The organism is Oscillatoria salina IIICB1 (assembly GCF_020144665.1).
Classification (GTDB): Bacteria; Cyanobacteriota; Cyanobacteriia; order Cyanobacteriales; family SIO1D9; genus IIICB1.
Window position 1 is genome coordinate 1 of the sequence record NZ_JAAHBQ010000007.1, and the last position, 57,671, is coordinate 57,671.

Genomic DNA, 57,671 nt, shown 5'->3' on the forward strand with positions numbered 1-57,671 from the left:
GCTAAAGGACGGGGCTTGAAACCCAAGATTTTCGGTCAGCTTTACCATGAATTACGAGTACCGGACAATTAACTTGCTTGATTTTGTCAAGATTGGCAAACTTTTCAAAAGGAAAAATGGGGAAAGGTACGAGGACGCGAAACGCTTTCGTAAACGTACTTTCTAAGATTAAACCAGCCACAGGTTGATTCGCAGCTAAATCTACTGCCGAACCACCTCCAACCGAACGTCCATAGAGAATAATTTGGTTTGGGGGTATTTTTAGCTCTTGGGTGAGATAATTGTAAGCTGTTTCCACGTCTCGATAAGCATTGCGTTCCGTAGGAGTTCCCTCACTCATACCGTAACCGCGATAATCGTAAGCAAAAACGCTAAAGCCTATTTTCCTCAAATTTTGTAATACAGGTTGAATATCGCCTAAATCTTCTGCATTTCCGTGAATGTAAAGCAGGGTATAGGTGGCATGAGGGTTAGGCAAATATACAGCCGCAAGCTGAATTTGGTCTGGAGTTATCAGCTTGAGAAGATCGGGGTGGTAAGAGTAGCTACTCGGTTGAGGTAGAAAAATGTGAGCATCAGCGCGGAAAAAGACGTATAGACACAAGGAAACGTAAACCAAAAGCAAGGATCGCGCCAGTCTTTTCCAAGTAAAATCTGCAATTAGCAAGCGCCTGAGTCGTTTTTTGAGCATAATTCATGCTAAAAGTGCAAAATGAAAAGTTACTGGGTGCTATTGAGATTACCCTTCTCAAAATTAACTGTTTTGATACCAACTCACAAAATGTACAGAAGTTGTAAACTAAGCGAGGCAGGAAAACTATCTTCCTCTATAGGCTTTTGTCTTAGAGATCGAATTAACCCTGACAATTATATTTCAGAGTGAGGATGTGAAATGGCACTGGAATATCCTGAAGACTTAAAATATCTTGATTCCCACGAATACGTGCGCTTAGAAGGCGAAATTGCCACCATTGGGATCAGCGCCTTTGCGCTCGACCAACTTGGCGATATTGTTTTTCTCGAACTTCCCGAAGTTGGCGATGCGATCGAAGTTGGCGAAAGTTTCGGCACTATTGAGTCAGTGAAAGCAGTTGAGGATCTTTATCCTCCTGTTTCTGGTACGGTAATTGAACGCAATGAACTAGCGATCGAATCTCCAGAAGCGATCGCTGACGATCCCTATGGTGAAGGCTGGTTGTTGAAAGTCCGCGTCGATAACCCTGATGACGATCTGCCCGATACTCTCTCTGCTGATGAGTATCGCGCTCAAGTTGAAGGAGAAGACGAAGAATAAATCGCTCAATCCCAAATTAATTGTTAAGACTCAGTACCTCTGACTAGCAGCAATTTCGGAGGGTTTGTTACAAAATAATAAGTGGTAGCGTCGAATCGATCTACTCGTGGCGCACCACAGCACTCCCAAGAAACTATTTTCTATGCTCAACTTCGACCTCGCTGCTAATCAAAATGCTACTAACCAAGGCAATTGTGAATTCCCGGAAGCAATTTTACCTCGCGATTCTTTCGTGAGTCGGCATTTAGGTCCCGATCGAAATGAAGTCCACGAAATGTTACAAGTCTTGGGTTTTTCTACGCTCGATGAGTTAATCGAGTCAACGATTCCTGCTAGTATTCGCTTCCAGGGTTCTTTAAATTTACCAGAGGCAACAAGTGAGTATGCGGCTTTAACACAGTTAAAAGAAATTGCTGCTCAAAATTTGGTCTACAAGTCATTTATTGGTATGGGGTATTACGATTGCCTTACCCCGCCAGTTATTCAGCGCAATATTCTCGAAAATCCGGGTTGGTATACAGCTTATACTCCTTATCAAGCTGAAGTTGCTCAAGGTAGGTTAGAGGCTTTGTTGAATTTCCAAACGATGATTATTGACTTAACGGGTTTGGAAATTGCTAATGCTTCGTTATTGGATGAAGCTACCGCAGCAGCCGAAGCGATGAGTATGAGTTATGCGGTGGCTAAATCGAAAGCTAATGCTTTTTTTGTGGCTGATGATTGTCATCCCCAAATTATTGAAGTGGTCAAAACTCGCGCTCAATCTTTGGGAATTGAAGTTATTATGGGATCGCATCAAAGTTTTGATTTTCAACCACCGATTTTTGGTGCATTGCTACAATATCCGGCGACTGATGGCGCAATTTATGATTATCGCGAGTTTGTGAAAAAGGCGCATCAAGTTGAGGCTGTCGTTACTGTCGCGGCGGATTTACTAAGTTTAGCTTTACTTGTACCCCCTGGCGAATTTGGCGCTGATATTGCTGTAGGAAGCACGCAACGCTTTGGAGTTCCGCTCGGATATGGGGGACCTCATGCAGCTTATTTCGCGACTAGAGAGGCTTATAAAAGGCAAATTCCGGGACGAATTGTGGGGATATCGAAGGATAAGACGGGGAAACCTGCATTGCGGTTAGCATTGCAAACCAGGGAACAACATATTCGCCGCGATCGCGCTACGAGCAATATTTGTACTGCTCAGGTTTTACTGGCAGTAATTGCCTCAATGTATGCAGTTTATCACGGTGCTGAAGGTATTCAAAAAATTGCCCGAAAAGTTCATAATTTGACGGTAATTCTAGCTGCTGGTTTGCAACGTTTGGGCTACAAAACTAATGATACACCTATCTTTGATACTCTTCGCGTCGAAACTAACCAAGCTCAAGCTATTTTAGCAGCCACCGAGCAGGAAAAAATTAATTTGCGCTTGTTTGATAACACGGCTCTTGGTATTTCTTTAGATGAAACTACCGCAGTTGAAGATATTCTCAAATTGTGGCAGATTTTCGCCGGAAAAGAAGAGTTACCTTTTACGGTTGCGGAAATAGCAGCATCTACTCAATTTAATTTTGAATCTCCTTTTGCTCGTAGTAGTAAATATCTCAAAGATGCTGTCTTCAACCGCTATCATTCGGAAACTGAATTACTGCGCTATTTACATCAGTTACAAGCCAAGGATTTATCCTTAACAACCTCAATGATTCCCCTTGGTTCTTGTACCATGAAACTGAATGCTACCGCCGAAATGGTACCGATAACTTGGGCGGAATTTAGCAAAATTCATCCGTTTGTCCCTTTAAATCAAACCCAAGGTTATCAAAAATTATTTCAACAATTAGAAACTTGGCTAGCAGAAATCACAGGTTTTGACGCAATTTCTCTGCAACCGAATGCGGGTTCTCAAGGAGAATATACAGGCTTAAAAGTAATTTGTAAATATCATCAAAGCCGTGGCGAAAAACAACGCAATATTTGTTTAATTCCCGAATCAGCCCACGGCACAAATCCCGCTTCCGCCGTTATGTGTGGCTTAAAAGTAGTCGCGGTTAAATGTAATCAGCGCGGCGATATTGACTTAGCTGATTTAAAAGCGAAAACAGCAAAACATAGCGAAAAATTAGCTGCTTTGATGGTGACATATCCGTCAACTCATGGTGTATTTGAAGAACAAATTCAATTAATTTGTGAAATCATCCATAACCACGGCGGACAAGTGTATTTAGATGGCGCAAATATGAACGCTCAAGTAGGATTATGTCGCCCAGGAGACTATGGTGCAGATGTTTGTCATTTGAATTTACACAAAACATTTTGTATTCCTCATGGTGGTGGTGGTCCGGGTATGGGACCTGTGGGTGTAAAGGCGCATTTAAAACCATTTTTACCAGGTAATTCGGTCGTTAATCTAGGTGGAAAAGATAGTATTGGCGCTGTTGCTGCTGCACCTTGGGGTAGTGCGAGTATTCTACCGATTTCGTGGATGTATATTGTTTTAATGGGCGCGAAAGGTTTAACTGAAGCAACGAAAATAGCCATTCTTAATGCTAATTATCTCGCGCATCGCCTTGATAGTTACTATCCGGTTTTATTCAAAGGAAAATCGGGGTTAGTTGCTCACGAATGTATTATTGATTTGCGTCCCTTGAAGAAACAAGCAAATATTGAAGTTGATGACATTGCGAAGCGATTAATGGATTATGGTTTCCACGCGCCGACAGTTTCTTGGCCCGTAGCGGGTACAATGATGATTGAACCTACCGAAAGCGAATCTTTAGCAGAATTAGAGCGTTTTTGTCAAGCAATGATGGCAATTCGTAAAGAAATAGACGATCTTGCTACCGGAAAAGCAGATTTGGAAAATAATCTCTTGAAAAATGCACCCCACACCGCAGAAACATTGATTTGTAGCGAATGGAATTATCCCTATTCTCGCGAAGAAGCTGCTTATCCCGCACCCTGGACTAAAGAATATAAATTCTGGTGTCCTGTGGGAAGAATTGATAATGCTTTTGGGGATAGAAATTTAGTTTGTTCTTGTCAGGGAATGGAGGCTTATCAAGAGTAATATTTCCACCCGTAAATTGGTTGCGAAGCCTACACCATACCTGTACTCAGGTTGGTGTAGGAGATGTCACCGAAAACAAGTTTATAGCGTAGAGCTTCTCGCGCGATATCTGTCTAACTTACCCTAGGAACTACTGTCGTATTTGAATTTGCCGACCATTGAGAGGTTGGATTGGACGAGCATTATATTGATATAATTTCATAAACTGTTCGATTTGTTCTGGTGAGGCAGTAATTGGTTCGACCAGAACATTCCAACTGACCCCTTCGCTACAAGGAGGTGTGGTTAATGAGCCTTGATAGTGGTAGTAGTTCCTCTGGTTAGGGAGTAAATTACTTGCATTAATCGTGATATTGCGAGGTTGGATTTTCTCGCCAGCTTGCGGAAAATTCTGCCAAATTTGAGCCAGAGTTTCGTTAGCTTCTCCTTCTGTAATCATGACTCCAAGGACAGCTAATTGATTATTTTGGTCGCGATGTACCAGATGTAATTCCATTGCCGCCGCTTTATCATTTAGATAGTGTTCGCTGGGGGTATGGAAGTGAAATTGTACCAGTTCATAGGGGCGACCATTAATCGTAATTAAGCTACCTGGAGCATAGTTCACTCGAATTGTGTGACCATTATTAAACACTTCTAGGGGAACAGTTTGATAGTCAGTTTCTAGAGACTCACCTCGAACGGGTATCGCTTCTGTGATGTTAATAGGAGATTGATCTCGACCTACTTCGCATAGTTGAAAATCAGAATTTAACTCGCCCCAGTGGGTAGGATTATTTTGTCCCCCGTATGTCCATTCCACTTCTTGAGCAAAACTTTTGCCCGATGGAACTAAAGGAACTAAGAATGTGAATCCCAGAGCAAGAATATTTAAGCAAGAAGTTGTACAACTGTCAAATCGCATTGTTTTTGATCTTTGATTGATAAGGCGATCGCGTCTCTTCTAATCTCATGTCAGCTTGTTTTGTTTAATTTTTGCTTTCGATGGAAACAGTAACTGCGATCGCCATTATCATATCGTCATTTTGGTCATTGAGTTCGGGAATTGCTTGACTTGAACGACACTTTCCCAACTCCGGGTAAGGCGTTGTGAGCGATCGCGTTTCTCGCTGCTCTTTTTAGCTTCCTGTCCGTGTCGAGCTACTCCCACGCCCATTTCAATTATTAATCGTTGGCGTGCCATTTTTTTCTCTTTGACTCGCTCTTCGATAATCTTAACTATTGGTGATGCAACTCACACTGGTTCAGCTTTTTATCTCACGTTGACTTAAGTTTTAGATCGCTCGCATAAGCTGTAATTGTCACTGGTTTTTACTAAATTGCATCACTATTTTTTCCCTAATTTTCTGGGACAATGAAAAATGTCGAACGCTCTACTAATAATATGCTTCTCTCTTGCGAACAGAAAGTTTCTCCTTCACAATCGACTAAACTCTCTCAGTTTGCTCCGCCAATGTTTACCAAAAAGAATAATTACGGTAGCAAAAAAATGTCTAATAGTAGCGAGAAATCTAATTCTGAGCAAGTTCTCGCTCAACATCGAGGCTGGATTATTAGTAAAATTTCTGTAAATAACAGATTATGGTTGCGTTGGCAACATCCCCAAGAGAGTTTTGCTCGGTATGGCTGTCTGTGTTCTGAGGAAGGGTTAGAGGAAAAATTAGCATACACGATCTCGCAAATCGATCTAATTATTGAGTTGGAATCCACCGAACAGATTCCAGATAAGAAGTAAATTGAATTTTGGCGAACTTATTTAACTCAAAATATCAATTAAATTTTCCGATCTAAAATCCCCATCCTCTAACTTTTTATTCGTGAATTGTTCCGTCAGGTAAAGTTGCGCCAGTTAAATTCACTCCTGTTAATTTTACCATAATTCGGTTTCCCGAACCTACTTTTGCTCCTTTTAAATTAGCTCCGCTTAAATCTGCGCCGCTAAAATCTGCACCGATTAAGTTAGCTTCTTGTAAGTTAGCATTTCTTAAGTTTGCCTGAAAAAAGTTAGCTCGAAAACAATTCGCTTTTGTTAAATTTGCTCCTTCTAAATTGACTTTATGGAGAAAACCATCGCTGAGATTAGCTTCACTCAAGTTAGCGTTACTTAAATTTCTGCGGGAAAAGTCTTTTTCGTGTAAATCTCGACCACTAAGATCGGCACCACTCAAGTCTGGAGAGGAATTTTGTTGTGGTTTAGGTTGAGTTTGAGTTTGAGTCGTTGTTTGATATTGGTATTGATAGCGAGGTGGTCGTTTCGGTTGGGGAGATTTAGTTTTCGCGATCGGTCTTTCGGTACGTGCTTTGAGCGTACGCAACTGTTCGCGAGCAAAATTGATCTGTTTGAGTTTTTCGGCTGCTTTTTGCTGCAAGCGAGGATTATCTGCGGGAATGCGATCCGGATGCCAAATAAATGCTAAATCTTTATAAGCCAAATTAACTTCCTCTAGCGACGCTCCCGGCTTTAACTCTAAAATTTCGTAGCAACGAGCTATGTTATTCATCGTCCTCATACAGCATCTCCTCTGCCTATGTCTGCTAATTTAGCGCGATCGCCCTTCGCTCAGTTTGATTCTTGCTAAAAGCTTTTATCTTTGACAAAACTGGATAAATATGCTAAAGACAAAAACAACTAACCAAGGGAAAAATTCTTGGCAATTTGGGCGATCGAATCTATTGCAAATAGTTATCCGTAAGTAATTGGTGGTATCTCCAGCTTGTATTGTAGTGGAGAATATTTCTAGCAATTTTAGCAATCAAGGGATTAACGGCGATCGCCACCGAAGAAAATTTTATGAGCCAATACCAAAAACCTCCCCAATGGCAGATAGGATTAATTTTAACCCTCGGCGTTGCCGCTATCTCCAGCACCGCCATTTTTATCAGATTAGCGACATCGGCTGTCGAAATTAGCTCAATGGGTTTCAGTTTATTTCTTGCTGCTTCTCGTGTAGGGATCGCCGCTTTAATTTTACTTCCTGCATGGCGCAAGTTAATCACAATTCAAGTTCAACCAAGCGCCTATTATTATGCTGCCGCCGCCGGAATTTGTCTAGCCCTCCATATTGCGGTGTGGATTACCTCATTATCTTTCACCTCGATCGCTGCTTCAACCACCTTAGTAACCACAAATCCAATTTGGGTAGCCCTTCTTTCCTGGTGGTGGCTGGGAGAAAAACCAACTCGCTTAAGCGCGATCGGCATTATTATCGCACTTTGTGGTGGAATTGCGATCGCTTGGGGAGACTCCGAAAATATTAGCACCGCCGCAACTAACCCAATTTTAGGCGACATTTTAGCACTAATCGGCTCTTGGCTAGTAAGTCTTTACTTACTTCTCGGTCGTCAAGCCCAGCAAAGAGGATTTGCGATCGGTAACTACATCGCTGTTGCTTATACTACCGCAGCCTTGGTACTCTTACCACTGCCAAAAATATTTGGTTCCGGCTATCTAGGCTACCCGAAAATAGTTTATCTTTACGTCTTAGGAATAGCGATCTTCTCTCAACTCATCGGACACACGAGTTTCAACTGGGCAATACGCATAATTTCTCCCACACTGGTAACATTAGCCATCTTATTTGAACCCATTGGCGCTAGTTTACTCGGCTGGCTAATTTTCAACGAAATCCCGGGAAATATAGTAATTTTCGGCGCAATTATCTTACTTATTGGTGTGGCAATTGCTGTCATTGGCAACCGAAAATCAACTTGATTTTGTTAATTTTTAAACCAATTTATTGAAGAGGAAATTTTCGACTTTATCAAAACAAAAATTAAGCAAAAATTACCCTTAATAACTAACCCCAAAATTTAGTAGGGGCATCCCGCCGTGGTTACCCCTACTAAATTCTTTAGTCAGGCTACTAACTCTTCAGAATCCTTCACCAACAACTTAGAAACCCAAACCGTAATCACATGAGACAACAAACCCAAAGGACCCGCAAACAAACATAAAAGCAAAGAATGCGTCGTCCAAATCCCACTTTTTTGTCCTTCCCAATATATCCAGCGCCCGACAAACAAATCCATCACTAAAAAATGCGCCCATCCAGTCGCTGCCGCCCTTTCCTCACCAAAAAAACGAGCAATATCACTTAATTTGGGATTAGCAAGAGCTTGCGCCGATTCTGCCGTAATTGTCCCCGAAATTAAATACAAATACAAACCCGCCAAAACCACAAAAGGCAGATAAGATTCCATCACCTTTTTGGTCACACCCCACTTTGGTAGTAAAATAATCAATGCCCAGAAAGGTAAAACAAACAAATTCGCCAAATTGAACAATAGAGAAATTGTCATTGTTGTCAAGAAAGTTTAAACTCAACAACGATATCCTACACCTGAAAAGTAAAATAAGATGACAGATTCAACAGCCAAACCAGAATTAATTCGCGCCCATGTTTTTATTTCCGGAACAGTTCAAGGAGTTGGCTATCGCTTCTCTACAGTCCGCAAAGCCCAACAGTTACAAGTAAATGGCTGGGTACGCAACCTTAGCGACGGGCGAGTAGAAGCAGTTTTTGAAGGAGAGAAAGGCGCAGTTGAAAGTATTTTGGCATGGTGCGAGACGGGTCCAACCAGTGCAGTAGTTGAAGATGTGGCAGTGGAAAACGAGGAAGTAGAGGGAATCAAAAGATTTGAGACTCGTTATTGAATTAGGGGAACAGATTTCAGCGAGTCTGCTTCAATAAACTTGTTAAACTTGTTAAGCCAATTGTGAGCAGCAAGTAAAATATTTTCTGAGTAAGACTAAATTTTGAGAACTTATCCTGAATTGACAGGAACATCAAAGAAAATTTTAATTGTCAGCAGAGGAAATAAACTAATTACAGAGACAATGAAACTCAAACTACCCCTAAAACTAGCAGCACTAGCCACAGCCGCATTTTCCGCGATCGCGCCTCTCAATTCTACTCAAGCACAAACTTTCGGTCAAACTGAAGTTACCCAAAATAACTTTGTCGCCGTTGCTTCACCAGCCGGAACTTCTCATAAACTATTAATCATCGAACAAATTCCGGGACAGCGCCAGTGCTGGAGCGAAAGTGGCTCTAACCCGACGATTATCAATCCATTATTAACTACTTTTGACTTTTCCGGTCATTGTCGCCGGAACACCGACAGTAACGGCTATTCCATCCGCGCTAATGGTGAAGACTTAGGTTTAGATTATCAACTAATGGTAGTTCGTCGCGAGGGAGAATTACAGTTAGTTGGCGCTCATCGTCGCGACTTCAGTAAACCTTATATCGTTATTGGTAGAACTGGCGGACTAACTAACGATTTTGCCAAAATCTTCCTCGAACCAGGTTGGCGCTTTACTAAACGTACTTACAATGGCAGCACTTTGGGTCACGTTTATCTTACCAATGATGGACTTACTGGCGGCAATCCGGGCGGTGGTAATAACGGCGGTAATTCTGACTTAGCCTTCCGCGATATTGCCAACGATATCTACAAAGACGAAATCTCTGAAGCTGTGGAAATTGGCTTTATTGCTGGCTTTAAAGAAGATAACACCTTCCGTCCTTTAAATGCTCTTACCAGAGAACAAGTGGTTTCAATGGCTCTCGAAGCAGTGAAAACCATCCCTAATGTTAATGTTAATGTTCCCACATCCACGTCTTCGCGTCCTTATCCAGACGTAGAAACTTCTCGCTGGAGTGCCGCTAAAATTCAATGGGCAAAGCAAAATAATATTGTCAGTGGTTATCCTGATGGTAATTTCCGCCCCGCGCAAGCAGTAACTCGCGCTGAGTTAATGGCTATCCAAAAACGAACCGCCGAGTATGCAAAAACTCAACGAGGTTTATCCAGCAAACTTAACGCTAAACAAACGGCGAAAAACTTCTCTGATACTGCCAATCATTGGGGTTCGGTGTTAGTGACGGAAATGTCCGCTTATTGTGGCGTGGCTTCGCCTTTAAATGAAACTGGCAACGCATTTTATCCCGATCGCTCTTCTCAACGCAACTATGCTGCTGCCGCAACCCTGCGAATGCTCAATTGCGTTAAATCTGATAATTAATTAGCGTAGCGTGGGCGTAGTGCGAGATCCTAGCCAGAGAAAATAGGTTTCACGATAACTTAGGGTGGGTTAATACTCACCCTAATTTTTTAATGAGGATACCGACTCGACTAAAATGGGTAGCAGTGAAAAGGAGATGATATTTTGAAAGGTCAGTCCGCACAAAATATACAATCGATCGTTGGTGGTGCGATCGCGGCATTACTCATTCTCATCGCTTTTAATTCTTTTGTGATTATCAACCCAGGTGAAGCTGGAGTTCTCAGCATTTTGGGTAAAGCTAGAGATGGGGCTTTACTGGAAGGTTTGCATTTCAAACCGCCTCTAGTTTCTGCCGTTGATGTTTATGACGTAACTGTACAAAAGTTTGAAGTCCCAGCCCAAAGTTCGACAAAGGATCTTCAGGATCTCACCGCTAGCTTTGCAATTAACTTCCGCCTCGATCCTTTACAAGTGGTAACAGTTCGCCGCGAACAAGGTACTCTGCAAAATGTGGTCTCGAAAATAATTGCCCCCCAAACCCAGGAATCGTTTAAAATTGCGGCGGCAAGAAGAACTGTCGAAGAAGCAATTACCAAACGAGAAGAACTAAAAGCCGATTTTGATACTGCATTGGTAGAACGCTTAGATAAATACGGCATTATTGTCCTGGATACCAGTGTTGTTGATTTAGCCTTTTCTCCAGAATTTGCTCGCGCAGTGGAAGAAAAACAAATCGCTGAACAACGGGCGCAAAGGGCGGTGTATGTAGCCAGAGAAGCCGAACAACAAGCCCAAGCAGACGTTAACCGCGCTAAAGGTAGGGCGGAAGCACAAAGATTGCTGGCTGAAACCCTGAAAGCCCAAGGGGGTAGGCTAGTGTTACAAAAAGAAGCGATCGAAGCTTGGCGACAAGGTGGTTCCCAAATGCCAAAAGTTTTGGTAATCGGTGGTGAATCTGATGCTACGGTTCCTTTCTTATTTAATTTGGGTAATGTTGTCGAAACAACCACAAACTAAATTACCAAAAAAAATGGGTTTAAAGCCTCGCTGTTCTACGGCGACTTTGATTGAAAAGAAACTAGAAAGTTAGTACAATAGTTGATCGCGAGTAAAACTAAAATCTACGTGATTCTTCGCTCTAGTAGGTCGAAAACCCGGTAAGTAAGAAACAACGGTTAGATTGGCTCTAACGGCAGTATGACTAAACCACTGCAAGCTTTCTTCAGAGCGAGGAGCGTACTAAACTAGCTGAGTGATGGATGTTTGAAAGCATAAAACTCAAAAAAGTAAGCGCAATATATGCGGCTATATGTCAACATATTGAGCGTCTAGAGGCAACTTGACTGTGCCTGCAAGAGGAAAGAGAACTACTTGTGAATCCCCTCCCTTTAGCAACGCGGAGGGAGGGGAGTAGTCAAACTAATTTGAAGAGCGCTGCACTACATGAAATGGTGTAGAGACGTTGCATGCAACGTCTCTACATAAAATTTGTAGCATTTTATTCTTCATTTGAAATTACCCTAAGAGCGCATTTCGAGATTGTTTTCGCTTCCACAATGAATTAAAAAATGTTTGCCAGTTTTCTCCCCTCCGAAGTCAAAAATCTTACCGAACCAACATCGATCGCCTTAGCTAAACAAATTCAGTGTCTCGATCTTGCTACTCCCCTCACTGACAAACCGATTCCGACAACCTATGTTCATCAAGGCAGTGGGGGAACGCCTATTTTGTTATTACATGGTTTCGATAGTTCTGTTCTTGAATTTCGTCGTCTTTTTCCTTTACTAGCTGCGAAAAATGACACTTGGACTGTGGATTTTTTAGGCTTTGGCTTTACGGAACGCATTTCTGGGCTAACATTCGATCCTGTAGCCATAAAAACTCATCTTTACTACTTCTGGAAAACTTTAATTCAACAACCAGTTATTTTGGTTGGGGCTTCGATGGGAGGTGCAGCCGCAATTGATTTTACTCTTGCTTATCCGGAAGTAGTAAAAAAGTTGGTCTTCCTTGACAGTGCAGGTATTGGTAAAGGTCCGGCGATCGGGAAATTCCTGTTTCCTCCTTTTGACTACCTCGCTGCGGAATTTTTACGTCGTCCCGGAGTTCGCAAAAATATCAATCTGGCTGCTTACTTAGAGAAAAGTATGGTGACATCTGATGCTGAACTTTGTGCTGCTTTGCACTTAAAATCACCTAATTGGCATCAAGCTTTAATTGCTTTTACGAAAAGTGGGGGTTATGGTTCTTTTGTCAAGCAAATTCCTAATATTCAACAAGAAACTTTAATTCTTTGGGGTGAGAATGACAAAATTTTAGGGACGAAAGATGCTTATAAGTTCGAGCAATTACTGGCGAATAGTAAACTTATTTGGATTAAAAATTGCGGTCATGTTCCCCATCTCGAACAAGCAGAAGTTACTGCTCAGCATATTTTTGAGTTTTGTGGTATTCTCTAGATTGTTTATTTGAAAGATACTTCGATCGGCGGGAGGTAACAACTTATGTAAGCAAGCAAAGCTCGAATGAAAATGACTATACCGACCATTTCTAAAGACTCTTCTAGGGTGAATAACACCATATAAGGTATAGTTCCTTTACCGTAATTATATACATACCAACCACCGATCGCTTCTAGTCCTAGAGTACCAAGAAGATAAATAGCGCCAGCCCAGAGAAAAGCAAATTTTGTTTTTTTAGGTAAAGCTTTAATAAATGGGGAATAGATGACAAGTAATAATACTACGAAAATAGCGGCAGGAACAATCCAAGTGAAATAAAGAAACCCACTAGCATTCAGCCCGGAGCGCAAAGTGTCCATACTTAATTCGTGAATACTTGCAGCTTCGTCAATCGAGAGTAAGAAAAAAATTAGTGATAAACCCATCCAATGACGAGTGTAGCGATCGCGATCTCTCTTTTTGACAAATGCGACGATCCCTAACAACACAGAACAAATTAGTAAGGTTAAAGAAGAATACCACGTGGGCAGGTTATTTTCTGCATCCAGGTCAAATAACTTGATTAAACTCTCTCGTTCGGAATTAAGGTAATATGTGGCGAACTGTCCCAGTAAATTGCCAATAGCCAATCCTATAATCGCAAAAACTAAGAATTTAGTCAATTTGCGCCCAGGAATCCGAAATTTATAGCTTTTTTGAGAAGAAGAAACCTGGGTGCTTGAAGAATCTTTGGACATTATTTTGGTTATGCTCCGTTAAACGAAAGGTTAAACTTGGGTTAATGAAAAGCATAACATAGCGATTTTTTCGTTGATTATGGGAAAATAAAATCCCTGGGTACGGTTTTCGGTACTGCAAATCTTCCGGTTGCAACGATAGAATTTATTTGTGAAGAAATGTAACAACCTAGGAGTCAGACCTTAATGGCTAGTAAAGTAGAAAAGTCAGACCAAGAGTGGAAAGAGCAACTCAGCCCCGAACAGTACCAAGTCACGAGAAAGAAAGGAACCGAAAGAGCCTTCACTGGCAAATACCACGATAATAAGCAAGAAGGTATTTACAAGTGCGTTTGCTGCGGTCAACCGCTTTTTACTTCGGAAACCAAGTTTAATTCGGGTACTGGTTGGCCGAGTTTTTGGGAACCTGTAGACGAAGAGAATGTCAGTTATGAGAGCGATCGCAGTTTATTTATGACGAGAACAGAAGTATTATGTTCTCGTTGCGACGCACACCTAGGTCACGTTTTCGACGACGGACCAAAACCCACAGGTAAGCGTTATTGTATCAATTCGGCTTCCCTAGATTTCGAGCAGAAATAACTCGCATTTAATCCCACAGTTTGTAGTGAGCGCTTAAGCGCTCATTAACACTAATTTAAACTTGTTTTTCAATCATTTTTCTAACTAAACTAGAAAAGAAAATGCTTAATCTTAGAGACGTTGCACGCAACGTCTCTACAAGGTGAAGATCTGTAGCAAAGATTTGTAGATTTTATCTTAATACAATTCATACTTGAGGAAAGTGCAAGGTAACGAACCATTATAAACGGGAATGCGTCGCGAAGCTTTCAAACCAACTCGTTTAGCTAATTCTTTATTTCCCGTCAAAATATAAGCCGTCCAACCTTTGAAACGCTGCTTAAATACATCCCCAAGTAACTTATAAAATTCTCCCAATTCTGCTACATCTCCGATTCGTTTTCCATAGGGGGGATTACAAATAATTATCCCAGAATCGGCGATTGGTTCAACTTCAGTTAACTGTTTTTGCGAGAAACTAATTTGCGCTTCTAGTCCGCATTTTTCGGCATTAATTTGCGCTTGCTGAATAACCTTTTTGTCAGCATCGCTACCCCAAATTGGTGCTGGTAATTCGGCTAATTGACTGTTTTGTGCTTGTTGTAAAATTTCTTGCCATAAATCGGCGTCAAAATCGCGCCAAGTTTGAAAACCAAATCGTTTTCTATACAAACCTGGTGCAATATTTAAACTCTTTAAACAAGCTTCTAAAGGTAAAGTTCCCGAACCACATAAAGGGTCAAAAAAAGGTAAATTGGGTGAATATTCGGCGATGGTTAATAATGCAGCAGCGAGGGTTTCTTTGAGTGGGGCTAATCCCATTGCGGGACGATAGCCGCGTCGATGTAAACTATCTCCAGAGCTATCTAAACTTAAAGTGGCTCGATTTTGGTAAATGTGAAGATTGATTAACAAATCGGGATTTTGGACATCGACACTGGAACGTTTTCCGGTTTGCTGACGTTGTTGGTCGGCGATCGCGTTTTTGACTTCCAGCGCACTAAAATGAGTATGATTGAGTTGCCGATTGCCTCCAGTGCAATTTACCGCTAAAGTATTTAATGGCTGAAGATATTCTGACCAAGAAATTTTTTGCACTTCGCGGTACAATTGCTCTCGATTATGACACGGAAATTCTTTAATTGGCATCAAAACTCGAAAAATAGTTCTCCCCCAAAGATTCACTTTGTAAAGCAAAGCTTTGTCACCAGAAAAATGTACGCCAGTAAAATCTGGACGCACTTCTTTGCCGCCCAATTTTTCGATTTCCTGTGCGGCAATTGATTCTAAACCGCGAGCAACGGTAGCAAAATAACGATTCATTTTTACTCTAACATTTTAACAGTAAACTTCACTAAAATCAATGGTTAATTCACGCAAACTTCCCCAAAAAATTATGCTCCTTGGTTCGGGAGAATTAGGTAAAGAATTTGTTATCGCCGCCCAACGTTTGGGTAACTTTGTTGTTGCTGTCGATCGCTATCCGAACGCACCAGCGATGCAAGTTGCTGATTGTGCAGAAGTTATTTCGATGCTTGACGGTGACCAACTAGAAACAATAGTTGAGCAATATCAACCTAATTTTATTGTGCCAGAAATCGAAGCAATTCGCACGGAAAAATTACTGGAATTGGAGCAACGAGGCTATACCGTTATTCCTACCGCAGCCGCAACAAATTATACAATGAATCGCGATCGCATTCGCGAATTAGCTTCTCAAGAGTTAGGGATTAGAACTGCAAAATATGCTTATGCTTCCAGTTTAGATCAATTGCAACAAGTTGCTGAAGAAATTGGCTTTCCTAACGTAGTTAAACCGGTGATGTCCTCGTCAGGAAAAGGTCAATCTGTGGTAAAATCTCAAACAGAGGTAGAAAAGTCTTGGAATTACGCGATCGCGGGAGCAAGAGGGGAAAGTAAAAAGATAATTATTGAAGAATTTATTGACTTTGAAATTGAAATAACTCTGTTAACAATTAAACAATGGAACGCCCCCACAATTTTTTGTCCGCCAATTGGACATCGCCAAGAAAGAGGCGATTATCAAGAATCTTGGCAACCCGCAAATATTCGCCCAGAAATTGTACAAGAAGCTGAAAATATTGCTCGCAAAATTACTGATGCTTTAGGTGGTGCAGGAATTTTTGGCGTAGAATTTTTTATCACTAAAGATGAGGTAATCTTTTCGGAACTTTCCCCTCGTCCTCATGATACGGGAATGGTAACTTTAATTTCGCAAAACCTCAATGAATTTGAGTTACATTTACGCGCAATTCTCGGCTTACCAATTCCCAAAATAGAACTATTTGCTCCTTCAGCTAGTGCAGTTATTTTAGCTCAGGAAAATTCCGACTCAATTATCTTTTCAGGTGTCGCAGAAGCTTTAGCAACACCAGATGTTGATGTGCGTTTATTTGGTAAACCTGATTCTCGTCCTTTCCGTCGCATGGGAGTAGCTTTAGCGAAAGGAAATTCAGTTGCAGAAGCACGAGAAAAAGCAAAATCTGCTGCACAAAAAATTGAGATTGTCAAGGAGTAATTGAGCGAAAATAAACTATGAAAAAGTCGATTTTGTTGTGGTTATTAGTGACCTTTTGGTTTGCAGTTGCGCTTCCCGCAGAAGCATCTTTTTGTCGTAACTTAAATAACCACGAAATTTGTATAATCAGTATTAAGCGAAGTGCCAAAAATTATTGGGAATATCGAGTAGTTATCAGCGTTGATGGTGAAAAGAAACCGCTAGAAGTTTATGACTGCCGATCGCGTGTTAAAATTCAAGCAGATGGTCAGGCTGTTTTCTTTGAGTCAAATGGCGCTGGTAACTTTATTTGTAGCTACTTTTCGCGCTAAAATAAACTATGTCTAATCTCTACGAAACTGATTTCTATGCCTGGACGCAAACTCAAGCAAAGCTACTACAATTAGGTGATTTTAGCAAGTTAGATTTACCAAACTTAATTGAGGAAATCGCATCTTTGGGGAAACAGCAACGTCAAGAATTACGAAATCGCCTCAGTATTTTACTCGGAGATTTATTAAAATGGCATTATCAACCGGAAAAACGCAGTCGTAGTTGGTTAGCAATAATTCGCATACAAATACGAGACATTTTAAGATTGTTGCGAGATAATCCGAGTCGGAAATCTTACCAAGAAGAAGCATTAGCAGAAGCTTATGAAAATGGTAGAGATTTAGCAGTAAAAGAAACTAATTTACCCTTTTCCACTTTTCCCCCAGCTTGTCCTTATAGTTTAGACGAAATTTTACGCGATCGCTACTACCCCGGTCAACCCAGTCTTGAATTAGAATCAGAAATTTAGCATATTTTTTCTTAAAAATCAAGCTTATAAAAGCCAAAGTAATAAAAATTATCCTTGTCCGCGAGTTAAACTTAATTTTTTCTTAAGCAAAATTAGTTAACTCTGGAAGAAAATCAGGATTGAGAATTTCTTCAATTTCAAAAGGACAATTAACCGGAAATATTGCTAAAGAAAGTTCCGTTTCTGTTGCAGCCAAATCTCTAGCATCTGCGTAACATTCCTCAAGAATAGTAACTAAATAATTTCTCAAACTAGGACTATCATCAAGAATTTTTAAGCAACGACGACGATGTTCTTTAATCGAACCTAACCCACTTCCACAAAGTTTTTCTGGTTGATATTTCCACTTCAATAAATGTGCTAATAAAACCATTAAATTGCTTGCTAACGAACGGCGATCGCTTTTACCAATTCCTTCCAATTCGCTAATTAAATAATCGCAATCTAAATTTTCTAGCCGTTTATCTTTGAGATAATTTATTTGTTCAGCTAACCAAGCAAGATAATCAGTATTATACAGTAGACTAGCCATTGTAACTTCTCCAAAACTCCTCAGATATTGATTAAATTTCTTTCATGTTTACACTAACTGATACATCGCGGCATATTCACTTAACATTTCGTCGTAGGTGAGACTTTCACCTTCAGCTTGAGGAGTCCAAAGTAACTCAAACTTCATTAAATAATCAGACCGTACGGAGGCAAGTTTTTCTAAAGCTTCTTTTAACTCATCTACAGAACGAATTTCACCGAAAAGAGGTTTGTCGTCGGCTGTACCTGCGAGTAAAGTGACGACGAGACAAGAACCCAAGTCAACGTTATTACTATTAGTAGTAGTTCTGGAACTAATTCTACCGCTAACATTAACTAAACTTTCGTGGCTAAATTTGCTACGTTCGGATAAGGAAATTTTGTTAAATGCAGATTCAGCATTTTCGATGTTAATTGACTCAGAACTAGAGGAAACGTGACTCCAGCGATCGGAATTTCGTAATAAGACTAAAGCTGATTCTTGCAACAATTCGACTAGTCCTGTTTCGGTTTCGGTATCAGCATTAAGACTAAGTAGAGATAATTCTGTTTGGACACCAGTAGCGGTAGCTAAGAGGGCTATTTGTAGTTTAGAAATAGTGACAATATCGTTATCGCGTTCGGTTTCAATTGCATTAGCAACGGTGTTATTGTTATTGTTGCTAGACATCAAGGCTTTGAGAATAAAGAAGAAAACCGCAAATGTAATTAAACCAAATATTAAGAATAAGCCAAACAGAAATAGGTTAGCTACCCAATTTGAGTTTTGAGAGTAGGTAGCGGCGGAAGTGGAACGGCGATCGCTACTAGAGCTATTATTAGGAACAACGATCGTTGTATTACCACCAGAGGAACCAGAATTTCTAGGGGAAACGGTGGTGGGACGAGTATTTCCAGGAGAAGTTACTGGAGAGGGACTCGGTTTACTGCTCGGACGAGAAGAATTACTATTAGAAGGAGAAGTAGTGGTCGAACGACTTGGCGAACTACTGCGAGAACTAGGAGAAGAACGCTTAAAGGAACCGCCACCGCTACGTCCGCCGCTTTTTTTTGCCTCAGCTTTTTCAATCCCAATTTCTACCGAGTCAAATTGGTTACTTGTCGGTAAGTGAAATTTAACACTATTAATCAGTGCAAAAGAAACGACTGTAGCGAGGAGAAATTTAACTTTAAGTTGGCTTAACATTGGCAGTAATGTGGATGGAGAGATACTCAACTCCAACTTAGCCTTTGCCAAGAGGAATGTCGATCTTAGTAAAAAACGTTATTCCGGTGTTTGTAAGTAATCAGGATTAGCTTTTAACCATTCTGCATACAAATCCGGACGGCGATCGCGCGTTCGCTGTATTTGCTGTTTTTGACGCCAGCGATCGATTTGGGCGTGATTTCCCGATCGCAGCACGGCTGGGACTTCCCAATCGCGAAACACTGGCGGTCGTGTATACTGAGGATAATCGAGCAAACCCGCTTCAAAACTTTCCGCTTTCAGAGATTCTTCCTTACCCACAGTTCCCGGTAACAAGCGAACCACACCATTAATCAAAGTTAACGCCGGAATTTCCCCACAGGTTAAGACAAAATCGCCCAAAGACACCTCACGATCTACCAAATAGCGAACGCGATCGTCCACTCCTTCATAATGTCCGCAAATGATGACTAACTGATCGTAATTACTAGCGAACTCCACTAACAATTGTTGCTTAAGTGGTTCCCCTTGAGGCGACATCAAAATTATTTCCCGCTTGGGTAAAACTGGTAACGACTCCACCGCCGCAAAAATCGGTTCTGGCTTAAGTAGCATTCCCACACCACCACCATAAGGTTCGTCATCAACACGGTGATGTTTATCATGAGTAAAATCGCGAGGATTGATTAAATATACCTCAGCAATCTGTTTAGCTAGTGCTTTACCGAGCAAACTAGAACTCAGAGGAGAACTAAAAAAATCCGGAAATAGAGTTACAATATCTAATCGCACGCTCAAACTAGAAATCAGGAGTAGAAATCGGATGCTGTTACGGTTAATCAAGTCAGGAGAATTTATTCGAGCCAAATTTTGACCTTCAGTTTCTCCTGAAGTTTAGTATTGGTGCAGGTATGTTTACACCCAATAGCAGTGGAACACCAAAAGCCACCCAATGTCAAGTGGTTAGCATTCAGTTAGCATTTCTGTCAAAAAATCTCACTCAAAAGCGATCGCTCATAGCTCGTAAAGTACACCTTGTGTAATAATAGTGTCAATTTTAGCAACGATCTGACCAATCATTCAGACAGAAGGAAGTCAAGTAAGGAGTAGAGTTTCTTGAATTGTTTTTCTATCTAGTAGTCAGTAAACAAGAGTAAAATCTCGATTGATAATCTGTCTACTTACAACACCACGATCTTTCGTACCCTTGAATACAAGCTGAAATTATTATAAAGGGTTTTTTTTATCAGTACGACAAGCAATTATAGAGATAGATTTATTTGCCCTATGCTCAAAAAATCCGCTATGCTGCATATCGATTCTCAAGCCCAAGAATTAAGGATGTCTCAATCAACAAAAACCGCGATCCTGGTAATAGGAGGTGCGGAAGATAAAGTACATGGTAGGGAAATCCTCCACACTTTTTTCGAGCGTGCTGGAGGTAGTGAGGCATCCTTGGGAATTATTCCCTCGGCATCCAGAGAACCAGGAATAATTGGCAGCCGCTATGAACGTATTTTTGCAGAAATGGGTGCGAAAGAAATCAAAATCTTGGATGTCCGCGATCGCGCTCATGGCGAAGATTCATATTACATCGAATATGTACAAAATTGTACCGGAATTTTTATGACAGGCGGCGACCAATTGCGCCTGTGTGGGTTGTTAGCAGATACTCCGTTAATGGAAGTTTTACTCAAGCGAGTACGACTGTGCGAAATTAGTTTAGCCGGAACTAGTGCAGGAGCGGCAGTTATGGGACATCATATGATTGGTGGCGGGGGTAGTGGAGAATCTCCTAATCGCTCTTTGGTAGATATGACAATGGGATTGGGAATAATTCCCGAAGTAATTATCGATCAACACTTTCATAATCGCAATCGCACGGCTCGTTTACTGAGTGCAGTAGCAATGAATCCCGATCGTCTGGGAATTGGTATTGATGAAGATACCTGTGTCATTTTTGAGCAAGATGGAGTTTTGCGCGTCATGGGTAGAGGTACAGTCACAATAGTCGATCCCGCACAATTGTCTTACACTAATCAAGTGATGGTAGGAGCAAGCGATCCTCTCAACCTGCACAACTTGCGCGTTCATATTCTGTGTCATGGCGATCGCTATCACCTCCAACAGCGACAACCAATCTCCCCCGATATAGAAGATCGGGTTAATGCTATTTCTGATTCCGATCGCCTAGTTAAAGGAGATGAATAATCGAGCAAATTCTTTGCTACCGTAAAGCTTGGTTGGCGTTGACGGAGACTCGCGATCGGAAAAAAAACCAATCCGAGATTCCGCTCTCGCCAATCTTCGTTCTTTGATCTTTTCTGAAACTGTAATATCTAGAGAATTATTTTTCAAATAACTGTTCGTGACGAACAGTTGAGCCACTTTTTCAAGCGAGAAAATAAAAAACGCCTTATTTTTGCTTCCTCGGTGTGACCCTAAATAAATTATGAAAATTCTCAGAACTAATACCCTACGCGGTCCTAATTATTGGAGCATTCGCTACAAAAACTTAATTGTTATGCGTCTCGATTTGGAGGAACTCTCAGAAAAGCCCTCCAACGAGATTCCTGGTTTCTATGAAGAATTAAGCCGAGTGCTACCTAGCTTGATCGAACATCGCTGTTCCCCTGGCTGTCGCGGTGGCTTTCTCCAGCGAGTCCAAGAAGGAACAATGATGGGACATATCATCGAACACATTGCTCTGGAACTGCAAGAACTTGCGGGAATGTCGGTCGGATTTGGTCGCACCAGAGAAACTTCTGAACCTGGAGTTTATAATGTCGTCTTTGAGTATGTGGAGGAACAAGCCGGACGCTATGCAGGTAGAGCCGCAGTCAGATTGTGTCAAAGTATCGTCGATACAGGTACTTATCCTCAATCAGAATTAGACCAAGATATAGCAGACCTCAAAGATATCTACGCTAATTCAGCTTTGGGTCCTTCCACAGAAGCGATCGTCAAAGAAGCTGAAGCTCGCAAAATCCCTTGGATACAACTTAGTGCTAGAGCAATGCTTCAGCTTGGTTATGGGGTACACCAAAAGCGCTTGCAAGCAACTTTAACCGATTATTCGAGTATTTTGGCTGTAGAGTTAGCTTGCGATAAAGAAGGAACCAAGCTGATTTTACAAGATTCAGGCGTTCCCGTACCGCGAGGAACGGTGATTCAGTATCTCGACGATTTGGAAAAGGCGATTGAAGATGTGGGTGGCTATCCCATCGTGATTAAGCCTCTTGATGGCAACCACGGACGCGGGATCACGATTGATATTAATAGTTGGGAAGAAGCTGAAGAAGCTTACGATCTCGCCAGTACCGCTTCTAAAACACGTACGGTAATTGTCGAACGTTATTATCAGGGTAGCGATCATCGGGTTCTGGTTGTTAGTGGCAAAGTCGTAGCGGTGGCAAAACGAGTTCCCGCCCACGTTGTCGGTGACGGTCATTTAACAATTGAAGAATTGATTGAGAAAACAAATCGCGACCCCAATCGTGGCGAGGGACACGATAATATTTTAACCAAGATTACGGTTGATAAAATGGCGCTCTCGGTTTTGAGTCGCCAAGGTTACAGTTTGGATACAGTGCTGCCCCCAAAAGAGGTGGCTTATTTACGCGCTACGGCTAATTTGAGTACGGGTGGTGTGGCAATTGACCTCACTGATGATATTCACCCGGAAAATGTTTGGTTAGCAGAACGCATTGCGAAAATTGTTGGTTTGGATATTGCGGGTATTGATATTGTTACTCCCGATATCGCGAAACCGTTGCGAGATGTAGATGGCGTGGTAGTGGAAGTTAATGCTGCTCCGGGATTTCGGATGCATGCTTGTCCCAGCGAAGGTTTACCTCGCAATGTGGGTGCGGCGGTGCTGGATATGCTGTTTCCTAGAGGAACTGAATGCCGAATTCCGATTACGGCGATTACGGGAACTAATGGGAAAACTACGACTACCCGCTTGATTGCCCATATTTATCGCCAAACTCAGAAAGTGGTCGGATATACGACTACGGATGGAATTTATATTGATGACCATTTGGTGGAAAAAGGCGATACCACAGGTCCCCAAAGCGCTCAGACGATCTTGAAAGATCCGACGGTAGAAGTGGCTGTCTTGGAAACGGCTCGCGGTGGTATGCTGCGATCGGGTTTGGCATTTGATAAGTGCGATGTGGGTTTGGTATTGAATGTGGCGGCGGATCATTTGGGAATCGGCGATATTGATACAGTTGAGCAATTAGCTCATCTCAAGTGTGTGGTAGCTGAAACTGTTGGTGCTGAAGGTTGTACGGTACTGAATGCTGACGATCCTCTAGTCTCGAAAATGGCGAAGCGGGTAAAGGCGGAAGTTGCTTATTTCTCGATGAATCCAGATAATCCGATTATTCAAGAGCACGTTCGCCGAGGTGGTTTGGCGGCAGTTTACGAAAACGGTTATCTCTCGATTTTAGAAGGAGATTGGACGTTACGGGTAGAAAAGGCGGAGAATGTCCCGATTACGATGAAAGGCATGGCTCCGTTTATGATTGCTAATGCTTTGGCTGCTTGTTTGGCGACTTATGTGCGTGGTGTGGATTTGGAAATGATTCGCCAAGGGGTGAGAACTTTCACGGCTGGGGTGAATCAAACGCCGGGACGGATGAATTTGTTCGATTTGGGTAAGTTTCATGCTTTGGTGGATTATGCTCATAATCCCGCTAGTTATGAGGCTTTGGGCGGTTTTATCCGTAATTGGCAAGGAGAAAAAATTGGTGTTGTTGGCGGTCCTGGCGATCGCCGTAATGAAGATTTGATTATGTTGGGCGAAATTTCGGCTCGGATCTTTGACCGCGTTATCGTTAAGGAAGATGACGATCCCAGGGGAAGGGAACGTGGTGAAGTTGCCGATCTCATTGTTAAGGGAATTAAGGAAGTAAATCCTGATTCTGATTATGAGACGATTCTCAATGAAGAAAAGGCGATCCGCATTGGTTTAGATGAAGCCAGCGAAGATAGTTTAGTGGTAATTTTACCCGAAAGTGTTAGTCGTGCTATTTCTTTGATTAAGGAACGGCAAAAGTTGTAATTTATCCAATCTTTCAAGGTTAGTCTCTTACGGAATGACAAGCTCATCAAAACTGAAAATAGCTCAGCTTGTGACCTAGTTTTGCCGACCATAGTTTTTCCTTGTTTTCCGTAAGAGAGCTTGATTTTTTTTCGCTCGAGATATTTATGTTTGAGCCTGAATTAACTGAAAAGACTTTTCTCGCGGTTTCATTTGCCGAGCTTTTTTTGATTGCAGTAATCGGTTGGAGCTTTGGCACAATTATTCGATGTCTCAATAATTTTCTAGGATCGAATCAAATTTATCAACCAGAGGACTACACGCCACGCTCTCAGGGCTATCCAGAGAGGTATCGCTTTGTTATTGTTAAATATAGGGCTAATGGTGACTTAGAAAGCGAAACTTTTTATACTTTGCTTGGCGATCGCATTCAAATAAAATACCGAGACGATAGTCGCGTAAGTGAAGAAGGAATTTTATTTTCTAATCTACTCTTAGCGATATTTCCTTTAGTTGGATTAGGATTAATAATTTTTGCAAATCTCCAAGACTCAACAATTAATTTTTCAACAATAACTCCGTTAGCCGAGCCACAATTGTTGCGTAACTATGGAACGACACTATTTTTTCCTACTATGCTCGCAGGATTAATTAAACTAATTTTTGATTTTAGCTACACCAAGCTACTTTGAAATATCTCTTGAGTAAAGCTTAAATATTAACTTTTTAGACAATTTCTTGAAATAAACTCCAGTTTATGAATCTTCTTTTTCGTAATCGACATCATCTTCGCGAGGATTATTCATTTCTTCTTTAAAGCCGCGTAGAGTTTTACCGAGGGCGCTACCCATTTCCGGAATTTTCTTCGGACCGAAAATCAGGAGTGCGATAACTGCAATTACTACCGCTTCTGGTAAACCTAAACCAAACATAAGAGTCTCCGAGAGTTAATTTATCTGTCGTGAGTGATAAAGAGCCGTCAGTCTCAGTATATCTTTAACAAGAAGCCCTTGCTGTAACAGATAATAAGCTAATGTTAGAAACATCTCAAACCTCGGTACGCGAACAGTTACACCCTTTAATCCGTAATTTAGCAGAAGCGATCGCCTCAACTTGGTCAAAGTATCTCGATCTCTCTCCTTATCAGTTACCAGAGGGACTCGGTTATATCGAAGGAAAACTCGAAGGCGAAAAATTGGCGATCGAAAACACTTGCTATCAAGCGCCTCAGTTTCGCAAACTACACATAGAATTAGCAAAAGTCGGCAAAAATCTCGATATTTTGCATTGTGTCATGTTTCCTCAACCAAGCTACAGTTTACCGATGTTTGGTTGCGATTTAGTTGGGGGACGAGGACAAATTAGCGCCGCGATCGCCGATCTCTCTCCAGTCAATCAAGAACGTAGTTTATCCTCCTCCTATAAAAATAGCCTCTCAGCGCTACCTAACGTCGAATTTTCGCAGCCTCGCGACCTGCCTGAATGGGGGGATATATTTTCTGAGTTTTGCTTGTTTGTACGCCCCACCAGCCCCGAAGAAGAAGCAAAATTTCTCAACCGCGTCCAAGAATTTTTAGAGATCCACTGTCGTCACGCAATTAATGCTCAACCTGTTGCGACACTCGAAGAACAAGCATCAAACCTAGCAGGACAATGTTACTATTGCAACCAACAGCAACAAAATGACAAAACTCGTCGCGTCCTAGAAAAAGCTTTCGGTGTAGACTGGGCGGAAACTTACATGACTTCGGTTTTATTCGATCTTCCCACGGTATGAGAGGGAACCCTTGGATTGGGAGAGGGGGAAGAGGGGGATCGACTGATAACTGTTCACTGATAACTGGAATGATTTTTCCTTGATGGCAGTGCGAGCAAGGCTTTCGATAGATCGGGTTTAAACTGGAAATCTAATCATCTACTTAAGCTTGCGGCGCTGGGCTTTGCGCAATCGTGCGACTATCCCATGACTAAATTTCTTCTGGATCGATATTTAATTCTCTGAGTTTCGCTGCTAGTCGCTCGGCTCTTTGGGCTTCGCTATCGGCTCTTTGGGCTTCGCTATCGGCTCTCTGGGCTTCGCTATTGGCTCTTTGGGCTTCGCTATCGGCTCTTTGGGCTTCCTGGAGTGCAACTTCTTCCGGTGTAGGAATTAAGTTACCTGAAGCGTCAAAAAAGCGCAACCGTTGTGACTTTATACCGAGATACAATCCTAACTGCTGACTCCACAAATATCCTTGCTCGTTGGCTTCTAAGGTTTGATATTGCCCAGTTACTAAGCAAAATCCCTGAAATTCCTGGGTTTGGGGATAAAACCAAAAGTATTCTGGAGTGCGGAAGGTATCTTGATAAAGCCGTTTTTTTAATTGTCGGTCAGTGTTGGCGGTACTAGCAGAGAGAATTTCGATAATGACATTGGGATATTTTCCCTCTTCTGCCCAGACTACCCAACTATTGCGCGGTTTGCGTTCTGTCCCTAAGACGACAAAGAAATCTGGTCCGCGAAAATCTTGCGATTTAAGCTGATTAGCGTTGTAATAAATGCTCAGGTTTCCGGCGGCATAGAAGTCATGGCGATCGCGCCATAACCCTTCTAAGCTTTGAATCAGCAAAATCATCTGCCGCAGATGTAGTTCACTTTCCAAGGGTGGTTCGTCGCTGTAAATCTCACTTGGTGGCAAGATAACATCTTCTGGGGCGACTGGTTTAACTTCTTTTTCGGGAGTGCTGACGGACATAATGCTAATCAAAGCAGCTATGGTTATTCTGAGTTTAGCTTAATCGAGAGTGGTCATGACCGATTCTACGATAAGTTTAAAGAAGAAGATATTGTCAGCAACACTTCTAATTCTTGCTGACGAAGCTGAAAATAAGGCGATCTTTATGGAAAATAATCTCAATCAAAATCAAGCTAACCAAAGCGAAACTAACAATAATCCAGGACAAGAACAAGAATATCGTGCGGCTGCATCTAAATTTATCAATGAAACTTCTTTAGATAAAATGCACGAAATTGCTGAAGCAGCACGAATTAAGAAAATGATGGAACCGCCTAAGTGGGTTATGCCTGAAGATTTATAATTGTCAAAATAAGGTGGGCAACAACCCACCTTATTTTACTAACTTTCATCAGCAGAAATCACAGCAAGCAGAAATGGCATTGTGAGATGAACGAACAACCTACCAGTTTTGATTTCAACCCGCTTGTCACCCCGTAAGCAGATATACTCAAAATGCTGGTGAATAGTTTGTCAATGGGAAACCACACAACCCAGAAGAACCTTTTCACAATAATTTTAATTTTTCTTGATTAGCAATTTTCCTCTTGAATACTAGAATCAATAAACTCTTGTTCCAGGGTACTTAAGCATTTTAAATTCTTATACGCCTCAAGTACAGAGCCTTTAAGTAAAAGACTTTTATCTTTCCCCTTTTCCTGCCATTCTTCAGATCTATCGATCAACCTTAATCTTTGTAACAAATTTTCCCTATCCTGGTTCATCCAATCTCGCAAATCGCTCCAATGACGGATTAATGATTCGCGAGCAATTTCAAAGCGATCGTCACTCTCTAGCTTACCTGAACTTTTACACACTAAATTTTCAGAGACTAACCGATCGAGGACTTCCTCAATATTAGAAATCGAAATTTCTGGCGTGGCTAATTGGTAAAGTTCCTGACGTTTTACTTGAGGATTCATTGGTTTGAATCCTTGCGTCGAGCGGACTAATCTTAGTAAAATCAGCCGACAAGTTTTTTGCTCGATGTCAGATAAACTCTCATAAAACTTTTTAGCACTATTGGATAATGCTAAACGTCCTCCACCAATTCCGAGTTGTTTATAGCTATCCCAAGTAACGCGATCGCGTTCTCGACTCTCCCATAGTTTTAACAGAGTAAATTGTAATAATGGTAGGGCATCTAGTTCGCCGGAAAAATCTTTAACCAGTGTATCTACTAATCCTCTATCAAACTTTAAGCCGATGGATTCAGCAGGTTTTTCAATCACTTCTTTTAATTCACTATCTTTAAGAAAATCTACTTTGACTTGAGATTTACTCAACAACTCTTGAAATTTTTCATTTCTGATTTGGTCAATTTTCCAAATAAAATCAGAGCAGATAGTAAAAATGAGAAAATGTTGAGTATTTGAGGCTTCAATAAACTTCACTAAATTCTCAACAAAGGCTTGTCTTTCTTCTCGGTCAAAACATAAAGTGAATAATTCCTCGAATCGATCGATTACCAGGACAACGGGTCGATCGGAATGAGCATTACTGATTGATTGACAAAAATGCTGAGGATTAGTTTTAAATTCTGCTACCTGTTGCTGTATCCAACCTTCATTAGCATCGGGTTTAATGATTTGTGCTAGATGCTCTAATGGTTTATTTCCAGGTGTTATAGTTGGATAATAATACCAATTGTCACTTCCTTCTATTGCTCCAGTTTTTAATTTTGGTAAAATTCCAGCAAATACTAATGATGACTTACCAATTTTTGCGGAACCAGTAATCGCTAAAAGAGAGCTTTCTTTAAGGCGAGTAATTGATTCATTAATTAAGGTTTCACGACCATAAAAATGCTGATTATCGTTTTCTGTAAATGGTTTTAACCCAACATAAGGATAATCTTGTTCTGTCAATTCTGGAGCCAGAGACGGATCGTACTCCGCTAGAGTTATATCAAGTTCATCATAACCCATCCGATAAAGTCGAGTAATCCAGTAATTTAATAAACTTTGCGCAGCAAAGCGTTCATTTTCTTCATACAAATATAATCCGGCTGTTTCTATTTGGTGGACAAAATTTTCTATTTTTGATTGCAGTTCCTGGCTATTTTTTTCATCTTGGTAACTTCGGTATTCTTTAAGTAAGTCATTGTGATGCTTTTTGATTTGCTTGAAAGAGGAGAAAGATGGTTTACATTTTTCTAAAGCTTTCTTAAAAAAATAAGATAGTTTGTTTGAAATGGGGTATGGGCAATTTTTTTGCAGTTTCAAAATCAAAAGGAAATCTTTTTCAGTTCCCTGTTGAGTCATCCACATTAAATTCTGTTCAAATTGTTTCTCATTATCAGGAGCAATCAGATGAGAAATTCGATCATTTCTTTCATTAATTATCAGTGGATTGGGCAAATCTGATTCTCTTAACAATTTCTTTAATTCAGGGTTAATTTTTTCTTGGTTATTTAATTCTACTTGAGTGTTAATATAATCCTTTCGGATTTCTTCATGTCTCCTGTTATTTTCCTCTAATTGCTCCGGACTTAAATCACTCTGAAAATCGTTTTCTAATTTTAATTTTTCTATAGTCTTCTCGTTTTCTAATGTTTTTTCTACAATTCTTCCATTGTCCATAATAAAATCTCCTATTTTAAGTAACAATTTTGCTTTAAAATAGCCGTTACTTTTTGAACAAATTCATAAGGTAAATAATCTAGCTTTTTGAATAAAAAGAACTGATTATCTTCATTGTCTGGAATATTAACATCCGACAAATGCGTAAATAAAATGACAGGAGTATCTTTGCTTTTTAGATATTTGTTATAGAAATAAATTCCTGTTTTTAAGCCACATTCAGCTTCCTGTTGTGCAGATTCATCGAAATTATTTCCGATCGGCATCATAATATCCAATACAATTAAGTTTATTTCCTGTTTGCGTTCTTCCCAGAAATTCAAAGCATCATCTAAATTATCCTTAAATTCTACTTGATAACCAGATAATTCTAGTTCTTCAATGTAAGGTTTCACTCTTCGATATTCATCATCAATGAATAAAATCATTGTTTTGTTAATCTCCTTTGAATATTTTTCTATGGGTTGCGCTAAATAAGTTGGCTTTAAAATAGCCTTTATTTTTCGACAAATTCACAAGGTAAATAATCAATTTTTTTGAGTAAATGAACTTGATTATTTTCATTGTCTAGAATATTAGCATCAGCCCAATGCGTAAATAAGATGACAGGAATATCTTGGCTTTTCAGATATTTTCTATAGAAATAAATCCCTGTTTTTAAACCATATTCACTTTCTTGGGTTACAACTTCATCACAATTATCTTTGATTGGCATCATAACATCCAATACAATTAAGTTTATTTCCTGCTTGCGTTCTTCCCAGAAATTCAAAGCATCATCTACATTATCCTTAAATTTTACTTGATAACCGGATAATTCTAGTTCTTCAATATAATGTTTCACTTTTCGAGGTTCATCATCAATGAATAAAATCATTATTGATCTCCTTTAGATAAAATCACATGAAACTCTGTTGGTTGTGATGTATTGTTTAAAATTAAATCTCCTCCTAACTTTTGCATAATCTCTCTAGAAATTGCTAACCCTAAACCGCTTCCCATTGCTATCTTTATCGCATCAGGAGTACGGAATCCTACTCTAAATATATCATCTTTATGTTTGGAGTTTATCCCCATCCCCCAATCTCGGAATATTATCGTAACATTCCCTTCTCGAACGTTGTGCTTCACATCTAGTTCAATTCTTTTAATGCTTGCTTTTTTAGAATATTTTAATGCATTCATAAATAAATTAAAAAATACTTGATTGAGCATAATTTTGTCCGTATCAATTTCGCCAATAGTTCTCATCGTTCTTGAATTATAACGAATATTGTCAAAGTTAAATCCATAGTCGTTACAAATCATTGGTTTTAGCTCGTTGATTATTTTTAGCAATACATCTTTAAATATATCTGTTTTTTCTTTAAGCGGGTTTAAAAAACTGCCTTTACCTAAAAAATATTCAATTTGCTTTGCTTGATAGCGCAGAAGATAGCCATCTACCATCATATCTTCACATTTTACAATGATTTGCTCTGAATTTAGCTCATTCCAACGTCTTTGTAAAATACTGATATGGGAGAGAAGTCCATCTATGGGAGACTTGAGTTCATGAATAATTCTCTGAATAAAGCCAGATTTTTGTAATTCTAAGATATCTACTAAATAATCAACGAAGCCCTTAAGAATTTGGATATCTTCTTCATAAATGTATTTTCGGTATTCTATCGGATAGCCTACTTCCAAGGTGCCAATCACCTGATCCGTAGATGGTTCAATTAGTGGCAGAAAAACCCTAATTAAATTTGCATGGTTATATTTCTTCCAAATTTTTTTATCAAATCGTGGATCGTCGGCTTCAGTAACTTCAATTTGTCTATTTCTCACGATTTCTGCTTGAATGTCATTGCTATCAAGTTTATGACGTGCTAATTTTTTAAATGTTTCGATATCAGAGATTCCTTCAAGATGTTTAGATTCAATCCAGGTTCTTTCTAAATTGATCAGAGAAATATTAATCCATGAAAATTTTGTAATATTTTTGATGCCATCTAAAACAATATTGATCGTTTGATCATAATTTTGGGTTTTAGCAATTTTTTTCTCAACCTGTCGTAATAGTTTTAATTTTGTATCAAACTCTATTCTATCTAGCATAATAGCGGCAAAGCGAGCCAAGAGTTGAAGATGATCTTGATCTTTCTGAGAAAAATGAGCGACTTTGATACTCTCAATATTTAAGATACCAATCAATTTTGTACCTGATGCGATTTCTGTCCCTTTTCTAATCGGAATAGAATCAACTTTTATGGGAATTGCTATTTCAGATTTTGTATCTGACCAACCTTCTTCATAATTATCTTTCCATTCTGAAGCGCTAACGTTAGACACATTAATAGTTTTTTCTTGTTCTAATGCTAATCCAATTATTCCATTTTTCCAATCAAATTTTTTCTTATATTTCAACCCAGGACTATGCTTGATGATTTCAACTTTTCCTTGGGGATATTCTAATTTTCCGACTAACCAATGTTCGGCATCAACTAATTCAGCTTCATCCGCACTATCATATAATAATTGCCACATTTCTTCTTCATCTGTAACCTGAGTCATTTTATGAATAATTTTTGTAAGATTTCTAAGTAAAGTTTGTTCGTTTTTCTGGCAAGCCATGATGATTAAATTACTAATGTAACTAATTAATAACTTTTCCGACTCATCAAAATAACGCTCGTGTTTGCAAACAATATCAATAATTCCAAAAATATCATTTGGGTCATTGGGATATTGGATTGCACAACTTATTAAAGAAACCCATTTTCTTTTTTGAATTTCCTTTTGAGCAAAAAGCCGATAGCGAGAACAATATTTTTTAATATTAGAAATACAAGCGATTTTATCTTTTTTTAGCAAAGACTGAACCCCCGGATGTTTTAAACTCAGTTCAAGAGCTTGATAATCAGCATCTACTTGGGATGAACTCGCTATAACTGTGAGTCTTTGTTCTTTAGAATTGCGCTTCCAAATTACACAAGCATCTGCTTCTAGATACTCACACAGTAATTGAGGAATTGATTGGATAAAATCATCAGATTCTTGAGCAACCAGTAATTCTGATAACTGGTTTAAAAAACTTAATTGTTTTTCATTGTTGTTGCTCATTAGTTTTAATCAAACTCCTCTGTTATTGAAGTTGAATAATTAATTTCTTTAAATCTCGATGAAGTGGTTTTAATTTTAATTCACAAAATTCTAGTAAACAATGATCTACAGAATCAAAATATCTATGACATGAGTCACAATAACTCTTCAGCGATTCCTTGATATTATCTAGATTGCTTTCGGGTTGAGAAAATAATATATCTTGAAATCTTTTCTTTGTATTGATAGGTAAATTCATTTTTTCGGTTAAATTATTTTTTTGAAAATGTTCATTGGCAGGTTTTACACGCCCACAATAATCTTGCAAATCACCCCACTCTGATTTAAGATCGTCTAAGTTGAAATCATATGAATAGCAAAACTTATTACGAAAAAGAGTAATTTCACTATCTATATGTTGCCAGTAGTCATGAGTTTTAATTAATCCATTAAGATGTTGCTGTAAATGGTTGATTTCATCAATTGCGATTCTTAATTCTTGGCTTTTATCGCCTTCATAAGTTACATATATATCTTTAATGATTTGGCTCATTTCTGGCAACTCTAGTTGAGATACCGTTGATTTCAAAATTGCATGAATATGTGTAGGCGTTTGTTCTAAGACTTCTTTTATCCGTGAGATTGACCGAGATAATTTTCCTGACCGTTCTGATTTACAAGCGACCAATATATTTTCTCTTGCTTCAGTCAATTTTCTTAACCAAAATAGATCCCCTTTTAAGGAATTACATTCAGTTTCTAGTTTATCTATTATCCCAATCATTTCCCCAAGATCGGGATTATTCAAAATAGTTTCAATGGCTTCTTCTCCTATTGTGTAAAAATTTTGAGGGTTGATCTTCTTATAATGAAAATCTAAATGATGTAAAGAATCATGGATTCTCTTATAAGTCATTGTCTTGTTAAGTTGTTCAGAAATTTTAGTCAACTTATTTTGAGAAACCTTAAGTATTTCAGAGACTTGAGAATTGGATGAAAGCTGTAATACAATAGCTAGAATTTCATCCGTTTTGCCATCTATGTTTTGAATGGTTTTTTCTAAGTTCTGTAACAATTGTGTGATAGTCGTTTCCACCACTCCCAGTTGCCGACACACTTCAGCAAAACCAGAATGAATCTGTTGAGAAATTTGGGTAAAAGCGTCTTGCTGTTGTTCTACTGTACCCTTTAACTGGTTTTCTAGTTCTTGGATACAGTTGAAAACAGATTGAAAACCCTCCTGCTGATTCTTTTGGAGTTGTGCTAATTCTGCTTTCGTACCCGTGAGTAACGTTATGGTTAATCCAGCAAAGGCTTGACCCTCTTCGGCAAAGTCTTCTTTAAGAGTTTCGCGTAGGGCTTTGGGGAAAGTATTATGCAGTAAATCACCTAGTGGTTTTGGGAAGGTGGAATCGTCTGGATCGGGCGATTTATTGGGTAAATAAACTTCTGGCGGCAGTCGAAAGCCACCCCCTTTACAGGTTGCCATATTTAAGCGGATAAAAATATTCTCCCATTCTTGCGGAGTGAGGTTGCCGTCTTGGGTAAGCTTGTATTCTTCGGGAGTGAGGAATTGGTCGAGTTTGGCTTCTCTTAATTCGGGGTAGCGTTGCTTGGTGACTTCTTGTTGGAAAATTTTCACCCAGTTATCTTTGGCGTGGGCAGCAATTTCCTCTAAGTTGCGCTGGGTGTTACCTCGGTATTGTTTGGCTGCTAGAGTAATGACAGCGGCGATCGCTTTTCCCACTGCTTTCGTTAAATGTTCATTCTCTAAAGAAACGCGATCGCAGTCTTGTTCTGCTGTTAACGCATCAATAGCGTTTGCTGTATTTCCCGCCGCTACATTGCCTAAGGCAGTCGCTACAATTACTCCTACTCCAGTTAGTGTAGGAGCTAATGCCAAACCCCCCAACACGCAAACTGTACCAATTCCTAATTTAACGAGCGATCGCGTCTCAACCATCCGCTTTTAATCCTCGTACTGATTAATATCTAAGATATAGGGTCAATAAAACGAGAAACCCTAAAAATTACTATTCAGATATATAAATATACAACTCTTAAAAATTAGCTATTACTGTCCTAAGTCTCAATAAAAACCTAACTTTACTGTTCCACATCCTCTAAGTTTTAAGTAAGCAAGATTTCAGGTAAACTCCACTTTCCCTACATAGGGCTTGCTGAAGAACCTCTGCAACGTAGTCTAGCCAAGAGTTACGAGCATCTTTTTTTGAAAAAAGTGCAAGGGTCGTTTTTGGTGTTCTAAGGCATTAGGGCGCGATCGCGTATCATCTATAGGGCAATATAGGGCGAGATCCGATCTTCAAAGAATAATAGTGCTTGCACTTTTAGCTTCTCAAATAAAGCTCAAATACCTATGCTGTAAGGACTTTGGCATTTGTTCAGCAAGCCCTACATAAACTTGTAATATATTTTATTGTCTATTATACGAGTATTTATCCTCACAATTGCCAGCACACAGTAATACCAGTTCCAAAACCTGATGGGATTATATTTTATCAGCCTTGGCTACTGTTGCATAACTTTTTGGAACTGGTATTATTTTATGTCTTAGGAGCGAATCACTGCTGCCGAAGGAAACACCAATTTCGGTCTTTCAGTAGGATGTTTGACGATTACACCACCATTTTGCGTAACTTTCTTGGGCGTTTCTTCTTCTAATAAAATATTCCGAATAATTCGGGCTACTACTTTTTGCGCTAACCTACCCGCAATTTTTTGTCCCATTTTCTGAGTTTCGGGTTTAGCTAACAAATCGGGAATCAAAGATAAGAGACTTTGGGGATCGAAACCGGGAGTTTCTTGCAAAATTTGCCAAATATTTTTCAGATGATCTAAACTCTCGTTTTCAGTTTTTAATTCCGGTTTTAAAGGTACGGGCGTTGGTGTGGTTGGTTGTCCTAAAACTGCTACTCTTTCTCTGACTGTAGCTGAGAAGTCAAAGAAAGTTTTCCGTCCGTAAAGATCGATGGCTTTAACAATTTCATCGACTAATTTTTCGCGGATAAAAGTGCCGCGATCGGAAAAGAGAAAATCAATCGCCTGATTTTTAACTTTGTCGAAATCATAATCTTGAGAATTTCGCGCATTCCGCAATAAATTCTCTAAACGATTCCAGCGAAAACTACCATCTTTAAATAATAAATCGCGCAAAGATGCTCGTAATTGAGGCGAAGGATCGGTCAATAATCGTTTCGCAACATAAGGATAGGCTTTACTTAATACTTTAAAATTCGGATCGATGCCGATCGCGATTCCTTCCAATGTTACCATTGAGCGAATAATCAGTGCATAATAAGCTGGTACGCGGAAAGGAAATTCATACATCATCGCTGACATTTGGTCAGTGATACTTTTGAAATTCAACTCGGCAACACTCGCACCTAAAGCATTACCAAATACATTCGCTAATGCGGGAATAATTGGGGTTAAATCTGTCTCTGGAGTGAGAAATTCTAGCTTAACATAATCTTGAGCAAGGGCTTCAAAATCACGATTTACTAAATGCACGACAGCTTCAATTAAACCATAGCGTTGATATGGTTTAATATCGCTCATCATGCCAAAATCAAGATAAGCAAGTTTGCCGTCAGGGGTAGCTAATAAGTTGCCTGGATGAGGATCGGCGTGGAAAAAGCCGTGTTCAAGTAACTGACGTAAAGAACACTCAACTCCTACTTCTACTAAGTGCGTTGCGTCGATATTTTGTGCTTCAATTTCAACAATATTAGTTAGTTTTGTCCCCGTTATCCATTCCATTGTTAGGACGCGCCGCGCTGTATATTCCCAATAAATTTTGGGGATATAAATTTCGGGTAAATAACCATAAAGTTCGGCGAATTTTTCCGCATTTTTGCCTTCTTGGACATAATCCATTTCGTCAAAAACGCGATGTGCTAATTCATCGGCGATCGCTACGAGATCGCTGCGTACTCGTTGAAAACTATTTTGCGCCCACTTTGCCAAAGTTCGCAAAATATAAATATCTAGTGTAATCCGCCCAATTAAGTCGGGACGCTGCACTTTTACGGCTACGTCTTCGCCAGTTTTGAGTTTACCTTTATAAACTTGTCCTAATGAAGCTGCGGCTACAGGTTCTGGGGTAAGTTCGGTATAAATTTCTAGAGGTGGTTGACCTAATTCTTCTTCTATAAAGCGATAAGCAACTTCGTTGGGAAAAGAAGGTAGTTTATCTTGTAAATGGGTGAGTTCTTCGAGATAGCTGGGAGGAACTAGATCGGGGCGAGTTGAAAGTGCTTGCCCGATTTTAATATAAGTCGGTCCGAGTTGAGTTAAGATTTCCCGCAGTCGCGCTGCTCGACGAGAGCGATTGCGATACACTCGATTAGTTAGTTTATCTAACCATAAGCTTAAGGCAAAGGAGGTAAAAGGCAATAAGATATCGAAAAATCGTTTGATTACTTGCAGGGGACGGCGCTTGTAGTGAGCTTCGATCGCGATCGGATCGTAGCGATAACCTTCATCCTCTACAAGTGTTGACAGCTTCCTACTAATTTCCGTTGGCGGTTGCTCTGTTATCGGACTTGAGCGATCCTCTTCTACAGCGATCGCTTGTTTAATTTGCTTTTCCCTATTCAACTTCCGCTCTGAGCGATAGTCAACTATGGAGACTGTTTTCTTTTGCATAATCTTTTATACCTAGTCCGACGCGAGCAACTCTTTTGTAAATTATTGTAACAACATTAAGCTTTTCTTATTGTAGCTTTTTAGTTAATCAGCAAGCTTTGTCAATGCTGTATATAAAGTATTAAACAGATTTCAGCTAAATTGCCTCTATCCACCGTTTAATTTTGCTCAATGCTTCAAACTCTCAGAATTCGGAATTTTGCTTTAATCGACAGCCTCGAACTGGACTTAGGTGCTGGTTTAAACGTTCTCACTGGCGAAACGGGTGCTGGTAAGTCAATTATCCTCGATGCGATCGACATTGCTTTGGGCGGAAAAGTGAGCAGTCGCTTGATTCGCACTGGTAATAAGCGAGCGATGGTAGAGGCGACTTTTACCGCCGATCCGGCGACAGCAGCTTGGTTAAAAGAGCAGGAAATCGACTTAATGGACGAAGAATTGGTGATTTGTTCGCGAGATTTAGCGATCGCACCAAGTAGTTTGCGATCGCGTTCTCGCGTGAATGGAGTCTTGGTTAATCGTAAGTTTATGGATCGGTTGCGATCGCGTTTGGTGGAAATTACTGCTCAAGGACAAACTGTACAACTGATGATTCCCACACTACAGCGTAATTTACTCGATCTTTATGGTGGTGAGGAATTACTTCAACAACGAGAAATTGTCGCACGAGCTTACGAAATCTGTTCTCAAGCCGAGCAAGCTTTAACTAAACGCCGTTCCTCTGAGCAACAACGATTGCAACGCTTAGATTTAATTGAATATCAAACCAAAGAACTCAGCGCCGCCAATCTTAGCGATCCCGACGAACTCGAACAACAACTGAGCGAACGGGAAATGCTCTCTCACGTCGTCGAACTGCAAAAACTCAGCTATCAAGTTTATCAACTTCTTTATCAAAACGATACAGGCGAACCTGCGGCGGCGGATCTTTTAGGACAAGTCGAATCGCTCTTGACAGAAATGGCAGAATATGATAAAAAAATCGAGCCAATCCTGGAAGTAGTTAAAACAGCAGTAACCCAAGTAGTTGAAGCCGGACAGCAAATCAACGGTTACGGAGATAGATTAGAAGTAGACCCAGACCGTTTAGCAGAAGTAGAAGAAAGAGTCAGAATCTTAAAGCAAATTTGTCGAAAATACGGTCCGACATTAGCAGACGCGATCGCCCACTACGAAAAGCTACAAATCGAGCTCGCCGAACTCACCGACAGTGGTCAATCCCTCGAAGAACTAGAACAAGAATATCAAAAAGCGTCGGAAAAATTAACTCAAGAATGCCATCAACTAACTAAATTACGTCATGTAGCCGCCCAAAAACTCGAAGCCCAACTAATCGCCGAACTGAAACCCTTAGCAATGTCCAAGGTACAATTTCAGTGTCGCCTAACCGATTGTCAGCCAACCGCGATGGGTGCAGACACAGTAACATATTACTTCTCACCCAACCCAGGAGAACCCTTGCAACCATTATCAGCGATCGCCTCCGGCGGCGAAATGAGTCGTTTCCTCTTAGCACTCAAAGCCTGCTTTTCCCAAACAGACGATTATTGGGTAACACTAATCTTCGACGAAATCGATGCCGGAGTATCCGGAAAAGTCGCCCAAGCGATCGCCGAAAAACTCCATCAACTCAGTCAGCAACATCAAGTCTTGTGCGTCACCCACCAACCCCTAATCGCCGCTTTAGCAGACGTACACTTCCGCGTAGACAAGCAAATTGTAGACCAACCACTTCTCAATAACTCAGAGCAAACCAGCCAACCACAAACTCCAGACGAAGTTTCCGAATTGCGAACCGTAGTCCGCGTTACCAACTTACACGATTTAAATCGCCGCCGGGAAGAACTCGCCGAATTAGCCGGAGGACATTCAGCCAACGAAGCAAGGGCTTTTGCTGAATCTCTTCTCAGTCAAGCAGCCCATCGTCGTCAAAAGAAATAGGGATTGGGTTCAGTGAGCAGTTATCAGTTTATCCCTTAATTCCTCCTTGTCTCCCCCTCTCCCTGTCCCCAATCCCTTCCAATCCCCAATTCCCAAACAAACATTCATGAACAACTAAGGTGCAATTTTCGTTTCAACGAGTAAACTAGGGAGTAACTTCTCCCATATGTTCGAGAAAAACAACTACATTAAGAGTAAAATTCATACGATACTCACTAACCAAGCAATTATTACCCATTACTAACTAAAAGAATATGACTGCTGCATCTTCCCGACCTTCTTCCAAAGTAAGTGTTGAGCGAACAATAGATATAGTTCCCGCAGGAGCAGAGGAAAATGTCAATCAAAATTCTAGTACATCCAGTAGTGCAATTGTTACTACTAGTGGCACTTTCTCAGCATTTCTCGCTCCCCTAAATCAAGAAACCTTTAAAGAAGTTGTTACAGATGTCGAACATAAACTTCAGGTAGTCAATCAAACCCTGTCTATGCTCGATAGCGTACTTGACAGTCAAGGGTTTGATGTTATTCTCGACGAAATGCTGCGCTCGATCGCACTCAAAACAGGAGAACTCTTAGGCGCAGATCGCACTTCTATTTTCTTATTAGATGACGATCAAGACGAACTTGTTTCCATCGTTGCTAAAGGAGAACAAGGGCAAACTTTAGAAATTCGGATTCCGAAAGATAAAGGAATCGCTGGGGAAGTCGCAACCTTCAAAAAAATAGTTAATATTCCCTACGATTTTTACAACGATCCTCGCTCCCTTGCCGCTCAAGCATACGATCGCCAAAATAATTATCGTACTTACACAATGTTAGCTCTGCCTTTATTAGATGATGCAGAGGAGTTGGTGGCAGTTGTACAGTTAATTAATAAGCTCAGATCGCCTCACGATCCCGAAGCAACTTTAGATGAAAGAGTTTCTAAACAAGGCTTTACCGAAAAGGATATCAAAGTTTTTGAAGACTTTGCTCCTTCAATTCGCTTGATTCTCGAATCATCTCGCTCTTTCTATAAAGCTACTCAAAGACAACGGGCGGCTAATGCACTGATCGAAGCAACTAACTCGCTATCTCAGAGTAGCTTAGATTTAGACTCAACCCTCAAAACAGTCATGGATGCAGCTAAGAAGTTGATGAATGCCGATCGCAGCACTCTCTGGCTGATTGATGAAGAAAAAGGCGATCTCTGGACGAAAATTCCTCTCCCAAATGGAAGTTTAAAGGAATTACGCGTGCCTCTAGGTGTTGGTTTTGCAGGAAAGGTAGGCTTAACTGGAGAAACTCTCAATATTGGTTTTGATTTATACAACCATCCTGATTCAGAAAACTCGAAAAAGGTTGACCCAGAAAATGGTTATCGGACTTGTAGCTTACTGTGTATGCCAGTATACAATTCCGATGGCAAATTGATTGGTGTTACTCAGTTGGTTAACAAGGTAAAACAAGGAAATTATCCTCCTTACAATCCTGAAGATTGGCCCCAAGCACCTGATTGTTGGAAAGCTAGTTTTAATCGCAGCGATCAAGAATTTATGAAGGCTTTTAATATTCAAGCTGGTGTAGCTTTGCAAAATGCGAAACTCTTTGCTGAAGTTAAGCGCCAAGAACAAATGCAACGCGATATTTTGCGTAGTTTAACTGAAGGGGTGATTTCTACTGATAAGTCAGGAAAAATTATTGCTGCTAATGAAAAAGCCAAAGAATTATTAGGGCTACCAGAAGACGAACAGTTAGAAGGTAATGAAATTACTGAACTAATTACCATGAAAGAAGGTAACTTTTCTGAGTGGTTCCAAACAGCCTTACACGCAACGGGAAATTTGCACAAGCGAGAACAATATTACCCCGATCGCACTTTAATTTCAGCATCCGCAGACCAACATAGCGTAAATATCTCGATTAACTCGATTACAGATGTGGGCGATCGCGATCGGGTTTCTGGGGTGCTGGTGGTAATGGATGATATTTCTGATGAAAAGCGCCTTAAGAGTACAATGTATCGTTACATGACTCAAGAGTTAGCAGAAGAATTACTCAAACTCGGAGATGCGAAGTTAGGTGGCGATCGCAAAGAAGTTACGGTTCTTTTCTCCGATATTCGTAGCTATACTACCCTCACGGAAAAATTAAAGGCGGAAGAAGTGGTAGGTATGCTCAACGAGTATTTTGAGAGTATGGTCGAAGCAATCTTTAAGCATAAAGGTACTCTCGATAAATATATTGGTGATGCAATTATGGCAGTCTTTGGTTCGCCTCTACCTCTCGACGATCACGCTTGGAAAGCTGTGCAAACTGCTTTGGAGATGCGTCAACGTTTGATTGAGTTTAATGCTCGTCGTCTGGGTACGGGGAAAGAACCGATTAAAATTGGTATTGGGTTAAACTCTGATTCGGTGATTAGCGGTAATATCGGCTCTAGTAAACGAATGGAGTTTACGGCGATTGGCGATGGGGTAAACTTGGGATCTAGACTAGAAGGTGCGTCTAAACAATACGGGTGTGATATCGTTCTTTCAGAATATACTTACCGTCCCTGTACCGAAAAAATCAGAGTACGCGAACTCGATCGCATTCGGGTTAAGGGGAAAAAACAACCAGTGTCTATTTATGAATTAGTCGGTTTGCAAAATGACCCGATTGATTCAGATACAGAGCAAATTATTGAACTTTATCACAAGGGACGGGAATACTACCTCAATCGTAAATTTGCCTTGGCGATCGCTCAATTTGCTACTGTTATGGAAATTGACAGTAGCAACAAAGCCGCTAAACTCCATCTCGAACGTTGTCAGCATTTTCTCCAAAATTCTCCTCCTGAAGATTGGGATGGTGTTTGGGATCTAACCTCGAAGTAAAGACTAAAATTTCACTTCTGTTAATTTTTCTCTATTTATCTTTGGTAGTTTGTTGTTTGTCGATCGCCAGCAAAACTAACTTCAAACCTTCTCCATTACCACAAAATCAAAATTTTGTCAAGGGAGAAGATGTGGATTTGTTGATTTACCGCTCGTTAGTCAGGCACATCAGTGAGAACAAATGACAAATGACCAAGATGATTAGCTTCGACAACCAGCAGATGAAGAAATTCTGGTTCCGAAAACTAAAAAATGTTACCCAAACGATTCCTCTGTTAGGAATTATCGGCGCGATCGCCACCAGTATTTTGGCAGCGAGAAACGTCGGTTGGCTAGAATCCTGGGAACTAAGCGCCTACGACCAAATGATGCGTTTGCGTCCAGAACTAGCACCAGACGATCGCTTGCTGATTGTCGAAGTCACAGAAGCCAATATTCAACAACAACAGCAGTGGCCCCTATCAGATCGATTAATCCATCAAGTCTTGACAAATCTCAAAAAACACGATCCAGTAGCAATAGGCTTAGATATCTATCGAGATTTGCCCGTAGAACCAGGTCACGCCGAATTCACAGCCCAGATCTCAGGCAGCGATCGCCTAATTTTAGTTTGTAAAGAAAGCGACAAAGATAGTCCTGGGGTACCTGCACCAAGTGCAATTGACAAAGACCAAGTTGGCTTTGCCGATATCGTCGTCGATCCAGGTGGGATTGTCCGCCGAGGGCTAATATTTCAGCAAATTGGCGAAAACTCTCCCTGTACTAGTCCTTTAGCCCTAAGCTTTCAACTAGCAAGACGCTATCTCCAAACCCTCGGTATCGAACCAGAAAAAACCTCAACCAACGATCTACTTTTCGGGACAAAAACATTCAAATTACTAGAACCAAATTCAGGAGGTTATAACCAAATAGACAACCGAGGCGGTCAAATTCTCCTCAATTATCGCTCTTGGGGATACGGAGCGCCCAGCATCACATTAGATGATGTACTCCAAGAGAAGATTTCTCCCGAACAAATCAAAAATAAAATCGTTTTAATTGGCGTAACCGCAAAAAGCATCGACGATGCCTTTTACACCCCCTTCAGTGCAGGTCGCGCCGAAAGTCAAAAAATGCCTGGGGTAGCAGTTCACGCCCAATTAACCAGTCAAATTATCAGTGCAGCTTTAGGAGAAAGAAATTTGCTGTGGTATTGGTCAGACTGGGTAGAAATAATTTGGATTTGTAGTTGGTCGTTTTTAGGAGGAATCGTTGGTTATCGGGCGCGTCATCCCCTACAGCTAGCAATCGCCGAAACAGGAACGCTAGTAGTGTTATTAGGAACCACAGCCAGTGCTTTTGTCCTCGGAGCTTGGCTACCAGTAGTACCATCAGTATTAGGATTAATCGGCAGTTCAGGTGGTGTCCTAGCCTACACAGCTAATCAAGAAAGCAAAGAACGTCAAGCGATCGCCCGTCAAATTCAACAACAAACCAAAGATATCGCCCTACTGCAACAACTTTTAAAAGAAAGAGAAAACACTTCCTCAGTACCCAGCCAGACACACAGTTATACCAGTCATAGTGAAATCACCGGAATACCCCCCGAAGCAGAAGAAGACGAAAATACCGCGATCGCTTCTGCGGATGCAATTTGGAAAACAAGTTTCTCTTTAACTAGCTCATTACTCGCCGGACGATATAAAATTACCGAAGCCCTTGGTGCAGGAGGATTTGCCTCTACTTATCTCGCCCAAGATACCCACCGTCCCGGTTATCCCGATTGCGTCGTCAAAAAATTACAACCCGCTCATCGAGATCCCACCTTCTTAGCAGTAGCAAGAAGACTTTTTCATACTGAAGCAGAAATTCTCGAAAAACTGGGCAATCATCCCCATATTCCCCGACTCTTAGCTCACTTTGAAACCGAAAACCAAGAATTCTATTTAGTTGAAGAATACATCCCCGGACAGCTTCTTAGTGAAGAATTATCCAACTCCGGAGTTTTCGATGAAACCCGTACCATCGAAATGCTCAAAGAAATTTTATCAATTCTCATTTATATCCACGATCGCGGCGTAATTCACCGCGACCTCAAACCAAGTAATATTATTCGTGACTCAGAAAAAAATCGCTTAGTCTTGATCGACTTTGGCGCAGTTAAAGAAATTCAACCCCAAGACCAACATAACGCCAGACATCCAGAACTTACAGTCGCGATCGGGACGCGAGGTTACACACCACCCGAACAACTAGCAGGACAGCCAAATTTTAGCAGCGATATTTATGCTTTGGGAGTCATTGCCATTAATGCACTCACCGGATTACGTCCAAATCAACTAGAATGCGATCGCCACACAGGTAATCTCAAATGGCGACATTTAGTAAATGTTGGTGAAGAATTAGCAAAAATTATTGACAAAATGGTTTGCTATCACTTTGTGGAAAGATATCAATCTGCGGCTGAGGTACTCAAGGAATTGCCTTAACTGACACCTAACTTTGCCAAAACAGGCTTTGTCGAAACCACGTGGCGATCTAAGCCTAACTCTTTTGGCGTAATCCCCAAAGCCAAACCCACAAGCTGAGGTAAATGGAGAACAGGTAAACCCAACCGACGTTGAATCACCTGAGAAACCTCCGGCTGACGAGAATCAAGATTAAGATGGCACAAAGGACAAGGAGTCACCAAACAATCAGCACCAGCCGCGATCGCCGCTTCCACTTGTTTGCCAGCCATTTGAAAAGACTGTTCCCGAGCATAACTCGAAATCGGCCAACCACAGCACTGAGTACGTCCGCAATAATCCACAGCCGTAGCCCCAACCACACGAAAAACATTTTCCATTGACTGAGGATTAAACGGATCGTCATCAGGCAGCGATTTTTGCGCCCTAAGTAAATAACAGCCGTAAAAAGAAGCACACTTCAAATTCGTTAACTGGCGCGTAACTTTAGCTTGCAGAGCATCCAACCCATAATCACCAACTAGCGCCCAAAGTAAATGTTTAACCTCCGTAGTACCGCGATAAGGAGAACAACCTTCTGCGTGTAATAACTCATTAATTTGCGCTACATAACCAGGATTATTTCGTTGAGATTCCTTCAAACTCTCATCAACATGACCAATCACACCCTGACAAGTGCTGCAATGAGTCAAAAGAGGCAAATTCAATGATTCAGCCAAAGCCAGATTACGAGCATTAACCGTATCTTCCAAAAGCTGAGAATCTTCCTTATAAGTACCCGAACCACAACAAGCAGCCTTTTTCAACTCAATCAACTCAATTCCCAGAGTTTTCGCAACTGCTGCTGTAGACAAATAAAGCTCGCGGCAAGCGCCTTGAGCAACACAGCCAGGGAAATATGCGTATTGAAGCATTTTTGCGGACATAACAAAAGATCTATTTAGCTTAAGTCAATTATTTTCACAATCGCTCTTCTATCATCGCTTTTTAGCTCGGCTTTTGGGCAAAACAGAAAATTTGCTTTCACAGATTAACCGCTCACCCGATCAGCTCGCCTCCAGTGAAACCATTGCTTGGAACGTACCTCTTTCCGATAAGATGAAAAATGCAAAAGAACTGTCAAGCTTAAAACAATCAGTTCGCTTATCCAGGTTGAAAAAGACTTATGAACCAAGAAATTTTTGCTAGAGTCAAGAACATCGTTGTCGAACAATTAGCAGTTGATGACGAACAAGTAAAAGCTGAAGCCAGCTTTGCCAATGACTTAGGAGCAGATTCCCTAGATGTCGTCGAATTGGTAATGGCTCTAGAAGAAGAATTCGATATCGAAATTCCAGACGAAGCAGCAGAGAAAATTGACACCGTAGGCAAAGCAGTAGACCACATTAGTGACAAAGTGGCAGCCTCAGCATAAAGATCGTGCTTCAAGAGCGCTTAGTCGCTAAACCAATATTTTCTCCATCAAGCTGCATTCTGAGGGAAAATATCCTCATAACACAAGAATCATGACAAATTTGCCACTAAAACGAGTTGTTGTCACGGGTCTCGGTGCGATTACCCCGATTGGAAACAACCTCTCCGAATATTGGGAAGGTTTGATCGAGGGGCGCAATGGGATTGATTTGATTAGTTCATTTGACGCTTCCCACCATGCTAGTAAAATTGCTGGTGAAGTCAAGGGTTTCGATCCCCACGACTACTTGGAACGCAAAGAAGCAAAACGAATGGATCGCTTTGCTCAGTTTGCCATAGCCGCCAGCACGCAGGCACTTGCTGACGCAGAATTTGTCATCAACGACCTAAATGCAGAACAGATAGGTGTACTAATTGGTACGGGCATTGGCGGCATCAAAGTCATGGAAGAGCAACAACAAGTGTATCTTTCTCGCGGTCCCGATCGCTGTAGTCCCTTCATGGTACCAATGATGATTGCTAACATGGCAGCAGGTTTGACGGCGATTCATACCGGAGCAAAAGGACCTAATTCTTGTACTGTAACTGCCTGTGCGGCTGGATCTCATGCTATTGGTGATGCCTTTCGCTTGATTCAGAGAGGGTATGCTCAAGCGATGCTCTGCGGTGGGGCAGAAGCAGCCATAACACCTTTGACAGTAGCAGGTTTTGCCGCAGCGCGGGCTTTGTCCACCCGCAATGACGATCCGACTCACGCCTGTCGTCCTTTCGATCGCTCTCGCGATGGTTTTGTCATTGCAGAAGGATCTGGTATCCTCCTGTTGGAAGAATTAGAACACGCTCTTGCTCGTAATGCGAAAATTTACGCGGAAATTTTGGGTTATGGTATGACTTGTGATGCCTATCACATGACTTCGCCAGTACCAGATGGACGAGGCGCTACTCGGGCAATTGAGCTAGCTCTCAAAGATGCTAATCTCACTCCAGATCGAATTGATTACATTAATGCTCACGGTACTAGTACCCAAGCTAATGATGTAACTGAAACTAAGGCAATTAAAAAAGCTCTTGGTGAAAGTGCTTATAAGGTAGCAATTAGTTCTACCAAATCGATGACAGGTCATTTGTTGGGAGGATCGGGAGGTATCGAAGCGGTGGCGACAGCGATGGCGATCGTTAACGATCGCCTTCCGCCGACGATTAATTTAGCTAATCCCGATCCTGGATGCGATTTGGATTACGTGCCGAATAACAGCCGCAACCAAACTGTAGAAGTAGCTTTGTCTAATTCTTTTGGTTTTGGCGGTCATAATGTTACCTTAGCTTTTAAGAAATACAGGCGCGGATAATCGGACAATGGCATTCGGTAATGGGGTAATTGCCTTTTCGATCGGCAAGAAATGAACTGTAGAGAGATTATTGATTTTTTTTCAATAGTTGAATCAGTGGCATCAAATTTATCGATCCCAAACCCCATTACCCGATCGCCATCTCCTACCTGAAAATTAGCTAGTCTTGTCCGCCACTCCCGAAGGATGGGATGATGGAAATGACGCTTGGGGCATCCACAGCTATAAACTTAGGGTAAACGTTGACAAAACCAACCCTAATAAGCTATTTGTCACCCTTGTTACACCAGATTTTTGCGCGTGCGATCGCGCACTAGTAGTTCAGTTTAACAGAAACAATTATGGTCGCTGCTACTCAATCACTCGAAGAACTTTGCATTAATTCAATCCGTTTTTTAGCAATTGACGCTGTCGAAAAAGCAAATTCTGGTCATCCAGGGTTGCCGATGGGCGCTGCTCCAATGGCGTTTGTGCTTTGGGATCGCTTGATGCGCTACAATCCCAAAAATCCCCAATGGTTTAATCGCGATCGCTTTATCCTTTCGGCTGGTCATGGCTGTATGTTACAGTATGCCTTGCTTTATCTGACTGGTTACGACAGCGTGACTATTGATGATATTAAGCAGTTCCGTCAGTGGGAGTCGAAAACCCCCGGACACCCGGAAAATTTCATGACTCCTGGCGTGGAAGTAACGACAGGACCTTTGGGACAGGGAATTGCTAACGGTGTCGGCATCGCAATGGCAGAAGCTCATTTGGCTGCTAAATTTAATAAACCAGATATCGAGCTTGTAGACCACTATACCTATGTGATTTTGGGTGATGGCTGCAACATGGAAGGTGTTTCTGGAGAAGCTTGTTCTCTGGCTGGACACTTAGGACTGGGTAAATTAATTGCCCTTTACGATGATAATCACATCTCTATTGATGGTTCGACGGATTTAGCTTTTACTGAAGATGTTGGTAAGCGTTTTGAAGCTTACGGTTGGCACGTTCAGCACGTGGAAAATGGTAATACTGACCTCGACGCAATTCACAAAGCGATCGAACAAGCTAAAGCTGTTACCGATAAGCCTTCTTTAATTAAGGTTACAACTACGATCGGTTACGGTTCTCCTAACAAAGCTAACTCCCATGATGTTCACGGATCTGCCCTCGGTGCGGATGAAGTGAAAGCGACTCGCGAACACATGGGTTGGGAATACCCAGAATTTGAAGTTCCTGAAGATGCACTCAAGCACTTCCACAAAGCTGTAGATCGCGGTGCGAAGTACGAAGAACAGTGGAACAGTCTTTGGACTCGTTATCAGAGTGAATATGCTGAAGAAGCTGCTGTCTTAGCGCGGATGATGAAAGGCGAACTACCTGAAGGTTGGGATAAAGTTCTGCCTACTTATACTCCCGAAGACAAGAAAGATGCTACCCGCAACCAATCTGGTAAAGTTCTCAATGCTTTAGCAGGAGTTTTACCGGAACTTATTGGTGGTTCGGCGGATTTGGCTCCTTCTAACAAAACTTTACTCAAATCAGATAAAGATTTCCAAAAAGGCGCTTACGAAAACCGTAACCTGCGTTTTGGTGTCCGCGAACATGGAATGGGCGCAATTTGTAACGGTATCGCCCTACATGGTTCGGGGTTAATTCCTTACGGTGCTACTTTCCTTGTCTTTACTGATTATATGCGGGCATCGATTCGCTTGTCGGCATTGTCTAATGCTGGTGTAATCTGGGTAATGACTCATGACTCGGTAGCATTGGGTGAAGATGGTCCGACACACCAACCAATCGAGCATATTCCCTCGCTACGTGCAATTCCCGATCTAGTAGTTATCCGTCCTGCCGATGGTAACGAAACTTCTGGCGCTTACAAAGCAGCGATCGAAAGTCGCGATACCCCTACTTTAATCGCTTTATCGCGACAAGGTTTACCGAATTTAGCTGGAAGTTCGATTGAAAATACTACTAAGGGCGCTTATGTGCTTTCTTGTGGTAATCCTCCTGAAGAAATCGAAGTAATTTTAATCGGTACTGGTTCGGAAGTACATTTGTGCGTCAATGCAGCCGAAAAATTACGGGCTGAGGGTAAGAAAGTTCGTGTGGTTTCGATGCCGAGTTGCGAGTTGTTTGAAGCACAAAGCGACGAGTATAAGGAGTCTGTTTTACCTGCTAGCGTGAAGAAGCGTTTAGTTGTTGAAGCAGGTTCTAGCTTCGGTTGGTGTCGTTATTTTGGTGCTGAAGGTGCTAGTATCAGCATCGATCGCTTCGGTGCTTCTGCTCCTGGTAATGTGGCTTTAGAAAAGTTTGGCTACACTGTTGATAATGTGGTGGCTCAAGCTAAGAAATTGTTGGGATAAATTTGCTAAGTTTTTCTCGATTTAGTTTTTAATTTTACTGTAGAGACGTTGCACGCAACGTCTCTACAAGTTTATTGGCTTACTTGCAAGAGTTAAGATAGAAAATCTGGTCGTGCTTGTTGAGTAGAGTGGAGAATTTGCGCGAGTTTTGACCAATCTTCTTCTTCGATGAGTTGGATAATTTCATCGAGATTTTCGCGGTAGTTATGAAGCGATCGCAAAACTTCCGGACGATTATATTTTGCCATCATTACTCCTAATTCGGGATTGCCACCACCGACGCGCGAGGTATCCCGAAAACCAGAACTGGCTAAGTTTTTGGCTAATGCTAACACAGTGGGATTAGTTTCGCCCAGACTCGCAGCAAGCAAAGCTGCACTTACCATCACTGGGAGGTGAGAAATCCAACTCACAGCGCGATCGTGTTCTTCGGGACTGCAAAAATAAACCTTACAACCGAGAGAAATCGCAACTTCCTCTACCTTTTTAATTGCTGCAACCGGAGTAGATTCAATAGGAGTAATCACATAAGGTGCATCCAGAAACAAATTCTTTTGAGCCGCTTCGATACCTTGTGCGGCTGTTCCCGCCATGGGATGTCCGCCAACAAAATTTTGCCACAAACTGGTACAAGTTTGAGTAGTTGCCAGCTTAACCGAACCCACATCAGTGACAATAGTTTCCGGAGCCAAATAATCTTTTAGTTTAGCCACAGTCGGAGCGATCGCCGCGATCGGCGTACAAATAAAAACAATATCCACTGCGCCTAAATCCTGTAAACTAACGCTAGCACGATCGACCGCACCCCTCTCAAGGGCAATTTCACAAGTGCGTCGGGAGCGAGAAACCCCGATCGTCTCCCAGGAGTGCGATCGCAATTCTAAACCTAAAGAACCGCCAATTAACCCTAGCCCAACAATTCCTATTTTCATCTGTCAAATTTCCCTCGGTAGCGCTTGGTGTAACAATTCCGATTCGGGACAATTGTAAATCTGGAGAGAACGTCACCGCATTTTACACCTGAGTTGGTTACTTCTATCCTGAGAGCCAAATTTTCCGGTAATTAATCCCAAAATGCCTTCAATCGTTTTTACTTGGCTCTGTGAGTACAGTAATTACACTGTTCTAGATATTTCCCTTTGAGTGTAAGTTTAAAATATTAGCAGAAAAATGGCGCGGGAAAACTTCGTCCTTTGACAACGAGGATGCCCCTTGTGCCTCAATTACTTTTCTGTATCAAGTATGGTAATGTAAATACTATCAAATAGGTCGATAAAATGATAGTTTTTGAGTTTAAAGTAAAAGCCAAGCAAACTCAATATGTTGCTATTGATGAGACGCTCCGAACAGCTCAGTTCGTTCGTAATCAGTGCTTGCAATACTGGATAGATAACCGAGGTATTAATAAGTACGACCTCAATAAATATTGTGCAGTATTAGCCAAAGAGTTTAGCTTTGCCCAAGAACTAAACTCCCAAGCCAAACAAGCATCAGCAGAAAGAACCTGGTGTGCTATCAGTCCTTTTTCCGCAAACTGCCGGCAGAAAGTAAAAGGGAAAAAAGGTGGGACTCGATTCAAGCAAAACAGTCACTCTGCTGAGTACAAATCAATAGATTCTCAGTTATCTGAAAATCAAAAAACTGTTAACTTTGCTGACAAAAAAGAAAAAGAAAAATTAAAATATCAAGAAACCGATGACCTTAACTTTTTCCGAGGCAGGATAGTCAAAGTTTAGAAAATGACCGGAATATTTTGCTCATAAATATGGAAAAGTGACAATAGCAGTATCACCTCACTGGACTTCCCCAGATTGTCCACGATGCAAACAGAGAGTCAAACAATCCCTCTAGAAAACCTAAAACAAGAAGGAAGCCTTATTTTTCGATGAACGTTACAGAACTTGGTGGTAAATATGCCGCCGGAGTCAGAGACTTTGCTAATGTCAATCTTAGTGAAGCAAATCTGAGCGGTATTAATCTCAGTGGTGCAAATTTGAGCGAGGCTAACCTAAATGTAGTCAACCTCAGTGGTGCAAATTTGAGCGGTGCTAACCTGGAACGAGCCAAACTAAATGTGGCTCGATTAAGCGGAATCAATCTTTCACGAGCAAAATTAAATCAAGCAGTGCTTAATGTAGCTAATTTAATTCGCGCCGATTTAGGGGAAGCCGAATTAATTGAAGCAGCTTTAATTCGGGCTGAGTTGATTCGTGCTGAACTTAGTGGCGCAAATCTCAGAAATGCCAATCTCAATGGGGTAGATTTAAGAGAGGCAACACTGAGATACGCGAATCTGAGCGGCTGCAATTTAAGTGAAGCAAATCTACGCGGTGCCTTCCTGACTTCAGCTATTTTAGAGGGAGCAACCATGAATGGGGCTAATTTATGCCGTTGCGACCTAAGTGCTGCTAATTTAAGGGAAGCAGAACTGCGCCAAGTAGATTTGAGTCGTGCGGATCTCAATGGAGCAGATTTACGAGGAGCAAATTTACGTTGGGCAGATTTGAGCGGGGCTTCGTTACGTTGGGCAGATTTGAGCGAAGCTAAATTAAGCGGAGCTAGTTTAATTGGGGCAGATTTGACTAATGCTAATTTACTGAATGCGAGTTTAGTTCATGCTAATTTGACTCAGGCAAGGTTAATTAAAGCTGATTGGGTAGGAGCAGATTTAACCGGGGCGACGCTGACAGGGGCTAAACTGTATGCAGTTTCTCGCTTTGGCTTAAAAACCGAAGGAATGACTTGTGAGTGGGTTGATTTGTCCCCAGAAGGCGATCGCAGCGAGATTTATCATTTTACTTCCGAAAGGGCGAAAAAGTTTTTTAATGAAACTTTACCCACAGTGGAAATTCTCATTGATGCTCCTTTGGATTTCCACGCTCATGTCGCCATTGCTTCTATTTATCAACAAATTGTTTCTCTGTATCCAGGAATTAAAAGACCTCCAACAATTGAAGTAAGTTCTCGACGCACGGCGATAACTTTTAGCGTCGATAGCAATGACCGACTTTTTACTACTGCTTATCTAGCAGTAATTCCCTTCGCTGACGCACAAGCCAGCCATCGCAATTTAATTGCTTTGGTTCATACTTTACAATCTCAAGATCGAAATGTTCTCAGTCTCAGGAAATATCAAAGGATTAAACAAATCAGTATCTCTTTAAATCGAGCGATCGCTAAACTCAACCAATTTGAGCTTCCTAACTTGGATCGTCTTCCGGCTGAAAGTGCTAATTTTTTCCAAGCTCCTACTCAAACAGTTTTAACTAACTCGAATGACCAAACTCTAGAAATCTATCGTCGTCCAGTTTTTGGTAAGCGTTTAATGCAGCAATCTAACTTATATCACCGGGCGAAAAAAACTTCTCAGTCTCGCTCCTCCGAGGCGACTTTACCTTCAGTGAAAACGGCGATCGAATTTATCCGAGAGTTAGACGAACCAGAGCAAGTTAACCAAGGCTAGAAAGTCCTGACTGAATTGGTTTTCAGACTACCCCATCTTCGCTTACCATTACTACAAGCTAGGATTGGTAAGGACGAGCGAAGATTAAATGACCATGAAAGCGATCATTGAGGCAAAAGTTCATACCTCCCTGCGTGCTTTGCTACGAGAAACTGAATCAGTTCGCTGGCTGCATCATTTGACGATGGCTAGGTTGGTAGCGCGAGCCTTGCGTAACGATCGCCATGCTTTAATTCAAACGGGAAGCTCTCAGGAGCGATATTGTCTGAGTTATTTAACACCAGCACTACTTTGGAGCGAACCAGTAATCTTAGTCACACCCCAAAGATCCCATCAAAGATTAGGGAAATCAATTCAGTGGTTACAAGAATGGTTAGAAACAGATAAACCCATCGAAATTGGCTCTCATTTCCCGGATACAGATAATTTCCAAGGCTTAATCCTGACAACTCCACAAGCTTGGTTAAGCGATCGCTTGGAAAATCAAAAGCGTTTTCCCCAACATATTCCCACAATTATCGATCGCGCTGACGAACTTGAAGATTGGACTCGCGAACAACTCACGATTAGTATTCAGCCTCAAGACTGGGATGCTTTGATGAGTCAATATCCTCGCCAGCAAGAAGAAATTCGCGACTTACGAGTACAATTGACTAAAGCAATCTTTGGACATCCTCAAAATCCTTACTGTAGCTGTTTACTCTCCGTCCCCGAACAAAAAATCTTACAGCAGTTATTTCAAACTTTAAGTCAAGATCCCCAATGGCATTCTCACACTGGAGTAGTTCGCGATTATCAAGTCCAATTCCAGCAACCAGGACAAATGCTCTGGGCATCTATTGCTAGAGATCTCGGACAGTTTACACTTCACATCGCACCACTAGAAGTAAGTACAGCTTTACAATCAATTTGGTCGCAGCAACCAGTAGTGTTGATTGGCTGTCCTCTAGATCGAGAACGCTCTGCACCAATATATCGTCAAAAGTTAGGTTTGCCTGAATTAACTACACTCAAATTTGCACCCGATCGCCAAAATGAATATATTCGTCTTTACTTACCCTATCGGCTACCTATGCCGAATACGCCCGGATTTCAAAATGCCCTACTGCCACAAATTCATACTTTAGTTCGCATTTGTCCCAGAGCAAATCAACCAATTGTCCTTTTAATTGACGATGTGCCGCTTAAAGCTCAAATCGGGGCAAATATAGCAGGTGAGTTTGGTTCGCGAGTCCAAGTAGAAAAAATCAATCTTCCAGTTAATGGCATTTTAGTCACTGGTTGGGAATTCTGGATTGCCAATCAAGATTTGTTTCCTCCTCCTCAACTGCTAGTCATTGCTACGTTACCAATTCCTTCCTTAGAAAATCCTCTTGTCGCAGCCCAAGTCACCGCCTTAAAAAGCCAGCGTCTTAACTGGTTTGACTCTTATTTGTTACCAACCGCTTTGCACCAACTACAACGGGCGATCGTACCTTTACGAGAATCTCGTGGAGTTGTGGCTTTGCTGGATAACCGAGTTAATTTTCGCAGCTACGGTAAGAAAATTTTAACTGCTCTCGAACCTTTCGCCCGCATTAACTACCTCGATGCTAGTTGGTTTGAGTCTTCAAGTTAGTTTGTCAATTTACTGGTAACTAGTAACTCCTAAGCGCTATCATATTTCCCAGAAATAGATTCTATGAGAAAATTTTTATGGGTGAAGCTAAACGCCGTAAAGAGGCATTAGGAGACAAATACGGTCAAGAACAAACGATTCTTCCCTGGCTACCAATTACCAAATCTCAAGCGCAAATGTTTTACAAGTGGACGACGACTGGCGCTTGGATTGGGATTGGCTTGATGGTAGCTTTTTGGTTAATCGTCAGAATTATTGGACCTGGTTTTGGTTGGTGGCAAGTTCAATAGTTAACAGTTAAAGGACTAAACTCAGTTCGTAGTGAGGACTAAAGTCCTCCAATTCCCCAAAAAGTTCGTAGTGAAAACTAAAGTCCTCCAATTCCCAAAAAGTTCGTAGTGAAAACTAAAGTCCTCCAATTCCCAAAAAGTTCGTAGTGAGGACTTTAGTCCTCTAAATTCCCCAAAGAGTTCGTAGTGAAAACTAAAGTCCTCCAATTCCCCAAAAAGTTCGTAGTGAAAACTAAAGTCCTCCAATTCCCAAAGAGTTCGTAGTGAGGACTTTAGTCCTCCAATTCCAGAAACTAATGGCTAAATTCTTTGGGGAGAATTTAATTTAATGCCAATGGCGCTAAAGCGGTGATTTAGTCCTGTAATAATTTTGCACTTGTAATCGCTAACTGACGACCAATTTCCGCGATCGCTGTTTGTTGTTTTTCGTCTTTAAGTTTACCCTCTTCGCTAAATGCTTGGAAAGCGTTGGGAATTGCTTTTTGCTCCGGGATAACCAACACGCCAATACTTGACAAAATCGAACGAATGTGAGACAAACCTCGTAAACCACCTAAACCCCCAGGTGAAGTAGCCATCAACGCCGCAATTTTTCCTCGAAAACAAGTTAAAGCCATTGGTGCTTCTCCGGGTTCTGGTCGTGAAGCCCAATCAATGACATTCTTAAGTAAAGGAGTAATCGAACTGTTGTATTCCGGAGAAGCGATCGCGAAGGCATGATGTTCTTTGAGGAGGGTTTTGAACTTAAGGACATTTTCTGTTAGTCCCTCCTTAGCTTCCAAATCTTGGTCGAAAAGCGGCATCGGCAGCTCGCGCAAATCCAGATAAGTAACCTCTGCACCCGCCATTTTTGCCCCCTCAGCCGCGATTTTCACCAGCATCTTGTTAAAAGAAGCTTCGCGGGCGCTACCAGCAAAAGCGAGAATTTTCGGTGGAGTAGTCATGAGGAAATTACCAGCTACTAGACAAAAGTTATGATAAGCGATCGCGCAAGTGTAAACATAATCATAATTTTTCAGCGATCGCCGAAGAGCGCAAATCTTCCAAAAACACTATTAAGAATAGCCAGTTTCCAGCCACAATGAGTACAGAATAACAATTACGGAAGTGGTTAAATTGGAAAAGAAGTAACCCAGAGATCGAGAAGCTGTTATCTTCGATACTGTTGAACTTATCCTTCAGCAGGTTAAGTAAGAGTTGCGTAAGCACGCCAATTAGTCACAATAGTTGCACAAGCACCAGGAGTATAGATAACCCGTGCAGACAAATATTCCCATCAAAGAAACCATAATTCAAGTAGAAGACGATCGCACAGGCATGAGCGTGGAAACCCTCAAGCGAGCCTTTGCTGATAGTCTTTTCTATACCCAAGGCAAGTACGAATCCATAGCAACTCTCAAAGACTATTATCTAGCGCTCGCGCACATGGTACGCGATCGCTTGATTCACCGCTTTCTCAAAACGGCAGAAACATACGCAAGGACAAATGTCAAGAGAGTTTGTTACTTATCAGCAGAGTTTTTGACAGGTCGTCACTTAGAAAATAATCTGATTAATCTCGGTATTGATGAGTCTGTGCGTAAGATCGTCGAGGAAACTGGACTCAAGCTGGAAGATTTGATCGAACAAGAAGAAGACCCCGGTTTAGGAAATGGAGGTTTAGGAAGGCTAGCGGCTTGCTTCCTCGACTCAATGGCTAGTTTAGAACTACCTGCGGTTGGTTATGGCATTCGCTACGAATTTGGTATTTTCCACCAAGCGATCAAAGATGGCTGGCAGATAGAAATCCCCGATAAATGGCTGCGCTATGGCAATCCTTGGGAAATTCAGCGTCCGGAAGCCACAGTCGAGGTCAAATATGGGGGACATACCGAAATTCAACATGATGACAAAGGCCATCCCTGCGTCAAGTGGATTCCAGAGCGCACAGTGACAGCAATGCCTTATGATACGCCGATTCCGGGATATAACACCAACACTGTTAATGCCTTACGTTTGTGGAAAGCAGAAGCCAGCGATACTGAAGAATTTGACTTCGATGCTTTTAACGCTGGCGACTACGATGGTGCAGTCGCCCGGAAAATGGGTTCGGAAACCATTTCTAAGGTACTTTATCCGAACGATAATACTCCTCAAGGAAGACAATTACGTCTAGAACAGCAATTTTTCTTCGTTTCCGCATCATTACAGGATATTATCCGCAATCACTTGCACACTAATCCGAACGTAGATAACTTACATGAAAAAGTCGCCATTCAGCTCAACGATACTCACCCGGCGGTAAGTATTGCAGAAATGATGCGTTTGCTGATTGACGAACAAAATCTGGATTGGGATAAAGCTTGGAGAATTACGCAAAAAACCTTTGCTTATACTAACCATACTTTGCTGCCAGAAGCCTTAGAACGTTGGTCAGTAGATTTGTTTGGTTCTCTATTACCCCGACATTTAGAAATTATCTACGAAATTAACCATCGTTTCTTGGAAAATATCCGCACTTGGTATCCAGGGGATAAGAAGCGTTTAGAACGTTTGTCAATTATTGAGGAATATCCGGAGAAGTCAATCCGGATGGCGCACTTAGCTTGTATTGGTTCCCACGCAGTTAACGG

Annotated in this window: 49 protein-coding genes (1 of these 49 running past the window's edge); 28 read left to right on the plus strand and 21 right to left on the minus strand. The window is 41.2% G+C overall.

Going from position 1 to position 57,671, the window contains the following annotated elements; genetic code table 11:
* Position 1: 1 nt before the first annotated feature.
* Positions 2 to 691, minus strand: a complete 690-nt coding sequence (locus G3T18_RS02255; protein WP_224408897.1) for an alpha/beta hydrolase — start codon at positions 689 to 691, stop codon at positions 2 to 4.
* Between the two features lie 201 nt (positions 692 to 892).
* Between G3T18_RS02255 and gcvH the strand changes: the two genes are divergently transcribed.
* Positions 893 to 1,294 carry a glycine cleavage system protein GcvH gene (gene gcvH, locus G3T18_RS02260; protein ID WP_224408898.1) on the plus strand — a complete coding sequence of 134 codons (402 nt, stop codon included), beginning with the start codon at positions 893 to 895 and terminating at the stop codon, positions 1,292 to 1,294.
* 142 nt (positions 1,295 to 1,436) lie between these two features.
* On the plus strand, positions 1,437 to 4,358 hold the full coding sequence (gene gcvP / locus G3T18_RS02265) for an aminomethyl-transferring glycine dehydrogenase (protein WP_224408899.1): 2,922 nt from the start codon (positions 1,437 to 1,439) through the stop codon (positions 4,356 to 4,358).
* A gap of 130 nt (positions 4,359 to 4,488) precedes the next feature.
* Here the strand turns inward: gcvP and G3T18_RS02270 are convergent, their stop codons facing one another.
* Positions 4,489 to 5,262 (minus strand): carbonic anhydrase, encoded by a 774-nt coding sequence (locus tag G3T18_RS02270; protein WP_224408900.1) that lies wholly within the window; start codon positions 5,260 to 5,262, stop codon positions 4,489 to 4,491.
* 108 nt (positions 5,263 to 5,370) lie between these two features.
* The gene (locus G3T18_RS02275) at positions 5,371 to 5,541 is read right to left on the minus strand and encodes a hypothetical protein (protein WP_224408901.1); all 171 of its coding nucleotides are present in this window, start codon (positions 5,539 to 5,541) and stop codon (positions 5,371 to 5,373) included.
* A gap of 171 nt (positions 5,542 to 5,712) precedes the next feature.
* Between G3T18_RS02275 and G3T18_RS02280 the strand changes: the two genes are divergently transcribed.
* Positions 5,713 to 6,093 (plus strand): hypothetical protein, encoded by a 381-nt coding sequence (locus G3T18_RS02280; RefSeq protein ID WP_224408902.1) that lies wholly within the window; start codon positions 5,713 to 5,715, stop codon positions 6,091 to 6,093.
* A 76-nt stretch (positions 6,094 to 6,169) separates the two neighbouring features.
* On the opposite strand, the gene G3T18_RS02285 is transcribed toward G3T18_RS02280, so the two are convergent.
* Complete coding sequence (locus G3T18_RS02285) at positions 6,170 to 6,859, minus strand: pentapeptide repeat-containing protein (RefSeq protein WP_224408903.1); 690 nt, start codon at positions 6,857 to 6,859, stop codon at positions 6,170 to 6,172.
* Positions 6,860 to 7,149: 290 nt separating this feature from the next.
* Here G3T18_RS02285 and G3T18_RS02290 point away from each other — a divergent pair, with 290 nt between their 5' ends.
* Positions 7,150 to 8,070: a DMT family transporter gene (locus G3T18_RS02290; RefSeq protein ID WP_224408904.1), complete on the plus strand. Its 921-nt coding sequence runs from the start codon at positions 7,150 to 7,152 to the stop codon at positions 8,068 to 8,070.
* Between the two features lie 143 nt (positions 8,071 to 8,213).
* Here G3T18_RS02290 and G3T18_RS02295 read toward each other — a convergent pair whose 3' ends face one another.
* Positions 8,214 to 8,657, minus strand: coding sequence for an ABA4-like family protein (locus G3T18_RS02295; RefSeq protein ID WP_224408905.1), 444 nt, complete (start codon positions 8,655 to 8,657; stop codon positions 8,214 to 8,216).
* Positions 8,658 to 8,715: 58 nt separating this feature from the next.
* Here G3T18_RS02295 and G3T18_RS02300 point away from each other — a divergent pair, with 58 nt between their 5' ends.
* The 4 genes from G3T18_RS02300 to G3T18_RS02315 all read left to right on the plus strand — a co-directional run bounded on the left by G3T18_RS02300 (position 8,716) and on the right by G3T18_RS02315 (position 12,827).
* On the plus strand, positions 8,716 to 9,012 hold the full coding sequence (locus G3T18_RS02300; RefSeq protein WP_224408906.1) for an acylphosphatase: 297 nt from the start codon (positions 8,716 to 8,718) through the stop codon (positions 9,010 to 9,012).
* A 183-nt stretch (positions 9,013 to 9,195) separates the two neighbouring features.
* Positions 9,196 to 10,386 carry a DUF3747 domain-containing protein gene (locus G3T18_RS02305; protein WP_224408907.1) on the plus strand — a complete coding sequence of 397 codons (1,191 nt, stop codon included), beginning with the start codon at positions 9,196 to 9,198 and terminating at the stop codon, positions 10,384 to 10,386.
* 144 nt (positions 10,387 to 10,530) lie between these two features.
* Positions 10,531 to 11,385 (plus strand): prohibitin family protein, encoded by an 855-nt coding sequence (locus G3T18_RS02310; RefSeq protein WP_224408908.1) that lies wholly within the window; start codon positions 10,531 to 10,533, stop codon positions 11,383 to 11,385.
* Positions 11,386 to 11,936: 551 nt separating this feature from the next.
* Positions 11,937 to 12,827, plus strand: a complete 891-nt coding sequence (locus G3T18_RS02315) for an alpha/beta fold hydrolase (protein ID WP_224408909.1) — start codon at positions 11,937 to 11,939, stop codon at positions 12,825 to 12,827.
* 5 nt (positions 12,828 to 12,832) lie between these two features.
* On the opposite strand, the gene G3T18_RS02320 is transcribed toward G3T18_RS02315, so the two are convergent.
* Positions 12,833 to 13,567: a hypothetical protein gene (locus tag G3T18_RS02320; RefSeq protein WP_224408910.1), complete on the minus strand. Its 735-nt coding sequence runs from the start codon at positions 13,565 to 13,567 to the stop codon at positions 12,833 to 12,835.
* 186 nt (positions 13,568 to 13,753) lie between these two features.
* Here G3T18_RS02320 and msrB point away from each other — a divergent pair, with 186 nt between their 5' ends.
* Positions 13,754 to 14,149, plus strand: a complete 396-nt coding sequence (gene msrB, locus G3T18_RS02325; RefSeq protein WP_224408911.1) for a peptide-methionine (R)-S-oxide reductase MsrB — start codon at positions 13,754 to 13,756, stop codon at positions 14,147 to 14,149.
* 177 nt (positions 14,150 to 14,326) lie between these two features.
* On the opposite strand, the gene G3T18_RS02330 is transcribed toward msrB, so the two are convergent.
* Positions 14,327 to 15,451 (minus strand): THUMP domain-containing class I SAM-dependent RNA methyltransferase, encoded by a 1,125-nt coding sequence (locus G3T18_RS02330; RefSeq protein ID WP_224408912.1) that lies wholly within the window; start codon positions 15,449 to 15,451, stop codon positions 14,327 to 14,329.
* Between the two features lie 40 nt (positions 15,452 to 15,491).
* Here G3T18_RS02330 and purT point away from each other — a divergent pair, with 40 nt between their 5' ends.
* The 3 genes from purT to G3T18_RS02345 are packed head-to-tail and all read left to right on the plus strand — an operon-like array spanning position 15,492 to position 17,448.
* Positions 15,492 to 16,667 (plus strand): formate-dependent phosphoribosylglycinamide formyltransferase, encoded by a 1,176-nt coding sequence (gene purT / locus G3T18_RS02335; RefSeq protein ID WP_224408913.1) that lies wholly within the window; start codon positions 15,492 to 15,494, stop codon positions 16,665 to 16,667.
* A gap of 17 nt (positions 16,668 to 16,684) precedes the next feature.
* Positions 16,685 to 16,978 (plus strand): hypothetical protein, encoded by a 294-nt coding sequence (locus G3T18_RS02340; RefSeq protein ID WP_224408914.1) that lies wholly within the window; start codon positions 16,685 to 16,687, stop codon positions 16,976 to 16,978.
* An 8-nt stretch (positions 16,979 to 16,986) separates the two neighbouring features.
* Positions 16,987 to 17,448 carry a DUF29 domain-containing protein gene (locus G3T18_RS02345; RefSeq protein WP_224408915.1) on the plus strand — a complete coding sequence of 154 codons (462 nt, stop codon included), beginning with the start codon at positions 16,987 to 16,989 and terminating at the stop codon, positions 17,446 to 17,448.
* Between the two features lie 82 nt (positions 17,449 to 17,530).
* On the opposite strand, the gene G3T18_RS02350 is transcribed toward G3T18_RS02345, so the two are convergent.
* The 3 genes from G3T18_RS02350 to trmD form a co-directional block, all read right to left on the minus strand.
* Positions 17,531 to 17,980, minus strand: coding sequence for a DUF29 domain-containing protein (locus tag G3T18_RS02350; RefSeq protein WP_224408916.1), 450 nt, complete (start codon positions 17,978 to 17,980; stop codon positions 17,531 to 17,533).
* 48 nt (positions 17,981 to 18,028) lie between these two features.
* The gene (locus G3T18_RS02355; protein WP_224408917.1) at positions 18,029 to 19,165 is read right to left on the minus strand and encodes a DUF1517 domain-containing protein; all 1,137 of its coding nucleotides are present in this window, start codon (positions 19,163 to 19,165) and stop codon (positions 18,029 to 18,031) included.
* A 78-nt stretch (positions 19,166 to 19,243) separates the two neighbouring features.
* Entirely contained in the window at positions 19,244 to 19,957 is a 714-nt protein-coding gene (gene trmD / locus G3T18_RS02360) for a tRNA (guanosine(37)-N1)-methyltransferase TrmD (protein WP_224408973.1), read from the minus strand.
* A 513-nt stretch (positions 19,958 to 20,470) separates the two neighbouring features.
* Here trmD and G3T18_RS02365 point away from each other — a divergent pair.
* From G3T18_RS02365 to G3T18_RS02375, 3 genes are all read left to right on the plus strand, one after another.
* Positions 20,471 to 21,376, plus strand: coding sequence for a cyanophycinase (locus G3T18_RS02365; protein ID WP_224408974.1), 906 nt, complete (start codon positions 20,471 to 20,473; stop codon positions 21,374 to 21,376).
* 241 nt (positions 21,377 to 21,617) lie between these two features.
* The gene (gene cphA / locus G3T18_RS02370; protein ID WP_224408918.1) at positions 21,618 to 24,236 is read left to right on the plus strand and encodes a cyanophycin synthetase; all 2,619 of its coding nucleotides are present in this window, start codon (positions 21,618 to 21,620) and stop codon (positions 24,234 to 24,236) included.
* Positions 24,237 to 24,382: 146 nt separating this feature from the next.
* A complete protein-coding gene (locus tag G3T18_RS02375) occupies positions 24,383 to 24,907 on the plus strand; it encodes a hypothetical protein (RefSeq protein WP_224408919.1) in 525 nt (174 codons plus the stop codon).
* A 63-nt stretch (positions 24,908 to 24,970) separates the two neighbouring features.
* On the opposite strand, the gene tatA is transcribed toward G3T18_RS02375, so the two are convergent.
* Positions 24,971 to 25,147 carry a twin-arginine translocase TatA/TatE family subunit gene (gene tatA, locus G3T18_RS02380; RefSeq protein WP_224408920.1) on the minus strand — a complete coding sequence of 59 codons (177 nt, stop codon included), beginning with the start codon at positions 25,145 to 25,147 and terminating at the stop codon, positions 24,971 to 24,973.
* A gap of 101 nt (positions 25,148 to 25,248) precedes the next feature.
* Here tatA and G3T18_RS02385 point away from each other — a divergent pair, with 101 nt between their 5' ends.
* Complete coding sequence (locus G3T18_RS02385) at positions 25,249 to 25,992, plus strand: phycocyanobilin:ferredoxin oxidoreductase (protein ID WP_224408921.1); 744 nt, start codon at positions 25,249 to 25,251, stop codon at positions 25,990 to 25,992.
* A gap of 190 nt (positions 25,993 to 26,182) precedes the next feature.
* Here G3T18_RS02385 and G3T18_RS02390 read toward each other — a convergent pair whose 3' ends face one another.
* Positions 26,183 to 26,950 carry a Uma2 family endonuclease gene (locus G3T18_RS02390; RefSeq protein WP_224408922.1) on the minus strand — a complete coding sequence of 256 codons (768 nt, stop codon included), beginning with the start codon at positions 26,948 to 26,950 and terminating at the stop codon, positions 26,183 to 26,185.
* Positions 26,951 to 27,041: 91 nt separating this feature from the next.
* Here G3T18_RS02390 and G3T18_RS02395 point away from each other — a divergent pair, with 91 nt between their 5' ends.
* Positions 27,042 to 27,293 (plus strand): hypothetical protein, encoded by a 252-nt coding sequence (locus tag G3T18_RS02395; protein ID WP_224408923.1) that lies wholly within the window; start codon positions 27,042 to 27,044, stop codon positions 27,291 to 27,293.
* Positions 27,294 to 27,522: 229 nt separating this feature from the next.
* Here the strand turns inward: G3T18_RS02395 and G3T18_RS02400 are convergent, their stop codons facing one another.
* From G3T18_RS02400 to G3T18_RS02425, 6 genes are all read right to left on the minus strand, one after another.
* On the minus strand, positions 27,523 to 29,571 hold the full coding sequence (locus G3T18_RS02400; protein ID WP_224408924.1) for an ATP-binding protein: 2,049 nt from the start codon (positions 29,569 to 29,571) through the stop codon (positions 27,523 to 27,525).
* A gap of 11 nt (positions 29,572 to 29,582) precedes the next feature.
* Positions 29,583 to 29,999 (minus strand): hypothetical protein, encoded by a 417-nt coding sequence (locus G3T18_RS02405; protein ID WP_224408925.1) that lies wholly within the window; start codon positions 29,997 to 29,999, stop codon positions 29,583 to 29,585.
* A gap of 68 nt (positions 30,000 to 30,067) precedes the next feature.
* On the minus strand, positions 30,068 to 30,448 hold the full coding sequence (locus G3T18_RS02410; RefSeq protein WP_224408926.1) for a DNA-binding transcriptional response regulator: 381 nt from the start codon (positions 30,446 to 30,448) through the stop codon (positions 30,068 to 30,070).
* Complete coding sequence (locus tag G3T18_RS02415; RefSeq protein ID WP_224408927.1) at positions 30,448 to 32,676, minus strand: GAF domain-containing sensor histidine kinase; 2,229 nt, start codon at positions 32,674 to 32,676, stop codon at positions 30,448 to 30,450. The genes G3T18_RS02410 and G3T18_RS02415 overlap by 1 nt, the downstream gene beginning before the upstream one ends.
* Positions 32,677 to 32,698: 22 nt before the next feature.
* Complete coding sequence (locus G3T18_RS02420) at positions 32,699 to 34,558, minus strand: hypothetical protein (protein WP_224408928.1); 1,860 nt, start codon at positions 34,556 to 34,558, stop codon at positions 32,699 to 32,701.
* 668 nt (positions 34,559 to 35,226) lie between these two features.
* Positions 35,227 to 37,323: an ABC1 kinase family protein gene (locus tag G3T18_RS02425; protein WP_224408929.1), complete on the minus strand. Its 2,097-nt coding sequence runs from the start codon at positions 37,321 to 37,323 to the stop codon at positions 35,227 to 35,229.
* A 171-nt stretch (positions 37,324 to 37,494) separates the two neighbouring features.
* Here G3T18_RS02425 and recN point away from each other — a divergent pair, with 171 nt between their 5' ends.
* The 3 genes from recN to G3T18_RS02440 all read left to right on the plus strand — a co-directional run bounded on the left by recN (position 37,495) and on the right by G3T18_RS02440 (position 44,593).
* Complete coding sequence (gene recN, locus G3T18_RS02430) at positions 37,495 to 39,264, plus strand: DNA repair protein RecN (RefSeq protein ID WP_224408930.1); 1,770 nt, start codon at positions 37,495 to 37,497, stop codon at positions 39,262 to 39,264.
* A gap of 254 nt (positions 39,265 to 39,518) precedes the next feature.
* A complete protein-coding gene (locus G3T18_RS02435) occupies positions 39,519 to 42,125 on the plus strand; it encodes a GAF domain-containing protein (protein ID WP_224408931.1) in 2,607 nt (868 codons plus the stop codon).
* 188 nt (positions 42,126 to 42,313) lie between these two features.
* A complete protein-coding gene (locus G3T18_RS02440) occupies positions 42,314 to 44,593 on the plus strand; it encodes a CHASE2 domain-containing serine/threonine-protein kinase (protein ID WP_224408932.1) in 2,280 nt (759 codons plus the stop codon).
* Here G3T18_RS02440 and G3T18_RS02445 read toward each other — a convergent pair.
* Positions 44,590 to 45,498, minus strand: coding sequence for a CoB--CoM heterodisulfide reductase iron-sulfur subunit B family protein (locus G3T18_RS02445; protein WP_224408933.1), 909 nt, complete (start codon positions 45,496 to 45,498; stop codon positions 44,590 to 44,592). The two genes, G3T18_RS02440 and G3T18_RS02445, sit on opposite strands and share 4 nt — an antisense overlap.
* Positions 45,499 to 45,737: 239 nt before the next feature.
* On the opposite strand from G3T18_RS02445, the gene acpP reads away from it, so the two are divergent.
* The 3 genes from acpP (at position 45,738) to tkt (ending at position 49,688) form a co-directional block, all read left to right on the plus strand.
* Positions 45,738 to 45,986, plus strand: coding sequence for an acyl carrier protein (gene acpP, locus G3T18_RS02450; protein WP_224408934.1), 249 nt, complete (start codon positions 45,738 to 45,740; stop codon positions 45,984 to 45,986).
* A 91-nt stretch (positions 45,987 to 46,077) separates the two neighbouring features.
* Positions 46,078 to 47,334 (plus strand): beta-ketoacyl-ACP synthase II, encoded by a 1,257-nt coding sequence (gene fabF, locus G3T18_RS02455; protein ID WP_224408935.1) that lies wholly within the window; start codon positions 46,078 to 46,080, stop codon positions 47,332 to 47,334.
* Positions 47,335 to 47,675: 341 nt separating this feature from the next.
* Entirely contained in the window at positions 47,676 to 49,688 is a 2,013-nt protein-coding gene (tkt, locus tag G3T18_RS02460; protein WP_224408936.1) for a transketolase, read from the plus strand.
* Positions 49,689 to 49,780: 92 nt separating this feature from the next.
* On the opposite strand, the gene G3T18_RS02465 is transcribed toward tkt, so the two are convergent.
* Entirely contained in the window at positions 49,781 to 50,620 is an 840-nt protein-coding gene (locus tag G3T18_RS02465; RefSeq protein WP_224408937.1) for a prephenate/arogenate dehydrogenase, read from the minus strand.
* A gap of 345 nt (positions 50,621 to 50,965) precedes the next feature.
* On the opposite strand from G3T18_RS02465, the gene G3T18_RS02470 reads away from it, so the two are divergent.
* The 4 genes from G3T18_RS02470 (at position 50,966) to G3T18_RS02490 (ending at position 55,059) form a co-directional block, all read left to right on the plus strand.
* Complete coding sequence (locus G3T18_RS02470; RefSeq protein ID WP_224408938.1) at positions 50,966 to 51,424, plus strand: transposase; 459 nt, start codon at positions 50,966 to 50,968, stop codon at positions 51,422 to 51,424.
* 149 nt (positions 51,425 to 51,573) lie between these two features.
* A complete protein-coding gene (locus tag G3T18_RS02480) occupies positions 51,574 to 53,151 on the plus strand; it encodes a pentapeptide repeat-containing protein (protein ID WP_224408939.1) in 1,578 nt (525 codons plus the stop codon).
* An 88-nt stretch (positions 53,152 to 53,239) separates the two neighbouring features.
* Positions 53,240 to 54,769, plus strand: a complete 1,530-nt coding sequence (locus G3T18_RS02485; protein WP_224408940.1) for a helicase C-terminal domain-containing protein — start codon at positions 53,240 to 53,242, stop codon at positions 54,767 to 54,769.
* A gap of 77 nt (positions 54,770 to 54,846) precedes the next feature.
* The gene (locus tag G3T18_RS02490; RefSeq protein ID WP_224408941.1) at positions 54,847 to 55,059 is read left to right on the plus strand and encodes a DUF2839 domain-containing protein; all 213 of its coding nucleotides are present in this window, start codon (positions 54,847 to 54,849) and stop codon (positions 55,057 to 55,059) included.
* Between the two features lie 353 nt (positions 55,060 to 55,412).
* Here the strand turns inward: G3T18_RS02490 and G3T18_RS02495 are convergent, their stop codons facing one another.
* Positions 55,413 to 56,003: an NADPH-dependent FMN reductase gene (locus G3T18_RS02495; RefSeq protein ID WP_224408942.1), complete on the minus strand. Its 591-nt coding sequence runs from the start codon at positions 56,001 to 56,003 to the stop codon at positions 55,413 to 55,415.
* Between the two features lie 373 nt (positions 56,004 to 56,376).
* On the opposite strand from G3T18_RS02495, the gene G3T18_RS02500 reads away from it, so the two are divergent.
* Positions 56,377 to 57,671, plus strand: partial view of a glycogen/starch/alpha-glucan phosphorylase gene (locus G3T18_RS02500; RefSeq protein WP_224408976.1) — the 5' portion only. It continues 1,189 nt past the right edge of the window; only the first 1,295 of its 2,484 coding nucleotides appear in the window; the start codon lies at positions 56,377 to 56,379; its stop codon lies beyond the right edge, outside the window.

Bases quoted from the DNA above. Each gene is read 5' to 3' on its own strand.
- G3T18_RS02255 (WP_224408897.1), bottom strand. From the start codon at position 691: ATGCTCAAAAAACGACTCAGGCGCTTGCTAATTGCAGATTTTACTTGG.
- gcvH (WP_224408898.1), top strand. From the start codon at position 893: ATGGCACTGGAATATCCTGAAGACTTAAAATATCTTGATTCCCACGAA.
- gcvP (WP_224408899.1), top strand. From the start codon at position 1,437: ATGCTCAACTTCGACCTCGCTGCTAATCAAAATGCTACTAACCAAGGC.
- G3T18_RS02270 (WP_224408900.1), bottom strand. From the start codon at position 5,262: ATGCGATTTGACAGTTGTACAACTTCTTGCTTAAATATTCTTGCTCTG.
- G3T18_RS02275 (WP_224408901.1), bottom strand. From the start codon at position 5,541: ATGGCACGCCAACGATTAATAATTGAAATGGGCGTGGGAGTAGCTCGA.
- G3T18_RS02280 (WP_224408902.1), top strand. From the start codon at position 5,713: ATGAAAAATGTCGAACGCTCTACTAATAATATGCTTCTCTCTTGCGAA.
- G3T18_RS02285 (WP_224408903.1), bottom strand. From the start codon at position 6,859: ATGAATAACATAGCTCGTTGCTACGAAATTTTAGAGTTAAAGCCGGGA.
- G3T18_RS02290 (WP_224408904.1), top strand. From the start codon at position 7,150: ATGAGCCAATACCAAAAACCTCCCCAATGGCAGATAGGATTAATTTTA.
- G3T18_RS02295 (WP_224408905.1), bottom strand. From the start codon at position 8,657: ATGACAATTTCTCTATTGTTCAATTTGGCGAATTTGTTTGTTTTACCT.
- G3T18_RS02300 (WP_224408906.1), top strand. From the start codon at position 8,716: ATGACAGATTCAACAGCCAAACCAGAATTAATTCGCGCCCATGTTTTT.
- G3T18_RS02305 (WP_224408907.1), top strand. From the start codon at position 9,196: ATGAAACTCAAACTACCCCTAAAACTAGCAGCACTAGCCACAGCCGCA.
- G3T18_RS02315 (WP_224408909.1), top strand. From the start codon at position 11,937: ATGTTTGCCAGTTTTCTCCCCTCCGAAGTCAAAAATCTTACCGAACCA.
- G3T18_RS02320 (WP_224408910.1), bottom strand. From the start codon at position 13,567: ATGTCCAAAGATTCTTCAAGCACCCAGGTTTCTTCTTCTCAAAAAAGC.
- msrB (WP_224408911.1), top strand. From the start codon at position 13,754: ATGGCTAGTAAAGTAGAAAAGTCAGACCAAGAGTGGAAAGAGCAACTC.
- G3T18_RS02330 (WP_224408912.1), bottom strand. From the start codon at position 15,451: ATGAATCGTTATTTTGCTACCGTTGCTCGCGGTTTAGAATCAATTGCC.
- purT (WP_224408913.1), top strand. From the start codon at position 15,492: ATGGTTAATTCACGCAAACTTCCCCAAAAAATTATGCTCCTTGGTTCG.
- G3T18_RS02340 (WP_224408914.1), top strand. From the start codon at position 16,685: ATGAAAAAGTCGATTTTGTTGTGGTTATTAGTGACCTTTTGGTTTGCA.
- G3T18_RS02345 (WP_224408915.1), top strand. From the start codon at position 16,987: ATGTCTAATCTCTACGAAACTGATTTCTATGCCTGGACGCAAACTCAA.
- G3T18_RS02350 (WP_224408916.1), bottom strand. From the start codon at position 17,980: ATGGCTAGTCTACTGTATAATACTGATTATCTTGCTTGGTTAGCTGAA.
- G3T18_RS02355 (WP_224408917.1), bottom strand. From the start codon at position 19,165: ATGTTAAGCCAACTTAAAGTTAAATTTCTCCTCGCTACAGTCGTTTCT.
- G3T18_RS02365 (WP_224408974.1), top strand. From the start codon at position 20,471: ATGCTGCATATCGATTCTCAAGCCCAAGAATTAAGGATGTCTCAATCA.
- cphA (WP_224408918.1), top strand. From the start codon at position 21,618: ATGAAAATTCTCAGAACTAATACCCTACGCGGTCCTAATTATTGGAGC.
- G3T18_RS02375 (WP_224408919.1), top strand. From the start codon at position 24,383: ATGTTTGAGCCTGAATTAACTGAAAAGACTTTTCTCGCGGTTTCATTT.
- tatA (WP_224408920.1), bottom strand. From the start codon at position 25,147: ATGTTTGGTTTAGGTTTACCAGAAGCGGTAGTAATTGCAGTTATCGCA.
- G3T18_RS02385 (WP_224408921.1), top strand. From the start codon at position 25,249: ATGTTAGAAACATCTCAAACCTCGGTACGCGAACAGTTACACCCTTTA.
- G3T18_RS02390 (WP_224408922.1), bottom strand. From the start codon at position 26,950: ATGTCCGTCAGCACTCCCGAAAAAGAAGTTAAACCAGTCGCCCCAGAA.
- G3T18_RS02400 (WP_224408924.1), bottom strand. From the start codon at position 29,571: ATGGACAATGGAAGAATTGTAGAAAAAACATTAGAAAACGAGAAGACT.
- G3T18_RS02405 (WP_224408925.1), bottom strand. From the start codon at position 29,999: ATGATTTTATTCATTGATGATGAATATCGAAGAGTGAAACCTTACATT.
- G3T18_RS02410 (WP_224408926.1), bottom strand. From the start codon at position 30,448: ATGATTTTATTCATTGATGATGAACCTCGAAAAGTGAAACATTATATT.
- G3T18_RS02415 (WP_224408927.1), bottom strand. From the start codon at position 32,676: ATGAGCAACAACAATGAAAAACAATTAAGTTTTTTAAACCAGTTATCA.
- G3T18_RS02425 (WP_224408929.1), bottom strand. From the start codon at position 37,323: ATGCAAAAGAAAACAGTCTCCATAGTTGACTATCGCTCAGAGCGGAAG.
- recN (WP_224408930.1), top strand. From the start codon at position 37,495: ATGCTTCAAACTCTCAGAATTCGGAATTTTGCTTTAATCGACAGCCTC.
- G3T18_RS02435 (WP_224408931.1), top strand. From the start codon at position 39,519: ATGACTGCTGCATCTTCCCGACCTTCTTCCAAAGTAAGTGTTGAGCGA.
- G3T18_RS02440 (WP_224408932.1), top strand. From the start codon at position 42,314: ATGACCAAGATGATTAGCTTCGACAACCAGCAGATGAAGAAATTCTGG.
- G3T18_RS02445 (WP_224408933.1), bottom strand. From the start codon at position 45,498: ATGTCCGCAAAAATGCTTCAATACGCATATTTCCCTGGCTGTGTTGCT.
- acpP (WP_224408934.1), top strand. From the start codon at position 45,738: ATGAACCAAGAAATTTTTGCTAGAGTCAAGAACATCGTTGTCGAACAA.
- fabF (WP_224408935.1), top strand. From the start codon at position 46,078: ATGACAAATTTGCCACTAAAACGAGTTGTTGTCACGGGTCTCGGTGCG.
- tkt (WP_224408936.1), top strand. From the start codon at position 47,676: ATGGTCGCTGCTACTCAATCACTCGAAGAACTTTGCATTAATTCAATC.
- G3T18_RS02465 (WP_224408937.1), bottom strand. From the start codon at position 50,620: ATGAAAATAGGAATTGTTGGGCTAGGGTTAATTGGCGGTTCTTTAGGT.
- G3T18_RS02470 (WP_224408938.1), top strand. From the start codon at position 50,966: ATGATAGTTTTTGAGTTTAAAGTAAAAGCCAAGCAAACTCAATATGTT.
- G3T18_RS02480 (WP_224408939.1), top strand. From the start codon at position 51,574: ATGAACGTTACAGAACTTGGTGGTAAATATGCCGCCGGAGTCAGAGAC.
- G3T18_RS02485 (WP_224408940.1), top strand. From the start codon at position 53,240: ATGACCATGAAAGCGATCATTGAGGCAAAAGTTCATACCTCCCTGCGT.
- G3T18_RS02490 (WP_224408941.1), top strand. From the start codon at position 54,847: ATGGGTGAAGCTAAACGCCGTAAAGAGGCATTAGGAGACAAATACGGT.
- G3T18_RS02495 (WP_224408942.1), bottom strand. From the start codon at position 56,003: ATGACTACTCCACCGAAAATTCTCGCTTTTGCTGGTAGCGCCCGCGAA.